The sequence below is a fragment of the Mycolicibacterium fluoranthenivorans genome (genome assembly GCF_011758805.1).
GTDB classification, from domain to species: domain Bacteria; phylum Actinomycetota; class Actinomycetes; order Mycobacteriales; family Mycobacteriaceae; genus Mycobacterium; species Mycobacterium fluoranthenivorans.
In genome coordinates this window covers 2,287,784-2,344,224 of the sequence record NZ_JAANOW010000001.1, presented here as the reverse complement: position 1 = coordinate 2,344,224, position 56,441 = coordinate 2,287,784, and the positions used below count along the sequence as shown (strand labels likewise).

57 protein-coding genes (2 of these 57 running past the window's edge) are annotated in these 56,441 nt (G+C 68.4%); 23 read left to right on the top strand and 34 right to left on the bottom strand.

What is annotated here, in order from left to right:
• Positions 1 to 53 carry the final stretch of a peroxiredoxin gene (locus FHU31_RS11300; protein WP_167158315.1) on the top strand. 535 nt of this gene lie to the left of the window's left edge, so only the last 53 of its 588 coding nucleotides appear in the window; its start codon lies off the left edge, out of view; its stop codon occupies positions 51 to 53.
• Positions 54 to 55: 2 nt separating this feature from the next.
• Entirely contained in the window at positions 56 to 589 is a 534-nt protein-coding gene (gene ahpD / locus FHU31_RS11295) for an alkyl hydroperoxide reductase AhpD (protein ID WP_167158313.1), read from the top strand.
• Here ahpD and FHU31_RS11290 read toward each other — a convergent pair.
• From FHU31_RS11290 to serA, 3 genes are read right to left on the bottom strand one after another with little or no spacing between them, the layout of a single operon-like run.
• Positions 534 to 1,157, bottom strand: coding sequence for a hypothetical protein (locus FHU31_RS11290; RefSeq protein ID WP_167158311.1), 624 nt, complete (start codon positions 1,155 to 1,157; stop codon positions 534 to 536). The genes ahpD and FHU31_RS11290 overlap by 56 nt on opposite strands.
• 39 nt (positions 1,158 to 1,196) lie before the next feature.
• Positions 1,197 to 2,207, bottom strand: coding sequence for a 3-isopropylmalate dehydrogenase (locus FHU31_RS11285; RefSeq protein WP_167158309.1), 1,011 nt, complete (start codon positions 2,205 to 2,207; stop codon positions 1,197 to 1,199).
• Entirely contained in the window at positions 2,204 to 3,790 is a 1,587-nt protein-coding gene (gene serA / locus FHU31_RS11280; protein ID WP_167158305.1) for a phosphoglycerate dehydrogenase, read from the bottom strand. Before serA ends, FHU31_RS11285 begins: the two co-directional genes overlap by 4 nt.
• A 53-nt stretch (positions 3,791 to 3,843) precedes the next feature.
• On the opposite strand from serA, the gene FHU31_RS11275 reads away from it, so the two are divergent.
• Together FHU31_RS11275 and FHU31_RS11270 are read left to right on the top strand one after the other, a co-directional pair.
• A complete protein-coding gene (locus FHU31_RS11275; RefSeq protein WP_167158303.1) occupies positions 3,844 to 5,271 on the top strand; it encodes a phytoene desaturase family protein in 1,428 nt (475 codons plus the stop codon).
• 31 nt (positions 5,272 to 5,302) lie between these two features.
• On the top strand, positions 5,303 to 5,728 hold the full coding sequence (locus FHU31_RS11270; RefSeq protein WP_167158301.1) for a hypothetical protein: 426 nt from the start codon (positions 5,303 to 5,305) through the stop codon (positions 5,726 to 5,728).
• Positions 5,729 to 5,800: 72 nt separating this feature from the next.
• Here FHU31_RS11270 and ilvC read toward each other — a convergent pair whose 3' ends face one another.
• From ilvC to FHU31_RS11255, 3 genes are read right to left on the bottom strand one after another with little or no spacing between them, the layout of a single operon-like run.
• A complete protein-coding gene (gene ilvC / locus FHU31_RS11265; protein ID WP_167158299.1) occupies positions 5,801 to 6,814 on the bottom strand; it encodes a ketol-acid reductoisomerase in 1,014 nt (337 codons plus the stop codon).
• Positions 6,815 to 6,865: 51 nt separating this feature from the next.
• Positions 6,866 to 7,372 (bottom strand): acetolactate synthase small subunit, encoded by a 507-nt coding sequence (gene ilvN, locus FHU31_RS11260; protein ID WP_167158298.1) that lies wholly within the window; start codon positions 7,370 to 7,372, stop codon positions 6,866 to 6,868.
• A gap of 31 nt (positions 7,373 to 7,403) precedes the next feature.
• Positions 7,404 to 9,254 (bottom strand): acetolactate synthase large subunit, encoded by a 1,851-nt coding sequence (locus tag FHU31_RS11255; protein ID WP_167158296.1) that lies wholly within the window; start codon positions 9,252 to 9,254, stop codon positions 7,404 to 7,406.
• Between the two features lie 328 nt (positions 9,255 to 9,582).
• Here FHU31_RS11255 and FHU31_RS11250 point away from each other — a divergent pair, with 328 nt between their 5' ends.
• Positions 9,583 to 9,924 (top strand): PH domain-containing protein, encoded by a 342-nt coding sequence (locus FHU31_RS11250; protein WP_167160916.1) that lies wholly within the window; start codon positions 9,583 to 9,585, stop codon positions 9,922 to 9,924.
• 16 nt (positions 9,925 to 9,940) lie between these two features.
• Here the strand turns inward: FHU31_RS11250 and FHU31_RS11245 are convergent, their stop codons facing one another.
• Entirely contained in the window at positions 9,941 to 10,762 is an 822-nt protein-coding gene (locus FHU31_RS11245; RefSeq protein ID WP_409371225.1) for a DoxX family protein, read from the bottom strand.
• Between the two features lie 149 nt (positions 10,763 to 10,911).
• Here FHU31_RS11245 and FHU31_RS11240 point away from each other — a divergent pair, with 149 nt between their 5' ends.
• Positions 10,912 to 12,042, top strand: a complete 1,131-nt coding sequence (locus FHU31_RS11240; protein ID WP_167158294.1) for a PQQ-dependent sugar dehydrogenase — start codon at positions 10,912 to 10,914, stop codon at positions 12,040 to 12,042.
• Between the two features lie 15 nt (positions 12,043 to 12,057).
• On the opposite strand, the gene gatB is transcribed toward FHU31_RS11240, so the two are convergent.
• From gatB to gatC, 4 genes are read right to left on the bottom strand one after another with little or no spacing between them, the layout of a single operon-like run.
• On the bottom strand, positions 12,058 to 13,560 hold the full coding sequence (gene gatB / locus FHU31_RS11235) for an Asp-tRNA(Asn)/Glu-tRNA(Gln) amidotransferase subunit GatB (RefSeq protein WP_167158292.1): 1,503 nt from the start codon (positions 13,558 to 13,560) through the stop codon (positions 12,058 to 12,060).
• A gap of 24 nt (positions 13,561 to 13,584) precedes the next feature.
• A complete protein-coding gene (locus tag FHU31_RS11230) occupies positions 13,585 to 14,616 on the bottom strand; it encodes an ATP-dependent 6-phosphofructokinase (RefSeq protein ID WP_167158290.1) in 1,032 nt (343 codons plus the stop codon).
• A gap of 18 nt (positions 14,617 to 14,634) precedes the next feature.
• Positions 14,635 to 16,116, bottom strand: a complete 1,482-nt coding sequence (gene gatA, locus FHU31_RS11225; protein ID WP_167158288.1) for an Asp-tRNA(Asn)/Glu-tRNA(Gln) amidotransferase subunit GatA — start codon at positions 16,114 to 16,116, stop codon at positions 14,635 to 14,637.
• Positions 16,113 to 16,442: an Asp-tRNA(Asn)/Glu-tRNA(Gln) amidotransferase subunit GatC gene (gene gatC / locus FHU31_RS11220; RefSeq protein WP_167158287.1), complete on the bottom strand. Its 330-nt coding sequence runs from the start codon at positions 16,440 to 16,442 to the stop codon at positions 16,113 to 16,115. The genes gatA and gatC overlap by 4 nt, the downstream gene beginning before the upstream one ends.
• Before the next feature lie 139 nt (positions 16,443 to 16,581).
• Here gatC and FHU31_RS11215 point away from each other — a divergent pair, with 139 nt between their 5' ends.
• Positions 16,582 to 17,232, top strand: coding sequence for an ACT domain-containing protein (locus FHU31_RS11215; RefSeq protein ID WP_167158285.1), 651 nt, complete (start codon positions 16,582 to 16,584; stop codon positions 17,230 to 17,232).
• Here the strand turns inward: FHU31_RS11215 and ligA are convergent.
• Together ligA and FHU31_RS11205 are read right to left on the bottom strand one after the other, a co-directional pair.
• A complete protein-coding gene (ligA, locus tag FHU31_RS11210) occupies positions 17,229 to 19,289 on the bottom strand; it encodes an NAD-dependent DNA ligase LigA (RefSeq protein ID WP_263988030.1) in 2,061 nt (686 codons plus the stop codon). The two genes, FHU31_RS11215 and ligA, sit on opposite strands and share 4 nt — an antisense overlap.
• Before the next feature lie 42 nt (positions 19,290 to 19,331).
• Positions 19,332 to 19,937, bottom strand: coding sequence for a class I SAM-dependent methyltransferase (locus FHU31_RS11205; RefSeq protein ID WP_167158281.1), 606 nt, complete (start codon positions 19,935 to 19,937; stop codon positions 19,332 to 19,334).
• Positions 19,938 to 20,003: 66 nt separating this feature from the next.
• On the opposite strand from FHU31_RS11205, the gene FHU31_RS11200 reads away from it, so the two are divergent.
• Positions 20,004 to 20,402: an MmcQ/YjbR family DNA-binding protein gene (locus FHU31_RS11200; protein WP_167158279.1), complete on the top strand. Its 399-nt coding sequence runs from the start codon at positions 20,004 to 20,006 to the stop codon at positions 20,400 to 20,402.
• A 13-nt stretch (positions 20,403 to 20,415) separates the two neighbouring features.
• Here the strand turns inward: FHU31_RS11200 and FHU31_RS11195 are convergent, their stop codons facing one another.
• The 9 genes from FHU31_RS11195 to FHU31_RS11155 form a co-directional block, all read right to left on the bottom strand.
• Positions 20,416 to 21,327 (bottom strand): alpha/beta fold hydrolase, encoded by a 912-nt coding sequence (locus FHU31_RS11195; protein ID WP_167158277.1) that lies wholly within the window; start codon positions 21,325 to 21,327, stop codon positions 20,416 to 20,418.
• 62 nt (positions 21,328 to 21,389) lie between these two features.
• A complete protein-coding gene (locus FHU31_RS11190) occupies positions 21,390 to 22,064 on the bottom strand; it encodes a hypothetical protein (protein ID WP_167158275.1) in 675 nt (224 codons plus the stop codon).
• A gap of 50 nt (positions 22,065 to 22,114) precedes the next feature.
• Entirely contained in the window at positions 22,115 to 23,128 is a 1,014-nt protein-coding gene (locus tag FHU31_RS11185; protein WP_167158273.1) for a uroporphyrinogen decarboxylase/cobalamine-independent methonine synthase family protein, read from the bottom strand.
• A 54-nt stretch (positions 23,129 to 23,182) separates the two neighbouring features.
• Positions 23,183 to 24,250 carry a tRNA 2-thiouridine(34) synthase MnmA gene (gene mnmA, locus FHU31_RS11180; RefSeq protein WP_167158271.1) on the bottom strand — a complete coding sequence of 356 codons (1,068 nt, stop codon included), beginning with the start codon at positions 24,248 to 24,250 and terminating at the stop codon, positions 23,183 to 23,185.
• Positions 24,250 to 25,434 carry a cysteine desulfurase family protein gene (locus FHU31_RS11175; protein WP_167158269.1) on the bottom strand — a complete coding sequence of 395 codons (1,185 nt, stop codon included), beginning with the start codon at positions 25,432 to 25,434 and terminating at the stop codon, positions 24,250 to 24,252. Before FHU31_RS11175 ends, mnmA begins: the two co-directional genes overlap by 1 nt.
• Before the next feature lie 56 nt (positions 25,435 to 25,490).
• Entirely contained in the window at positions 25,491 to 26,411 is a 921-nt protein-coding gene (locus FHU31_RS11170; RefSeq protein WP_167158267.1) for a lysophospholipid acyltransferase family protein, read from the bottom strand.
• Positions 26,408 to 27,274 carry a GNAT family N-acetyltransferase gene (locus tag FHU31_RS11165; RefSeq protein WP_167158265.1) on the bottom strand — a complete coding sequence of 289 codons (867 nt, stop codon included), beginning with the start codon at positions 27,272 to 27,274 and terminating at the stop codon, positions 26,408 to 26,410. The genes FHU31_RS11170 and FHU31_RS11165 overlap by 4 nt, the downstream gene beginning before the upstream one ends.
• A gap of 139 nt (positions 27,275 to 27,413) precedes the next feature.
• Positions 27,414 to 28,370 (bottom strand): electron transfer flavoprotein subunit alpha/FixB family protein, encoded by a 957-nt coding sequence (locus FHU31_RS11160; protein WP_167158263.1) that lies wholly within the window; start codon positions 28,368 to 28,370, stop codon positions 27,414 to 27,416.
• A 38-nt stretch (positions 28,371 to 28,408) separates the two neighbouring features.
• Positions 28,409 to 29,200, bottom strand: coding sequence for an electron transfer flavoprotein subunit beta/FixA family protein (locus tag FHU31_RS11155; protein WP_090357020.1), 792 nt, complete (start codon positions 29,198 to 29,200; stop codon positions 28,409 to 28,411).
• A 196-nt stretch (positions 29,201 to 29,396) separates the two neighbouring features.
• Here FHU31_RS11155 and FHU31_RS11150 point away from each other — a divergent pair, with 196 nt between their 5' ends.
• From FHU31_RS11150 to FHU31_RS11140, 3 genes are all read left to right on the top strand, one after another.
• A complete protein-coding gene (locus tag FHU31_RS11150) occupies positions 29,397 to 30,176 on the top strand; it encodes a class I SAM-dependent methyltransferase (protein ID WP_167158261.1) in 780 nt (259 codons plus the stop codon).
• A complete protein-coding gene (locus FHU31_RS11145; protein ID WP_167158259.1) occupies positions 30,173 to 31,717 on the top strand; it encodes a 1,4-alpha-glucan branching protein domain-containing protein in 1,545 nt (514 codons plus the stop codon). Before FHU31_RS11150 ends, FHU31_RS11145 begins: the two co-directional genes overlap by 4 nt.
• Before the next feature lie 94 nt (positions 31,718 to 31,811).
• On the top strand, positions 31,812 to 33,053 hold the full coding sequence (locus tag FHU31_RS11140) for a glycosyltransferase family 4 protein (protein WP_167158257.1): 1,242 nt from the start codon (positions 31,812 to 31,814) through the stop codon (positions 33,051 to 33,053).
• Here the strand turns inward: FHU31_RS11140 and FHU31_RS11135 are convergent.
• A complete protein-coding gene (locus FHU31_RS11135; protein WP_167158255.1) occupies positions 33,050 to 33,880 on the bottom strand; it encodes a GntR family transcriptional regulator in 831 nt (276 codons plus the stop codon). The two genes, FHU31_RS11140 and FHU31_RS11135, sit on opposite strands and share 4 nt — an antisense overlap.
• A 233-nt stretch (positions 33,881 to 34,113) precedes the next feature.
• Here FHU31_RS11135 and FHU31_RS11130 point away from each other — a divergent pair, with 233 nt between their 5' ends.
• The 10 genes from FHU31_RS11130 to lysA are packed head-to-tail and all read left to right on the top strand — an operon-like array spanning position 34,114 to position 45,675.
• Entirely contained in the window at positions 34,114 to 35,745 is a 1,632-nt protein-coding gene (locus FHU31_RS11130) for an ABC transporter substrate-binding protein (protein WP_167158253.1), read from the top strand.
• A 15-nt stretch (positions 35,746 to 35,760) separates the two neighbouring features.
• On the top strand, positions 35,761 to 36,729 hold the full coding sequence (locus FHU31_RS11125) for an ABC transporter permease (protein WP_167158251.1): 969 nt from the start codon (positions 35,761 to 35,763) through the stop codon (positions 36,727 to 36,729).
• Positions 36,726 to 37,610 (top strand): ABC transporter permease, encoded by an 885-nt coding sequence (locus FHU31_RS11120; RefSeq protein WP_167158249.1) that lies wholly within the window; start codon positions 36,726 to 36,728, stop codon positions 37,608 to 37,610. Before FHU31_RS11125 ends, FHU31_RS11120 begins: the two co-directional genes overlap by 4 nt.
• Positions 37,607 to 38,617 carry an ABC transporter ATP-binding protein gene (locus FHU31_RS11115; RefSeq protein WP_167158247.1) on the top strand — a complete coding sequence of 337 codons (1,011 nt, stop codon included), beginning with the start codon at positions 37,607 to 37,609 and terminating at the stop codon, positions 38,615 to 38,617. Before FHU31_RS11120 ends, FHU31_RS11115 begins: the two co-directional genes overlap by 4 nt.
• On the top strand, positions 38,614 to 39,642 hold the full coding sequence (locus FHU31_RS11110; RefSeq protein ID WP_167158245.1) for an ABC transporter ATP-binding protein: 1,029 nt from the start codon (positions 38,614 to 38,616) through the stop codon (positions 39,640 to 39,642). Before FHU31_RS11115 ends, FHU31_RS11110 begins: the two co-directional genes overlap by 4 nt.
• Positions 39,626 to 40,816 (top strand): M20 family metallopeptidase, encoded by a 1,191-nt coding sequence (locus FHU31_RS11105; RefSeq protein ID WP_167158243.1) that lies wholly within the window; start codon positions 39,626 to 39,628, stop codon positions 40,814 to 40,816. The genes FHU31_RS11110 and FHU31_RS11105 overlap by 17 nt, the downstream gene beginning before the upstream one ends.
• A 41-nt stretch (positions 40,817 to 40,857) precedes the next feature.
• The gene (locus tag FHU31_RS11100; RefSeq protein WP_208410202.1) at positions 40,858 to 42,222 is read left to right on the top strand and encodes an aspartate aminotransferase family protein; all 1,365 of its coding nucleotides are present in this window, start codon (positions 40,858 to 40,860) and stop codon (positions 42,220 to 42,222) included.
• Positions 42,219 to 43,655 carry a xylulokinase gene (locus FHU31_RS32030; protein ID WP_167158238.1) on the top strand — a complete coding sequence of 479 codons (1,437 nt, stop codon included), beginning with the start codon at positions 42,219 to 42,221 and terminating at the stop codon, positions 43,653 to 43,655. The genes FHU31_RS11100 and FHU31_RS32030 overlap by 4 nt, the downstream gene beginning before the upstream one ends.
• Before the next feature lie 2 nt (positions 43,656 to 43,657).
• Positions 43,658 to 44,410, top strand: coding sequence for a glucosamine-6-phosphate deaminase (locus FHU31_RS11090; protein ID WP_167160912.1), 753 nt, complete (start codon positions 43,658 to 43,660; stop codon positions 44,408 to 44,410).
• A complete protein-coding gene (lysA, locus tag FHU31_RS11085; protein WP_263988031.1) occupies positions 44,407 to 45,675 on the top strand; it encodes a diaminopimelate decarboxylase in 1,269 nt (422 codons plus the stop codon). The genes FHU31_RS11090 and lysA overlap by 4 nt, the downstream gene beginning before the upstream one ends.
• 19 nt (positions 45,676 to 45,694) lie before the next feature.
• On the opposite strand, the gene FHU31_RS11080 is transcribed toward lysA, so the two are convergent.
• Positions 45,695 to 46,432 (bottom strand): acyltransferase, encoded by a 738-nt coding sequence (locus tag FHU31_RS11080; protein ID WP_167158237.1) that lies wholly within the window; start codon positions 46,430 to 46,432, stop codon positions 45,695 to 45,697.
• Between the two features lie 68 nt (positions 46,433 to 46,500).
• On the opposite strand from FHU31_RS11080, the gene FHU31_RS11075 reads away from it, so the two are divergent.
• Positions 46,501 to 47,769 carry a BamB-related PQQ repeat family beta-propellar protein gene (locus tag FHU31_RS11075; RefSeq protein ID WP_234901396.1) on the top strand — a complete coding sequence of 423 codons (1,269 nt, stop codon included), beginning with the start codon at positions 46,501 to 46,503 and terminating at the stop codon, positions 47,767 to 47,769.
• 1 nt (position 47,770) lies between these two features.
• Here FHU31_RS11075 and FHU31_RS11070 read toward each other — a convergent pair whose 3' ends face one another.
• The 8 genes from FHU31_RS11070 to FHU31_RS11035 form a co-directional block, all read right to left on the bottom strand.
• Positions 47,771 to 48,457, bottom strand: coding sequence for an esterase (locus tag FHU31_RS11070; protein WP_167158233.1), 687 nt, complete (start codon positions 48,455 to 48,457; stop codon positions 47,771 to 47,773).
• 61 nt (positions 48,458 to 48,518) lie between these two features.
• On the bottom strand, positions 48,519 to 49,715 hold the full coding sequence (locus tag FHU31_RS11065) for a THUMP-like domain-containing protein (RefSeq protein ID WP_167160908.1): 1,197 nt from the start codon (positions 49,713 to 49,715) through the stop codon (positions 48,519 to 48,521).
• Complete coding sequence (locus FHU31_RS11060) at positions 49,673 to 50,701, bottom strand: class I SAM-dependent methyltransferase (RefSeq protein ID WP_409371226.1); 1,029 nt, start codon at positions 50,699 to 50,701, stop codon at positions 49,673 to 49,675. The genes FHU31_RS11065 and FHU31_RS11060 overlap by 43 nt, the downstream gene beginning before the upstream one ends.
• Positions 50,702 to 50,710: 9 nt before the next feature.
• Positions 50,711 to 51,424, bottom strand: coding sequence for an enoyl-CoA hydratase (locus FHU31_RS11055; protein WP_167158231.1), 714 nt, complete (start codon positions 51,422 to 51,424; stop codon positions 50,711 to 50,713).
• A complete protein-coding gene (locus FHU31_RS11050; RefSeq protein WP_167158229.1) occupies positions 51,421 to 52,251 on the bottom strand; it encodes an NUDIX hydrolase in 831 nt (276 codons plus the stop codon). The genes FHU31_RS11055 and FHU31_RS11050 overlap by 4 nt, the downstream gene beginning before the upstream one ends.
• On the bottom strand, positions 52,248 to 53,087 hold the full coding sequence (locus FHU31_RS11045) for an ABC transporter ATP-binding protein (protein ID WP_167158227.1): 840 nt from the start codon (positions 53,085 to 53,087) through the stop codon (positions 52,248 to 52,250). The genes FHU31_RS11050 and FHU31_RS11045 overlap by 4 nt, the downstream gene beginning before the upstream one ends.
• The gene (gene yczE, locus FHU31_RS11040) at positions 53,048 to 53,734 is read right to left on the bottom strand and encodes a membrane protein YczE (protein WP_167158225.1); all 687 of its coding nucleotides are present in this window, start codon (positions 53,732 to 53,734) and stop codon (positions 53,048 to 53,050) included. Before yczE ends, FHU31_RS11045 begins: the two co-directional genes overlap by 40 nt.
• The gene (locus FHU31_RS11035; RefSeq protein WP_167158223.1) at positions 53,731 to 53,874 is read right to left on the bottom strand and encodes a hypothetical protein; all 144 of its coding nucleotides are present in this window, start codon (positions 53,872 to 53,874) and stop codon (positions 53,731 to 53,733) included. Before FHU31_RS11035 ends, yczE begins: the two co-directional genes overlap by 4 nt.
• A 62-nt stretch (positions 53,875 to 53,936) precedes the next feature.
• Here FHU31_RS11035 and yczR point away from each other — a divergent pair, with 62 nt between their 5' ends.
• Positions 53,937 to 55,397: a MocR-like transcription factor YczR gene (gene yczR, locus FHU31_RS11030; protein WP_167158221.1), complete on the top strand. Its 1,461-nt coding sequence runs from the start codon at positions 53,937 to 53,939 to the stop codon at positions 55,395 to 55,397.
• Here yczR and FHU31_RS11025 read toward each other — a convergent pair whose 3' ends face one another.
• Positions 55,398 to 55,709, bottom strand: coding sequence for a hypothetical protein (locus FHU31_RS11025; protein WP_167158219.1), 312 nt, complete (start codon positions 55,707 to 55,709; stop codon positions 55,398 to 55,400).
• Between the two features lie 46 nt (positions 55,710 to 55,755).
• Positions 55,756 to 56,441, bottom strand: partial view of a phosphoserine phosphatase SerB gene (gene serB, locus FHU31_RS11020; RefSeq protein ID WP_167158217.1) — the 3' portion only. It continues 547 nt past the right edge of the window; the window shows 686 of its 1,233 coding nt (coding positions 548–1,233); its start codon lies off the right edge, out of view; the stop codon is at positions 55,756 to 55,758.

The following is a 56,441-nucleotide window of genomic DNA, read 5'->3' as shown; positions in this document are numbered from 1 at the left end:
GCAAGGGCGATCCCACCATCGATGCCGGCGAACTGCTGGCGGAGGCGGTCTGATCATGTCGCTCGACAACGTCAAAGAGGCGCTGCCCGAATACGCCAAGGACCTCAAGCTCAACCTCGGCAGTATCGCGCGCAGCACCGAACTGTCCGAGCAGCAGCTGTGGGGCGCACTCGTGGCGACGGCCGCAGCCTCGAAATCGCAGCGCCTGCTTCGGGAGGTCTCCGAGGACGCCTTGGACATCCTGTCCGGCGAGGCCTACCACGCCGCGCTGGGTGCGGCGGCGATCATGGGGATGAACAACGTGTTCTACCGCACGAAGGGCCAACTCGACGGGCGTTACGACGACCTGCGGGCCGGGCTGCGGATGAACATCATCGCCAATCCGGGTGTCGCCAAAGAGGATTTCGAGCTGTGGTCGCTGGCCGTGTCGGCGATCAACGGATGTGGGCACTGCCTGGCCGCACATGAAACCGTACTGCGTGATGCCGGCGTCGACCGCACCGTCATCTTCGAGGCGATCCGGCTGGCCTCCATCATCTCCGGTGTGGCCCAGGCGCTGTCGACGACGGAGGCGCTGGCCGCGGTCTGAGTCCGCGCCGGCCCGGCAGGATCAGCAGCGCCGCCACCAGGAAGCACAGCGCCCCGACGAAGGTGCCGAGGTTGGCCAGCCCGATGTCCTCGGTCGTCCCGGCCTTGGTGACGAAAGCCGCCACCGCGGACACACCGAACGCGATGCACCCCACCAGGTTGATCCACTCCGCTTGCCAGTCAACCGATCTCGGCGCCCATAGGCCGACCACGATCACCCCGAGCACACCCGAGATCAGGAAGGCCAGCGACCCGGTGGCATCCGGGGCCCACACATAGCGCCGCTCGCCGTGCACCGTGTGCGCCCACACCGAGGCGCCGGTGCTGACGTTGAACAGAATGGTGCCGGCGAACTGGATGGCCGAGGACCACCACGCGGTCCCGCGTTCGGAGAGCCGCAGCTGCATCCACGCGGCCGTGGTGAAAAACCACGATCCGACGAAGCACAGGGCATTCGTCGCGCCGGACCCGGCGACCGCGGTGAATCCGGGTGCCGTGCCGACCGCGAAGAGGCTCGAACCGACCGCGAACAACCAGCACTGCCGGCGCAGTGTCGCGATGTCGGCCATCAGCCGGCCTGCTCCATGACAGGGACCTTTCGAAACCCGCTAGAGCAGCGCGCGGATCCGCTCGCCGACTGCCGCGGTGGACAGCTTCTCGTCCCCGCGGGTGGCCAGATGCTCGGCGACGGCCTTGTCGACCCGCGCGGCGGCGGCGGCCTCGCCAATGTGGGCCAACAGCAGGGCGACTGACATCACTGCCGCGGTGGGATCGGCGATCCCCTTGCCGGCGATATCGGGTGCACTGCCGTGCACGGGTTCGAACATCGACGGGTTGGTCCGGGTGGCGTCGATGTTGCCGCTGGCGGCCAGTCCGATACCGCCACACACCGCGGCCGACAGGTCGGTGATGATGTCGCCGAACAGGTTGTCGGTGACGATCACGTCGAACCGGCCCGGGTCGGTGACCATGTGGATGGTGGCGGCGTCGATGTGCTGATAGGCGACCTCGACGTCCGGGAACTCCGCGCCGACCTCGGCGACCACCCGTGACCACAGGCTGCCCGCGAAGGTCAGCACGTTGGTCTTGTGCACCAGTGTCAGGTGCTTGCGCCGGGACTGGGCCCGCGCGAACGCGTCCCGCACCACCCGCTCGACGCCGAACGCGGTGTTCACACTCACCTCGGTGGCCACCTCGTGCGGGGTGCCGACGCGCAGCGCTCCGCCGTTGCCGGTGTAGGGCCCCTCGGTACCTTCGCGCACCACGACGAAGTCGATACCCGTCACACCGGACAGCGGGCTGGTGACACCCGGGTACAACCGGCCCGGCCGCAGGTTCACGTGGTGATCCAGCGCGAAACGCAGTTTGAGCAGCAGACCGCGCTCCAGCACGCCACTGGGCACCGATGGATCACCGATCGCGCCGAGCAGGATCGCGTCGTAGCCGCGGAGTTCCTCGATCGTCTCTTCGGTGAGCAGCTCACCGGTCGCGTGGTAGCGCCGCGCGCCCAGGTCGTACTCGGTGCGCTCCACCCCCGGCAACACCGTGTCGAGCACCTGGAGCGCCTCGGCGATGACCTCGGGACCGATACCGTCGCCGGCGATGACAGCTAGTTTCACGACAGGTCAACCACTTTCAGTGTGGTGGCGCCGACCGCCTTGGCGATCGCGGCGCGCACGTTCTCGGGGACATCGGTATCCAGACGCAGGATGATGGTCGCGCTCTCACCGCCGGCGTCCTGGCTCAGCTGGGCGGCCAGGATGTTGACATCCGCCCCACCGAGCTCGGTGCCGATCTTGCCGAGCGCACCGGGCTGATCGCTGTAGTTGACGACCAGGTTGAAACCCTCGGCACGCAGGTCGAAGTTGCGGCCGTTGATCTGGACGAGTTTCTGCACCTGCTGCGGGCCCGACAGCGTGCCGGCCACGTTGAGTGCGCTGCCGTCGGCGTAGACCGCACGCACATCCACGACGCTGCGGTGGTTGGGGCTCTCGGTCGCGGTGGAGATCTCGGCGGTCACACCGCGATCGGCGGCCAGGGCGGGGGCGTTGACGAACGTCACCTGCTCGTCGACGACGGCCGAGAACAGGCCGCGCAGTGCCGAGAGGCGAAGGATCTCGACATCCTCGGAGGCGAGTTCGCCGCGGACCTGGACGGTCAGCGATACCGGCGCGGCATCGGACAGCGAGCCGACCAGCAACCCGAGCTTGCGCACCAGGTCCAGCCACGGCGCCACCTCCTCACCGACCGCACCGCCGCCGACGTTGACGGCATCGGGTACGAACTCACCGGCCAGGGCGAGTTTCACGCTGGCCGCCACATCGGTGCCGGCCCGGTCCTGGGCCTCTTCGGTCGAGGCGCCCAGATGTGGGGTGACAACCACCTGGGGCAGTTCGAACAGCGGACTGTCGGTGCACGGTTCGGTGGCGAACACGTCAAGCCCGGCGCCGCGCACGTGACCACTGGTGATCGCGTCGGCCAGCGCCTGCTCATCGATCAGGCCACCACGGGCGGCGTTGACGATGATCACGCCCGGCTTGGTCTTGGCCAGATTCTCCTTGCCGAGCAGACCGGCGGTTTCCTTGGTCTTGGGCAGGTGCACCGAGATGAAATCGGCCCGCGCCAGCAGATCGTCGAGCGGCAGCAGTTCGATGCCCAGCTGCGCGGCACGGGCCTGGGAGACATACGGGTCGTACGCGGTGATGTGGGCGCCGAAGGCGGCCAGCCGCTGCGCGACGAGCTGACCGATACGGCCCAGCCCCACCACGCCGACGGTCTTACCGAAGATCTCGGTGCCGGAGAACTTCGAGCGCTTCCAGGTGTGCTCCCGCAGCGTGGCATCGGCGGCCGGGATCTGGCGCGCAGCCGAGAGCAGCAGGGCCAGCGCATGCTCGGCGGCGCTGTGGATGTTGGAGGTGGGCGCGTTGACGACCAGCACACCGCGCGCGGTGGCGGCGTCGACGTCGACGTTGTCCAGGCCGACACCGGCCCGGGCGACGATCTTGAGCTTGGGCGCGGCGGCCAGCACCTCGGCGTCGACGGTGGTGGCCGAACGCACCAGCAGCGCGTCGGCATCGGTGACCGCGGCCAGCAGCTTCGGGCGGTCCGGACCGTCCACCCAACGGACCTCTACCTGGTCACCCAGGGCGGCGACGGTCGATTCGGCGAGCTTGTCGGCGATCAGTACAACGGGAAGACTCACGCGGTAAGGATAGTGGGCTGCAATATCGACGAAACACCGGGCATTCTGGTGCCATGGACGTCACCGTCGTCGGCTCCGGACCCAACGGCCTGTCCGCCGCCGTCATCCTGGCCCGGGCCGGGCTCGCGGTGCGGGTCATCGAGGCCCAGCCGACCGCCGGTGGCGGCGCGCGCACCCTGCCCGACGCCGAGTTCCCCGGCATCACCCACGACATCTGTTCGGCGGTGCATCCGCTGGCGCTGGCGTCACCGTTCTTCGCCGACTACGACCTGACCGCCCGCGGTGTGCGGCTGGCGGTGCCCGAGATCTCCTACGCCAGCCCGCTGCCCGGCCGGCCCGCGGCGATCGGGTATCGCGATATCGGCCGCACCTGCGCCGAACTCGAACACGGGCCGTCGTGGCGGCGGCTGCTGGGACCGTTGGTCGACGACAGCGACGCCGTGGTACGGCTGATCCTCGGCAACAAGCGTTCGGTGCCACCGCTTTCCGCCGCGGCGAAGGTGGCTCCTCGCCTGCTTGCCCAGGGCAGCCGATTGTGGAGCACGCTGCGCGGCGAGGACGCCCGGGCCCTGTTCAGCGGTGTCGCCGCCCATACCATCGCCCCGATGCCGTCGCTGGTGTCCAGTGGCGCAGGCCTGATGCTCAGCACCCTCGGGCATGCGGTGGGCTGGCCTATTCCGGTCGGCGGCTCGCAGGCCATCGTCGATGCGCTACTGGCCGACCTGCACGCCCATGGCGGTGAGCTCGTGCTCGGCGAGGAGGTGACCGCGCCGCCCGCCGGTGTGGTGCTCTACGACACCGCCCCCACCGCACTGCTGTCCCTCTACGGTGACACCCTGCCCTCCGGCTACGCCCGGGCCCTGCAGCGCTACCGGTACGGGCCGGGAGTGGCCAAGGTCGACTTCGTGCTGTCCGGTGAAATCCCTTGGCGCGACGAGCGTCTGGCGCAGGCTCCGACACTTCACCTCGGCGGCAGCCGGGAACGGATGGCGCTGGCCGAGGCGGAGATCGCGGCGGGCCGGCACGCCGAGTGGCCGATGGTGCTGGCCGCGCTGCCGCATGTGGCCGACCCCGGTCGCATCGACCCCGCGGGCCGTCGCCCACTGTGGACGTATGCACATGTGCCGCATGGCTCTTCACGCGATATGGCCGAGGCGGTGACCGGGATCTTCGAGCGGTTCGCCCCGGGCTTCCGCGATATCGTCGTTGCGACGCGCAGCGTGCCGGCGTCACGCTTGGCCGACCACAACGCGAATCTGGTCGGCGGCGATATCGGGGTGGGCGGCAACAACATGATCAGCGCGCTGGCCGGCCCGACGCCGCGACTGAATCCGTGGAGCACGCCCATCCCGCAGGCGTATCTGTGTTCCTCGGCCACCCCGCCCGGCGGCGGTGTGCACGGGATGGCCGGGTACTACGCGGCCGCGACGGTGCTCAGGCGCGAGTTCGGCATCGCGGAACTGCCGGCCCTGACCCCGTGAGCCGTCCGGACATTGTGGGTATACCCCTGCGGTGAGCACTCTCGACGATGCGCATGCCCGGCCGCCGGGTACCGGTGATGCGACGGTGGCGGCCGTCGGCAAGGTGTCCGAAGCCCTCGAGTACGTGGAACGGGCGCGGGGTCACCTGTACTCGTTTCACCAGCTGATGGGTCACGCCGACCTGCTGCTCGGGCAGGCATGCGACGAGCTGCGCGCGGCCGGGCACGGTGCAGTCGCCGACCGGTTGGCCGAGGATATGGTCGGCCGCAACGTCATCCGGGGCCGCTGGACATTCCAGGTGGTCGAGGAATTCGACGACGACTACTGGTCGCGCCTGCGTGCGCACGAGAAACGGGTCCGGGACGACCTCATGGACGGCAAGCGTCACGTGTACGAGGCGGAGATGAAAGAGGACCGTCGCACCAAGGGCCGCGACGGCCACGAAGCCACCCCATGAACGCCGAAAGGCCAGTTATTGCACGCTCTTTCGAGTTCGTCGTGCAATAACTGGCCGTTGGGCTGGGAGAGCCTAGGCGGTCTCGGTGATCGGCCGGTCGACCCAGCTCATCAGGTCGCGCAGCTTCTTGCCGGTGACCTCAATCGGGTGCTCGGCGTTGGCCTTACGCAGGGCCTCGAGCTCGGTGTTGCCGTTCTCGACGTTGGCGACCAGACGCTTGACGAAGGTGCCGTCCTGGATGTCCTTGAGGATGTCCTGCATACGCTTCTTGGTGTCGGCGTCGATGACCCGCGGGCCCGACAGGTAGCCACCGAACTCGGCGGTGTCGCTCACCGAGTAGTTCATCCGGGCGATGCCGCCTTCGTAGATCAGGTCGACGATGAGCTTGAGCTCGTGCAGCACCTCGAAGTACGCCATCTCGGGGGCGTAACCGGCCTCCACCATGACCTCGAACCCGGTCTTGATGAGCTCCTCGGTGCCGCCGCACAGCACGGCCTGCTCACCGAACAGGTCGGTCTCGGTCTCTTCCTTGAAGGTGGTCTTGATGACACCGGCACGCCCGCCACCGATCGCCGACGCGTAGGACAGCGCCAGCGCCTGGCCCTCACCCTTGGGGTCCTGGTCGACGGCGATCAAGCACGGCACGCCCTTGCCGTCGACGAACTGCCGGCGCACGAGGTGGCCCGGGCCCTTGGGGGCGACCATGCCGACGGTGACATTGGCCGGCGGCTTGATCAGGCCGAAGTGGATGTTCAGGCCGTGGCCGAAGAACAGCGCGTTGCCGTCCTCCAGGTTCGGCTCGATGTCGTTCTTGAAGATCTCGGCCTGCGCGGTGTCGGGCGCCAGCAGCATGATCACGTCGGCCCACTTGGCGACCTCGGCCGGGGTGTCGACCTCCAGGCCCTGCTCCTCGACCTTGACGCGGGACTTCGAGCCCTCTTTCAGGCCGACCTTGACCTGCACACCCGAGTCACGCAGTGACAGCGAATGGGCGTGGCCCTGGCTGCCGTAGCCGATCACCGCGACCTTGCGGCCCTGGATGATCGACAGATCCGCGTCGTCGTCGTAGAACAGTTCGATTGCCACTTACTTTTCCTTCTCTTGTTTTCGGTCGTGTTGAAGCTGTGTCGATGGAAGCTATTTGGCGGTGCCGATCCCGCGCGGTCCGCGCGACAGCGAGACGATGCCGGACTGCACGATTTCCCGAATACCGTACGGCTCGAGCACCCGCAGAAACGCCTCGAGCTTCTCCGGCGTCCCGGTGGCCTCGATGGTCAGCGACTCGGTGGACACATCCACCACCTTGGCACGGAACAGGTTGACCGCTTCAATCACCTGGCTGCGGGTGGTCGCATCGGTGCGCACCTTGATCAGCGCGAGCTCGCGCGAGACCGACGCAGCCTCGTCCTGTTCGACGATCTTGATCACGTTGATCAGCTTGTTGAGCTGCTTGGTGACCTGTTCGAGCGGGAAGTCCTCGACCTGGACGACGATGGTCATCCGGGACAGGTGCTTCTGCTCGGTGGCGCCGACGGCCAGGGACTGGATGTTGAATCCGCGCCGGGAGAACAGCGAGGCGACACGCGCCAGGACGCCGGGTTTGTCCTCGACGAGCACCGACAGGGTGTGGGTGGAGATGGTCATCAGATTCCTCGGTTCTTCGCGCACGCGCTCATCACGCGTGCCCTTCTTCGGAGTCGAACAGCGGCCGGATTCCGCGGGCGGCCTGGATCTCGTCGTTGCTCGTACCGGCGGCGACCATCGGCCACACCTGGGCGTCCTTGCCGACGACGAAGTCGATGACCACCGGCCGGTCGTTGATGGCACGAGCCTGGTTGATCACGTCTTCGACGTCTTCTTCACGCTCGCAACGCAATCCGACGCAACCCAACGCCTCGGCCAGCTTCAGGAAATCCGGGATCCGGCGGCTGTGCGTCGACAGATCCGTCTGGCTGTACCGCTTCTCGTAGAACAGCGTCTGCCACTGCCGCACCATGCCCAGGTTGCCGTTGTTGATCAGCGCGACCTTGATCGGCGCACCCTCGATAGCGCAGGTGGCCAGTTCCTGATTGGTCATCTGGAAACAGCCGTCGCCGTCGATGGCCCACACCTCGGCCTCGGGCCGGCCGAACTTGGCGCCCATGGCCGCCGGGACGGCGAAGCCCATGGTGCCCAGACCGCCGGAGTTCAGCCACGTCTTGGGGTTCTCGTACTTGACGAACTGGGCGGCCCACATCTGGTGCTGGCCGACACCGGCGACGTAGAGCGCGTCGGGTCCGGCGATCTGACCCAGCTTCTCGATGACGAACTCGGGGCTCAGGCTGCCGTCGCTCTGCGGGCCGTAGCTCAGCGGGTAGGTCGACTTGATGCTGGACAGGTATTCCCACCAGTTGTCCAGCTTCAGCGACGCCGCGTTGGTGCCGTCGCGGCGCAGCACCTCCAGCAGATCGGTGATGACGTTGCGGACATCGCCCACGATCGGCACGTCGGCATGCCGGTTCTTGCCGATCTCGGCGGGGTCGATATCGGCGTGGATGACCAGGGCATCCGGGGCGAACGAGTCCAGCTTGCCGGTCACCCGGTCATCGAAGCGGGTGCCCAGTGCGATCAGCAGATCGCTCTTCTGCAGCGCGGCGACCGCGGAGACGGAGCCGTGCATGCCCGGCATACCCATGTGCTGCGGGTGGCTGTCCGGGAACGCACCGCGGGCCATCAGGGTGGTGACCACCGGGATGCCGGTCAGCTCCGCCAGATCCATCAGTTCGGCGGTCGCCTCACCGCGGATGACGCCGCCACCGACGTAGAGCACCGGTTTGCGGGCCCCGGCGATCAGCTTGGCGGCCTCGCGCACCTGGCGGCTGTGCGGCTTGGTGTTCGGCTTGTAGCCGGGCAGGTCCATCACCGGCGGCCAGGAGAAGGTGCACTGGCCCTGCAGGATGTCCTTGGGGATGTCGACGAGCACCGCGCCGGGTCGCCCTGACTGGGCGATGTGGAAGGCCTCGGCGATCACCCGCGGGATGTCGTCACCGTCGCGCACCAGGAAGTTGTGCTTGGTGATCGGCATGGTCATGCCGGTGATATCGGCTTCCTGGAAGGCGTCGGTGCCGATCAGGGCGCGGCCGACCTGCCCGGTGATGGCGACCACCGGGATGGAGTCCATCTGGGCGTCGGCCAGCGGGGTGACCAGGTTGGTGGCACCGGGACCCGAGGTGGCCATCATCACACCGACCTTGCCGGTGGCGTGGGCGTAGCCGCTGGCGGCATGCCCGGCACCCTGCTCGTGCCGCACCAGGACATGGCGCAGCTTCATCGAGTCGTACAGCGGGTCGTAGACCGGCAGGACCGCTCCGCCGGGGATACCGAATATCACCTCGACGCCGATCTCTTCCAGCGAACGCACCACCGACTGCGCGCCGGTGAGTTCAACGGGCGCAACATGTTTCGGCTGCGTCACGGGATTGGCCGCAGCCACGGGTGAGTTTGCGCGCTGGGCGGGCTCGGGGGGCCGCGTGGTGGGAGCGCTCACGATGTCCTCTTCGTCGGGTTGGTTATCTGTCGGTTCTGGTACTTGGGCAAGAAAAAACCCCCGTCAGCGGAGTCCGCTGTACGAGGGTTGGCGCGTCGATGCTGTGTGCTATGCCCGAGTGAGGGCCAGCGCGGCATCAACGCGCCAACCAAGTACTACGGAAATCTCGGACTTCTGCATAACAAGTGACGGTAGCCCGCGCACTGGTCAAAGGTCAAATTGCCCTGACCGGTCCCGGACGCCCGGATTCGCGAGGCGGGCACGGTGCAAAGATGGCGTGGTGAGTTCCGCTCGTGCGCAGACCGACGTCGTCATCCGCATCTCCCCGATGGCCTATTTCGGGGTGGGCTTCTTCACCCTGGGTCTGCTCGCCCTGATCTTCGCGTGGCCGGGCTATGCCGCCGTGCTGTTGATCATGCCGATCCTGTTGGCGGTGGCCATCTTCCGGTACCGCACGGTGGCCGACCGGGATCACGTGCGGGTGCGCACGCTGCTGGGCAGCCGCACGGTGCGCTGGGAAGAGATCGACGGCCTGCGGTTCACCAGGAGTTCCTGGGCGCGAGCACGTCTCACCGCCGGCAGTGAGATCGTCCTGCCCGCAGTGACCTTCTCGACGTTGCCGTTGCTCACCGCGGCCAGTGGTGGCCGGGTGCCCAACCCGTACGAATGAGTCCTAGGCGTGAGCTCTAGGCGATCGGATTGGCGCCGTTGAGCAGGACCCAGAAGCCGACGCCCACACCGATCCCCAGCAGCAGCGCCAGGAACGAGCCGACGAACGGCCGACGAGCCCAGCCCCGGCCGGCATCCAGCCCGTAGCGTCCCGGACCGGTCAGCGTCAGCGCCGCCGCCACCACAACGAGGGTGACCTGGTGCTCATGGCCCGACGGTACGACGAAGCTGACGAAACTGTGGTCGGGCGCCGCGGCGATGGCGGCCAGGAGCGCGTTGATCAGGTACGCCAGCGCGGCCGCGGCGGCCAGCGGCGTGAACAGCCCGAGCACCAGCAGCACGCCCGCGCCGACCTGCGCGCCCGCGGCGACATAGGTGATCAGGCCGGCGTGCTGATAGCCCAGCTCGTTGAGCGAACCTTCGAAACCGCTCAGGCCCGCCCCACCCCACCAACCGAACGCCTTCTGCAGTCCGTGGATGACGAGCAGCACACCCAGCCCGGCACGCAGCAGGAACAGGCCCAGGTCGGTGGTGCCGCGCCGACCCGCCGCGCGGATGCGCTGGTCGGCGTCGTGCGGTCCGATCTCGGTCGGCACCGCCGGCGCGGCCGCGTAGGGGTTCGGCGTCGCCGGGGACACATAGGGCAGGGGTTCGGGTTCGCCGAGCAGCGAATAACCGGACTGCTCCGGTTTGGCGGAACCCTCGGTGTCGTACCGCGGGATGGCCGTCGTCTCGAAATCGCCCCCGTACGTCGACGAGGGCAAGTCGTCTTCAGGGTCGACCAGCCGGGCCGACGCCGGCCGTTGCCAGTCGGCCATGCCATGAGGTTCAGCGGTCACGGTTGCCAGGGTAAATGCAAGACACGCCGTAACTCGGTATTGGCGCGACACAAACGCGCACGTATCCACACCGATACACACTCGTGACACAGGGTTGCGACCGACACCTTCTTGGCGCGTTCGGCGCATCCATCCGTAGTCTGGCCTGCATGAGACAGGGCGGGCCTACGCTGACGGCGCTTCGAGGCGCTGCGGTGCTGTGCACGGTGATGGTGGCAGCGGTCGGATGCGCCCGGTTCGACGATGCCCAGTCGCAGCCGTTCACCACCGAGCCACAAATGGAGGCCCCGCCCTCGTCGTCGCCGCCGCCTCCCCCGCCGCTGCCGGGTGCGCCGTTTCCCAAGGAGTGCCCCGCCCCCGGTGTGATGCAGGGCTGCCTGGAGAGCACCAGCGGCCTCATCATGCTTCCCGACAGCCAGTCCGCACTGGTGGCCGAACGCACGACGGGCGCGGTCAAGACCGTGTCGACCAAGGCCGAACCGAAGGTCAAGGTCGTCATCCCCGTCGACCCGTCCGGCGACGGCGGCCTGCTCGACATCGTGCTGTCCCCCACCTACTCACAGGACCGGCTGATGTACGCCTACGTCAGCACCCCGACCGACAACCGGGTCATCCGCATCGCCGACGGAGATGTGCCCAAGCCGCTGCTGACCGGAATCCCCAAGGGCACCACCGGCAACGCGGGATCGCTGATCTTCACCAGCCCGACGACGCTGGTGGTCCAGACCGGTGACGCCGGGAACCCGGCGCTGGCCAACGACCCGGCCTCGCTGGCGGGCAAGATCCTGCGCATCGAGCAACCCACCACCGTCGACCAGGCCCCGCCCACCACCGCCCTGTCCGGGATGGGCGCGGCCGGTTCGATGTGCACCGATCCGGCCGACGGGTCGCTCTACATCACCGATCGCACCCCGACGGCCGATCGCCTGCAGAAGATCACCAAGGACTCCAAGGTGTCCACGGTGTGGTCCTGGCCGGACCGGCCCGGGGTGGCCGGCTGCGCCGCCCTCGACGGCGCCGTCCTGGTGAATCTGGTGAACACCAAACAGACCGTCGCCGTGCGGATGGCCCCCGACACCGGAGCGGTGACCGGTGAGCCCGAGGTGGTGCGCCAGGATCAGCACGGCCACGCCTGGGGGCTCGCGGTGTCCCCGGACGGCAACGTCTGGGGCGGCACGATCAACAAGACCTCAGGTGACGCCGAAAAACTCGACGACGTGGTGTTCCCGCTGTTCCCGTCGGGAGGCGGCTTCCCGCGCAGCAACGCCGACAAGACGTGACGACGGCGGGCTGACCTAACTACACGCGGCGATCACCAGTTCGCGCACCCGCGCGGCGTCGGCCTGGCCCTTGGTGGCCTTCATCACCGCGCCGACTATTGCGCCTGCCGCAGCCACTTTGCCGGCCCTAATCTTGTCGGCGACATCGGGATTGGCGGCCAGGGCCTCGTCGACCGCGGCCTGGATCAGTGAATCATCGCGCACCACGACAAGTCCGCGATCATTCATCACCTGCTCGGGTTCGCCCTCGCCGGCGAGCACGCCCTCGACCACCTGGCGGGCCAGCTTGTTCGACAACTTGCCGCCGTCGACGAGTTCGACCACCGCGGCCACCTGCTTGGGCGTGATGGCCAAATCGGATACCGCCACCCCGATCTCGTTGGCCTTCTGCACCAAGAAGTTGCCCCACCACGCACGTGCGGCCTCGCTGGAGGCGCCGTGCGCGACGGTGGCGGCCACCATATCGATGGCACCGTTGTTCACCAGGTCGCGCATCACCTCGTCGGAGACGCCCCACTCCTGCTGAATCCGCTTGCGCGCCAACCACGGAAGCTCCGGGATGGTGGTGCGCAGCCGCTCCACCAGGTCGGCACCGGGCGCGATCGGCTCCAGGTCCGGCTCCGGGAAGTAGCGATAGTCCTGCGCGGTCTCCTTGCTGCGCCCGGGTGTGGTGTGGCCGGACTCGTGGAAGTGCCGGGTCTCCTGGGTGACGGTGCCCCCGGCACTCAGCACCGCGGCCTGGCGGCGCATCTCGTAGCGCACCGCCACCTCGACACTCTTGAGCGAGTTCACGTTCTTGGTCTCGGTGCGGGTACCGAATTCACTGGCGCCCTTGGGTTTCAGCGACAGGTTGGCATCGCAGCGCAGGGAACCCTGGTCCATCCGCACATCAGAGACGTCCAGTGCGCGCAGCAGATCACGCAACGCCGTGACATACGCGCGGGCGATCTCCGGTGCGCGTTCTCCGGTGCCCTCGATCGGCCGGGTGACGATCTCGATCAGCGGCACCCCGGCGCGGTTGAAATCGGCCAGCGAGGTGGTCGCCCCGGAGATCCGGCCGGTGTCACTGCCCAGGTGGGTCAGTTTGCCGGTGTCCTCCTCCATGTGCGCACGCTCGATCTGGACGCGGAAGGTGGTGCCGTCGTCCAGCGGGACGTCCAGATACCCGTCGACGGCGATCGGTTCGTCGTACTGCGAGATCTGATAATTCTTCGGCTGATCCGGGTAGAAGTAGTTCTTCCGCGCGAACCGGCCCCACGGCGCGATCTCGCAGTTCAGCGCCAGCCCGATCCGGATCGCCGCCTCCACCGCCGACCCGTTGAGCACCGGCAGCGCGCCGGGCAGACCCAGGCACACCGGGCACACCTGCGTGTTGGGCTCGCCGCCGAACTGGTTGGCACAACCGCAGAACATCTTCGTCGCGGTCGACAGCTCGACGTGCACCTCCATCCCCATGACGGGATCGAAAGCGGCGATGACCTCGTCGTAATCCAGGAGTTCGGCGGTATCGACAGACATGCCGTCGATCCTAATGGGGGCAGCTCAGCCGAAGAATTCCGCGGCGTCGTCATAGCGGCTCTGCGGCACCAGCTTGAGCTGTTGCACCGCGTCCGCCAGGGGCACCCGCCCGATGTCCTGCCCGCGCAGCGACACCATCATGCCGAACTCACCGGCATGGGCGGCGTCGGCGGCGTTGACGCCGAACCGGGTGGCCAGCACCCGGTCATACGCCGTCGGGGTGCCGCCGCGCTGCACGTGGCCGAGCACCGTGACGCGCACCTCCTTCTTGATGCGCTTCTCCACCTCAAGGGCCAGCTGTTGGGCCACACCGGTGAATCGCTCGTGGCCGAACTCGTCGAGGCCGCCCTGCCGGAGCTGCATGGTGCCCTCGGCGGGTTTGGCGCCCTCGGCGACGACACAGATGAAGTGCGAGGAGCCGTGCTGGAACCGCTTCTTGACCAGCCGGCACACTTCCTCGACATCGAAGGGCTGCTCGGGGATCAGGGTCATGTGTGCGCCGGTGGCCAGGCCCGCGTTCACCGCGATCCAGCCGGCGTGCCGGCCCATCACCTCGACGAGCATGACCCGCTGGTGCGACTCCGCCGTGCTGTGCAGCCGATCGATGGCGTCCGTGGCCACCTGCAGTGCGGTGTCGTGGCCGAAGGTGACGTCGGTGCAGTCGATGTCGTTGTCGATGGTCTTCGGGACCCCGACCACGGGCACGTTCTCCTCGGACAGCCAGTGCGCCGCGGTCAGTGTGCCCTCCCCACCGATCGGGATGAGCACATCGATGCCGTTGTCCTCCAGCGTCTGCTTGATCTGGTCCAGACCGGCCCGCAGTTTGTCGGGATTGACCCGTGCGGTGCCCAGCATGGTGCCGCCCTTGCCCAGCAGCCGGTCGTTGCGATCATCGTTGGCCAGCTGGATCCGTCGGTCCTCCAGCAGGCCGCGCCATCCGTCCAGGAACCCGACCACCGTGGATCCGTAACGCTGGTCGCAGGTCCGCACCACCGCCCTGATCACGGCATTCAGCCCCGGACAGTCACCACCACCAGTCAGCACGCCAATACGCATGCCGCCTATCTAACCCGTTTACAGCGCGGTCGGCAGCGATCCCCGAGCCGCCTCATAGGCCGCACCCACCCGGTAGAGCCGGTCATCGGCCATGGCGGGGGCCATGATCTGCAGTCCGACCGGGAGCCCGTCGTCGGCCGACAATCCCGACGGCACCGACATGCCACAGTGCCCGGCCAGGTTGAGCGGCAGGGTGCACAGGTCGAACAGGTACATGGCCAGTGGGTCGTCGACCTTCTCCCCGAGGCGGAATGCCGTCGACGGAGTGGCCGGGGTGGCCAGGACGTCGACCTTCTCGTAGGCCCGGTCCAGATCGCGGGCGATCAGCGTGCGGACCTTCTGGGCCTTGTTGTAATAGGCGTCGTAATAGCCCGCCGACAGCGCGTAGGTGCCGATCATGATGCGGCGCTTGACCTCCGGCCCGAACCCGGCGGCCCGGGTCAGCGCCATGACCTCTTCGGCGCTGTGGGTGCCGTCGTCGCCGACCCGCAGGCCGTAGCGCATGGCATCGAAGCGCGCCAGGTTGCTCGACACCTCCGAGGGCAGGATCAAGTAGTAAGCCGCCATGGCGTGGTCGAAGTTCGGGCAGTCGACCTCGATCACCTCCGCGCCGAGAGCGGTGAGCTGCTCGACGGCGGCGTGGAACGACGTCAGCACGCCGGCCTGATAGCCCTCGCCGCTCAGCTGTTTGACGACGCCGACCCGCACACCCTTCAGATCGCCTTGAGCGCCGGCCTTGGCGGCGCCCACCACATCGGGCACCGGGACGTCGATCGACGTGGAGTCGCGCGGGTCGTGGCCGGCGATCACCTGGTGCAGCAACGCGGTGTCGAGCACCGTGCGGGCGCACGGCCCGCCCTGGTCCAGCGATGACGCGCAGGCGATCAGCCCGTACCGGCTGACGGTCCCGTACGTCGGCTTGACGCCGACGGTCGAGGTGAGAGCGGCCGGCTGGCGGATCGAGCCACCGGTGTCGCTGCCGAGGGCCAGCGGGGCCTGGAACGCCGCGAGCGCGGCGGCGCTGCCGCCGCCGGAGCCGCCGGGCACCCGCTCGACATCCCACGGGTTGCGGGTGGGACCGTACGCGGAGTTCTCGGTCGAGCTGCCCATCGCGAACTCGTCCATGTTGGTCTTGCCCAGAATCGGGATACCGGCCGCCCGCAGCTTCGCGGTGACCGTCGCGTCAAACGGTGACCGCCAGCCTTCCAGGATCTTGGATCCGGCGGTGGTCGGCGCATCGATCGTGGTGAAGACGTCTTTGAGGGCCAGGGGCACCCCGGCCAGCGGCGACGGCAGCGGCTCACCGGCGGCGACCTGACGGTCGACCTCGGCGGCCGCGGCCAAGGCCTGCTCGGCGCCGACGTGCAGGAACGCGTGATAGCGCTCATCGGTCGCGGCGATCTGGTCCAGGTGCGCGGTGGTGACCTCGGTCGAGGTGACCTCCCCCGCGGCGATCTTGGCGCCCAGCGTGGCGGCGTTCTCGCGGATCAACTCGGTCATTCTTCTTCTTCCAGGATGCGGGGCACCGCGAAGCGACCGTCCTCGGCGCGCGGGGCGGCGGCAAGGGCTTGGTCCTGGGTGAGGCTCGGCACGACCTCATCCGGCCTCGTCACATTGGCGTAGCCACCCGACTCCCCCTGTCCGGGCCGCCGCGACAGCGGATTGTCCGTGGCTTCGACGCCGGTGACGTCGACGGACTGGATCTGGCCGACGTGGGCCAGGATGGCGTCGAGCTGACCGGCGAAACTGTCCAACTCGCCCTCGGTGAGGGCGAGCCGGGCCAGCCGCGCAAGGTGGGCTACCTCGTCCCGGGAGATCTGTGACACGACTGGAAAGCCTAGTCGCTGCGCTCCACCCCTTTTCATCCCCCGGTCGCTGCGCTCCTGCCCGCCGGGTCATCCCCCGGTCGCTGCGCTCTCCCCCGCCGGTTCGCCGCGCACCTGCCGCTGTGACAAGGTGTCACGCGTGCCGTCATATCTGCTGCGGGTCCAGCTGGAGGACCGACCGGGCAGCCTCGGCTCGCTGGCCGTCGCGCTCGGTTCGGTGGGCGCCGACATCCTGTCCCTCGACGTCGTCGAGCGCGGAGCGGGCTACGCCATCGACGATCTGGTCGTCGACCTGCCGGTCGGTGCGATGCCCGATTCGCTGATCACGGCCGCCGAACACATCCAGGGCGTCTACGTCGACAGCATCCGGCCGCATACCGGGCTGTTGGAGGCGCACCGCGAACTCGAGCTGATCGACCACATCGCCGCGGCGGCCGACAAGCTGCAGATGCTCGCCGACGAGGCCCCGAAGGTGTTGCGCGTGGGTTGGTGCAGCGTCGTGCGGCTGACCGGCGGCGGGCTGGAGACCGTCGTCGGCAGCCCGGGGGCGCCCGAAACGCTTGCGCAGACCGCGCCCTGGCTGCCGATCGAGCATGCCGCGGTCCTCGATGGCAGCGCGCCGTGGGTGCCTCAGGTCTGGCGCGATATCGACACCACCCTGGCCGCCGCCCCGCTGGGCGATCACGGCACCGCGGTCCTGTTGGGCCGCCCGGGCGGGCCCGCTTTCCGGCCGTCGGAGGTCGCGCGGCTGGGCTACCTGGCCGGCATCGTGGCCACCATCTTGCGTTAGCCCGCCGGCGCCGGACCGTTCTCCAGCAGTGCGCGGAAGCCGTCCTCGTCGAGAACCGGCACTCCGAGTTCGATGGCCTTGTCGTACTTGGACCCCGGGGCGTCCCCGGCCACCACGTAGGCGGTCTTCTTCGACACCGAGCCCGCCGCCTTGCCGCCACGCACCAGGATGGCCTCCTTGGCCTCGTCGCGCGAGAACCCGGTCAACGACCCGGTGACGACGATGGACAGTCCCTCCAGCGTCCGTTCGATGCCCGCATCGCGTTCGTCGGCCATCCGCACCCCTGCGGCGCGCCACTTGTCGACGATGGCCCGGTGCCAGTCCACGGTGAACCACTCGATCACGGCGGCGGCGATGGTCGGGCCGACCCCCTCGACCGCGGCGAGCTGCTCCTCGGAGGCCGCCATCACCGCGTCGAGGCTGCCGAACTCACCGGCCAGCGCGCGCGCCGCCGTCGGCCCCACATGGCGGATGGACAGCGCCACCAGGACACGCCACAGCGGCTGGGATTTGGCCTTGCCCAGATTGGCCAGCAGCCGCTTGCCGTTGGCGGACAGTTCGCCGGCCTTGGTGGTGAACAGATCGGTGCGCAACAGATCGTCGGCCGTCAGGGTGAACAGGTCGCCCTCGTCATCGATCACGCCAGCAGCCAACAGCGCCACCGCCGCTTCGTACCCGAGCCCTTCGATATCGAAGGCACCGCGGCCCGCGACGTGGAACACGCGCTCGCGCAACTGCGCCGGGCAACTGCGCGTGTTGGGGCAGCGGATGTCGGCGTCGCCCTCCTTGGCCGGCGCCAGGGGGGTGCCGCACTCGGGACATGTTGTGGGCATGACGAATTCGCGTTCGGTACCGTCGCGCAGGTCGACCACCGGCGCCAGCACCTCGGGGATGACGTCACCGGCCTTGCGGATCACCACGGTGTCGCCGATCAGCACGCCCTTGCGCTTCACCTCGGAGGCGTTGTGCAGGGTGGCCAGTCCGACGGTGGATCCGGCGACCTTGACCGGCTCCATATAGGCGAACGGGGTGACCCGGCCGGTGCGGCCGACATTGACCCTGATGTCGAGCAGTTTGGTGGTGACCTCTTCGGGCGGATACTTGTAGGCCACCGCCCAGCGCGGTGCGCGCGATGTCGCACCGAGCCGGCGTTGCAACGCCACCTGGTCGACTTTGACCACCACGCCGTCGATTTCGTGTTCGACGTCATGCCGGTGCTCACCCCAGTAGGAGATCCGCTCGGCGACCGCGGCGATGCCCTGCACGCGGGTGGTGTGCGTCGAGACGGGCAGCCCCCACTGACCGAGCGCGCGGTAGGCATCGTGCAACGAGGCGAACGTCGTACCTTCCACAAGGCCCAGCCCGTGGCAGATCATCCGCAGGCGGCGCCGGGCGGTGACGGCCGGGTTCTTCTGGCGCAACGACCCGGCGGCACTGTTTCGCGGGTTGGCGAACGGCGGCTTGCCCTCGGCCACCAGACCGGCGTTGAGGTCCTCGAAATCGGCGAGCCGGAAGAACACCTCACCGCGCACCTCGAGGACCGCGGGCAGCGGGAACTCCTCGGAGTCGGTGAGCCGTTCGGGGATGTCCTCGATGGTGCGTGCGTTGAGGGTGACGTCTTCACCGGTGCGGCCGTCGCCCCGGGTGGCCGCACGCACCAGCCTGCCGTCGCGGTAGACCAGCGCGAGCGCGACACCGTCGATCTTCAATTCGCAGAGATACTCGGTGTTCTCACCGGTCTCGGCGCTGATCCGGGCCGCCCATGCCGACAGTTCGTCGCTGTCGAACACGTTGTCCAGCGACAACATCCGTTCCAGATGGTCGGCGGAGGCGAAGTCGGTGGCGAAGCCGGCACCGCCGACCAGCTGGGTCGGCGAGTCGGGGGTGCGCAACTCGGGATGCGCCTCCTCCAGGGCCTCCAGTTCGCGCAGCAGCGTGTCGAATTCGGCGTCGGAGACGATGGGCGCGTCTTTGACGTAGTACCGGAACTGATGCCCCCGCACCTCCTCGGCCAGTTCCTGCCAACGGCCGCGTACCTCAGAGTCGGAAGAGCTCACGCTCAAGAGGCTAGTCGAGGGCGCTGACACCTCTTTGCCGGCTCACAGCGGCGGCCAGAGCCGGAACCGCACCACATCGCGCCAGGTGGTGCCCTCCCAACCCTGCAACACGAAACCGTGCGGCTCGACCAGTTCACGCAGAGTCTGCACGCTCTGGCGGTCCGGGTCCCCGAATCCTTCGACGAACACCAGCAGCCCACCCGGGCGCAGCACCCGCGCCAGCCCACGGATGCAGATCTCCTTGTCGGGTACCTCACCGAGCACCGCCGCCAGGAACGCCACATCGAAGGTGGCCTCCGGGAACGGCAACCCGGCGCCGGCATCGCCGGAATGGGATTCGACGTTCCGGCAGCCCGCGGCCTCGACCGCGCGGCGTGCCTTGCCCAGCATCTGCGGTTGCACGTCGAACAGATGCAGGCGCCCGTGCGGCACCCGCTTGGCGATCTCGGTGCTGTAGTAGCCCGGGCCGGGTCCGATCTCCAGCACCCGCTCGTCACCGCCGAGCATCAGCCCGTCGATGACGGTGCCGGGCCGGCCGATGACGCGCCGGACCGGGTTGTTCAGGAAGATCGAGGCCCAGTGCGGGTAGGGCATATCGCTGACGCGCCGGGTCTGGCGCACCACGGTGTCGAGCCACGATGTGGGCATACAACCTCCTCATCTGCGTAAGTAAGGTAAGCCTAACTCAATGGCCCGCGGAATAGACTGCTCCCCGTGCCGCACCCCGTGATGTTCAGTGATGACGACTTCGGACTGGCCGAGGTCCGCGAGATCGCGCTGGGCTTTCCCGCCGCGTTCGAGAAGGTCTCATGGGGCCGGCCCGTGTTCTGCGCGCCGAAGATGTTCGCGATGTTCGGCGGCAACCTCAAGAGCACCGACGGGATGGTCGCCTATCCCTATTCACTCCTGGTCAAGGTCGACGATTCCGATCGCCGCGCACTGGAGGCGGACAGCCGGTTCTTCTTCCCCGCCTACATGGGGCCGTTCGGTTGGCTGGGCCTGGATCTGACCGCGGGAAAGGTCGACTGGGCCGAGGTCCGCGAACTCGTCGACGCCTCATTCCGGCTCGTGGCATCCAAGAAGTTGATCCGCCAGCTCGACGAAACAGATTGAGCAGCAACCTCGTTCAGGCAGGTTTACCCGCGTCGGCACCCAGGGTCAGGAAGGTGCGCAACCGGTCGAGCACCAGTTCCGGGCGTTCCTCGATGATCCAGTGTCCCGCTCCGGGCACCAATTCGAGGTCGAAGTTCGAGCAGTGTTCGGGCAGCACCCGCAGCAGTTCCGGGGTCAGCACCGAATCCTCGGTGCCGTGCAGCCAGCGCACCGGCACCGTGACGTGGTACCGGTCGTATTCGCCGCGCATCCACCGCGCCGCCTCCCGGGTCTGGAAGGTGCGGTACCACTTCGAGCCGGCCAGGGCGTACGCCGGCCGCGACATGCACGCCCGGTAGAAATCCATGTCCTCCTGCGGGGTTTCGAAGTCACCGCCCACCCACGAACCCAGGAGCCGGAAGAACCGCATCTTCGGATCGGCGATCACCCGCGGTCCGATGACCGGGAGCATCATCGGAATCTGGTACCACATCCGCCAGATGTTGGCCAAGGCCGTGAGGTCTCGTTTGAGCCAGGGCACCGCGGTGTTGATGCCCATGAACGACGCCACCTTCTCCGGATGGCGCAGCATGAAGATGGTCGCGACCGGACCGCCCCAGTCGTGGGCGACCAGCCGGACCGGGCCGACACCGAGACGATCGACGACACCGGCCAGGTCATCGGCCAGGTCGTTCTTGAAGTAGTGATCCCCCGGCGGAGTCGAGCTCCACCCGGCCCCCCGCAGATCGGGACACAACACCCGGTAGCCGTCGGCGGCCAGCGGCGCGATATGGCGTCGCCATTCCCACCAGTTCTGCGGGAACCCGTGCACCAGCATCACCGGCGGTCCGTCTTCGGGACCGGCTTCGGCGACGTGAATCGTCACGCCGTCGCCGAGATCGAGATAGCGGTGCTGCACGCCGGGCAGATCGGGCGGGTTCTCCATGGGCCCAACCTACGTTATCCGGTACCGATGGTATCGACTGATGCGGATTTTTCCCGAACCCGTCAGCGAATGGCCAGGTTGGACGCGGCTTTGGCGGCGCGGGCCTGCCGGTAACCGAGTGCCGCACCGGCGAGCGGGATCAGCAGCAGGCCGGCGAGACCGAACCACGAGGTCATCGGCTGCCCGGGCCGGGCGGAGTCCCAGCCGTGCAGGGCAGACAGGTCCAGCGGCGCACTCGGCGGTGCCGGCGCGGGCGCAATGCCGAGCGGCGCGGGTACCGCCATCACCACCGGCGGCAGGGCGATCGCGACACCGGGCTGCGGCGCCGAGACGACCGGTTGGCGCGCCCCGTCCCCGGGGGTGCGGCCATCCCCGAAGGTCACCTCCGGGGCGACGAAAGCCGGTGCCGCGGGGGGCATATCCGAACCGGAGGAGCTCCGCGCCCCAGCGATGGACGGGGTCGGTGCCGCGGTCGACCGCTCGGAATCGCCGGTACTCGCCGCGGTCTGCGGCGCGCGGCTGACGGTGGCGGTATCGGCGGCTCGACCGTAACCGGAAACGTTGCGGGGCCCACGCTCACCGCCATGGCCGCCACCACGGTTGCCGTGCTGGCCGCCGTGCGAATGACTCGAATCGCCCGGCGCGGCTGCCGCGACGGTCGCTGACGGCCCGCCGACCAGCACCAAGGCGGCGAGCGCGGTGGCGCTCGCTGCTACGGCCCGCTTCGCTCGATCCACAGTCTCCCCCGCGTTCGAACCTCACCATACTGCGAAGCGATGTTTGCGGGCTAGATCGCGTCGGGATCCTGATGCAGTCCGTCCGCGGCCTTCTGCGCCAGCGAGATCGCGGTCCGCGCCCAGTCCGCGGTGGCGCCGGCGAGGCCGCACGCCGGTGTGATGCCGATCCGGTCGCGCAGTACCGCGCGCGCAAACCCCAACCGGTCGGTGACCTTCGCCGCGGCGGCCGCCACCTGATCCGGTGTGGGCCGCGTGGTCGGCGCGGTGGACGGGACGACGCCCAGCAGTACCGTGCGGCCGGATTCCACGAACTCCCCGACCCCATCCAGATCTGCCGCGCCCAACACCGCGACATCGACGGCCACGGCATCGATGACGCTGTCCCGCAAGAGCTTCCACGGGAGGTCGGGAGCACAGCAATGCACGACGACGGCACCGCCGACGCGTCGGGCACATTCGTCGAGCAACGCGCCCGCCACCGGCGCGTCGACGGGATGCACCGAGGACAGGCTCGTCACCCCGCTGAGCCGGCCGGCCAACGCCGCGGGCAGCGTCGGCTCGTCGAACTGGACCACCACCTCGGCCCCGATGCGCCGAGCCACGGTGGCACGGTGCACGGCGACCCCCTCGGCCAGGGATGCGGCCAGATCGCGCAGTGCGCCGGCGTCGGTGATCGCGCGGTGCCCGTTCGACAGCTCCAGCTGCGCGGCCAGGGTGATCGGTCCGGGCACCTGCACCTTGACCGTGCGTCCCTGGACGCCGCGTAGTCCGGCTTTCTCCCAGGCCTCTTCCAGCGCGTCGACATCCTCGTCGAGCAGGCTCGCCGCACGACGCTGTACGGCGCTGCGACCAGGGGCGATGCGGTAGGCGCGGGGGGCGGTGTCGATACCGATATCGACCAGCAGGGCGCCCGCCCGACCGATCAGATCGGCGCCGATTCCGCGGCCGGGCAGTTCGGCGAGGTGCGGCAGCGCGTGCAGTTCGCCGACGATCACCTCGGCCGCCTCGCGCGCGGACGTGCCGGGCCAGGATCCGATACCGGTCGCAGTGCCGAAAATACTCACGCGGCCAACAGTATTCGATGGCTTAACCTGCGGGAATGCGGGCCTCGCTGAGCGTCAGCGCGCGATGGTCGCGCTGCCGAGGACCTCGTCCCCGGCCGGATCCGGCCGGTAGAGCACCATCGTCTGGCCGGCGGCCACACCGCGCAGCGGGGTCCGCAGGTCGGCGTGCAGCTCACCGTCGCGCACCTCGACGACGGCGTCGACCAGACCGCCATGGGCACGCACCTGCAGCACGCATTCGACCGGCCCGACGAACGGCGTGCCGGACGTGAACACCGGCTTCTCGCCGCGCAGGGTGGAGATGTCGAGGTCGGTGGCCGGACCCACGCGCACGGTGCCGCTCGCGGCGTCGATCCCGGTGACGTAGCGGGGTGCCCCGTCGGGACCCGGTCCGGCGATGCCCAGGCCCTTGCGCTGACCGATGGTGAAACCGTGCACCCCGTCATGCTCGGCAAGCACCGCGCCGCCGGCGTCGACGACGGCACCGGGCCGGATGCCGATCTTGGCCCCGAGAAACGCCTGGGTGTCACCGGACGGGATGAAGCAGATGTCGTGACTGTCCGGCTTGTCGGCCACCGCCAGCCCACGCCGGGCGGCCTCCTCGCGGATCTGCGGCTTGGGGGTGTCCCCGATCGGAAACAGCGCGTGCCGCAGCTGATCGGCCGTCAGCACGGCCAGCACGTAGGACTGATCCTTGTCGGCGTCCACCGCACGCCGGAGCCGGCCGTCGGACAACCGGGCGTAGTGCCCGGACGCCACCGCGTCGAAGCCCAGCGCCAGCGCCCGCGCCGACAGCGCGGAGAACTTGATCTTCTCGTTGCACCGCACGCACGGGTTCGGGGTCTCACCGCGTGCGTAGGAGTCGACGAAATCGTCGATCACGTCCTCTTTGAAACGGTCGGCGAAATCCCAGACGTAGAACGGAATGTCGAGGATGTCGGCGACGCGACGCGCATCCCCGGCGTCCTCCTTCGAACAGCACCCGCGCGATCCCGTGCGCAGGGTGCCCGGCGTGCTGGACAGCGCCAGATGGACCCCGACGACATCATGACCGGCGTCGACCATCCGAGCCGCCGCCACCGAGGAGTCCACTCCGCCGCTCATCGCGACCAGGACGCGCATCACAGCACCCCCGCGCTGGCCAGCGCCGCTGCCCGCGCCCGCTGCACCGCGGCGGGCAGCGCGTCCAGGGCGGCGTCGACATCGGCATCGGTGCTGGTGTGTCCCAGCGACAGTCGCAGTGACCCGCGGGCGGTGGCCGGATCGGCGCCCATCGCCAGCAGCACATGCGAAGGCTGGGCCACCCCGGCCGTGCACGCCGAGCCGGTAGAACACTCGATTCCCTTGGCATCCAACAACATCAGCAGCGAGTCACCCTCACAACCGCGAAACGTGAAGTGCGCGTTACCGGGCAGCCGGCCGTCCCCGAGCGCACCGTTGACATCCACATCCTCGATGGTGGCGCGCACCCCGTCGATCAACCGGTCGCGCAGCGCCCGCACGCGGGCACCGCCCGCCTCGAGATCATCGACCGCCACCTTCGCCGCGGCCGCCATCGCGACCACACCGGCCACATCCGGTGTGCCCGAGCGGACATCGCGCTCCTGTCCGCCGCCGTGCAGCAAGGGCACGCACGCGGTATCGCGGCGCAACAGCAGCGCCCCCACCCCGGTCGGTCCGCCGAACTTGTGCGCGGCGATCGACAGCGCCGACAGTCCACTGGCCGCGAAATCGACCGGAACGTGCCCGACGACCTGAATCGCGTCACTGTGCATCGGTATATCGAATTCCGCTGCGATAGCGGCCAATTCGGCGACCGGCAGGATGGTCCCCACCTCGTTGTTGGCCCACATCGCCGTGATCAGCGCGACATCCTCATGCTCGGCGAGCACGGCGCGCAACGCCTCGGGTGACACCGAACCGTCGGCGGTGACCGGTAGCCACGTCACCTCGGCACCTTCGTGTTCCACCAGCCATTCGACGGCATCGAGCACGGCGTGGTGCTCCACCGGCGTCGTGACGATCCGGCGCCGCTGCGGCTCGGCCGCGCGGCGAGCCCAGTAGATGCCCTTGATCGCGAGGTTGTCGCTTTCGGTGCCGCCTGCGGTGAAGATGACCTCCGACGGCCGGGCGCCGAGCACACCGGCCAGCGCTTCGCGCGCCTCCTCCATCCGACGCCGTGCCGCACGCCCCGCCGTGTGCAGCGAGGAGGCGTTACCGACCGTCGCGAGCACGGCGGTCATCGCCTCGATGGCAGCGGGGTGCATCGGGGTGGTGGCGGCGTGGTCGAGGTAGACGGCGGTCATAGCCTGTCCAGGATAACCGCCATCCGGCGGCCGCCTGCCCGCGCAGCCCAGGCTGGTCAGGCCGCCACGATCTCCCCCGTCGCTGCGCTCGCCCCTGAAGCCTTCCCCGTCGCTGCGCTCGCCCCTGAAGCCTTCCCCGTCGCTCCGCTCGCCCCTGAAGCCTTCCCGTGCGCACGCCGACCCGCGTCCCCGCGCACGGCGGCCTCGCACCGGGCTTTCAGATCGCGGCGGGAGGTCCCCGGCAGCTGCAGCGATTCCACCCGCACGTGCACCACCGTGCGCCGGGCGGTGACCAGGCGCCGGATCGATGCCAGCAGCGTGTCGTCGCCGATATAGGCCGGCACCGTGGACGGGCTGCCGTCGCGGTGGTGGTAGGTCAGCCGAAGCGGCTGCACGGGTCGCGCGGCGTCCACCGCCGCTTGGAACATCGCCGGCCGGAACTCGCCGTAACCCAGTCCGCACCAGGTGGTGCCCTCCGGGAAGGCGACGACGGTCTGCCCGTTGCGCAACCGGGCGGCGACCGCGCTGACCACGGCCGGCAGCCGGCGCAGGCTCTCCCGCTCGATGGGGATGACCTTCATGATCCGGGCCAGCGCACCGAGTGCGGGCCAGTCGATCAGATCGGCCCGCGCCACGAACGAGCCCGGCATCACCGCACCGATCGCGAAGATGTCCACCCAGGACACGTGCCCACTGACCACCAGAACGCCGCGCAGGTTACGGATCGGCCCACCGGACACGGTGATTCGCACCCCGATACAGCGCAGCATCAGCCGGCAGTAAGCCCGCTGGACGTGGGAACGGCCGGGCAGGGGCACCGCCAGCAAGGGCACCGCCAGGATCAGCAGCAGGGCCGCGGTGACCCGGAACGTGGTCCGCAACCACACCAACGGCCGGGGGCCCACCGGCGCGGACCCGGCGTGCATACAACTGGCGTCGCAGGAGGCCTGCGGGAGCCACGAGTGCGGTGTGCTCATGCTCGGCCGCCCATCTCGCCGGCTTGTGACACAGATCGCAGACGCTTGAGGTACCGCACGTCGGCTTTGCGTTTGTCCAGCAGCGCCGGGAAGTCACCGACGCCGAAGTCGGGGTCGTGCGCGGGTTCACCGCACACCTCGGCGCCCAGGCGCACGTAGCCGCGCATCAGGGCGGGCACGCTGACCCGGGCGGGCGGCTCGATCTCGTCGAGGCTGCGGCCGTCGATGACCACCGGCCGGTACGGACGCACGGTGAACTCCTCCGGCGCGCCGTGGCGGCGCAGGACGAAGTCCCGGACCCCACGCAGCTGGCTGCCCGGCACCTCGCCGTCCACATGGGTGGGCACCGACACACAGCCGGTGACGTAGTCGTAGCCGCAGCGGTCCAGGTAGGCCAGGATGCCGGCCCACATCAGCAGCACCACACCGCCGTTGCGGTGATCGGCGCGCACCACCGCGCGCCCCATCTCCACCAGCGACGGACGCAGCGGGTCCAGCGCCCGGACGTCGAATTCGGTGGCGGTGTAAAGGCTGCCTGCCGCGATGGCGCCGGGCGGCGGCAGCATCCGGTAGCAGCCGACCAGGTCACCGGAGCCGTCCTCGCGCACCAGCAGGTGATCGCAGAACTGGTCGAAGCGGTCGGCGTCGCGGCCCTCCTCGAAGCCGGGGCTCGCCGACGTGAGGGTGAAGCCGGGTTCGGAGGTGAACACCTCGTGGCGCAGACGCTGCGCGGCGTCGATATCGTCGGCGTCGGTGGACAGCAACAGGGTGTAGCGCGGTCCGTGGGCCACGGAGGCCCCAGAACCCCCAGCGGTCATCTGATCGGTGTCATCGGCCGGTATGAGTACAGATGCGGTGCTCATAGTCAGCACGGTCGCTCAGCCGGGTCTCGAGGTGGCATCGCAGGCGTGACGTGTCTGTGCACGCCACGTGAACACCGTTCGCAGACGCAAAACTGCCCCGAAACCGAGGTTTCGGGGCAGTTTCGCTGGCGCTGACGAACTAGCCCTTGCGAGCCTTGACGGCCTCGGTGAGCTGCGGGGTCACCTTGAACAGGTCGCCGACGATGCCGAGATCGGTGATCTCGAAGATCGGTGCCTCTTCGTCCTTGTTGACCGCGATGATCGTCTTGGACGTCTGCATACCGGCCCGGTGCTGGATGGCACCGGAGATGCCGAGCGCGATGTAGAGCTGCGGCGACACGGTCTTACCGGTCTGACCGACCTGGAACTGACCCGGGTAGTAGCCCGAGTCCACCGCGGCGCGCGAGGCACCGACGGCGGCGCCGAGCGAATCGGCGAGCTCCTCGACGACCTTGAAGTTCTCCTCGCTACCGACACCGCGGCCACCGGCGACCACGACACTGGCCTCGGTGAGCTCCGGACGGTCGCCACCGACGACCGGCTCGCGAGACGTGATCTTCGTCGCATTCTCGGCCTGGGCCGGGACCTCGACGTTGACGACCTCGCCGGCCCCGTCGGCCGGGGCGGCCTCGACGGCACCCGGACGGATGGTGATCACGGGGAGCTCGCCGGTGGCCTGGGCCTCCACGGTGTACGCGCCACCGAAGATGCTGTGCACGCCGACGCCACCCTCTTTGAGTTCGACGATGTCGACGAGCAGACCCGACCCCAGACGCGCGGCCAGCCGGCCGGCGACCTCTTTGCCCTCGGCGGTGGCGGCGATGATCACACCGGCCGGCGCAGCCGACTCGGCCAGCGCGGCCAGCACGTCGACCTTCGGGGTGACCAGGAAGTTGTCCACATCGGCCGACTCGGCAACGTAGATCTTGGCGGCACCGGCGGCCTTCAGGCCGTCGGTCAGGCCGGCGGCGATGCCGGGACCGGCCACCACGACGGCAGACGGCTCACCCAGCACACGGGCGGCGGTGATGAGTTCGGTGCTGACCTTCTTCAGCGCACCATCGGCGTGCTCGACGAGCACAAGTACTTCAGCCATGAATATGTCCTTAAGTGTGTGTCTGAGGGGGTCAGCTACTAGATCAACTTCTGGGCGACCAGGTACTCGGCGATCTTGGTGCCGCCTTCGCCTTCGTCGGTGATCTTCTCGCCCGCGGTCTTCGGCGGCTTCGGGGTGGACGACAGCACCTTGGTGCCGGCGTTGGCCACGCCCACCTCGTCGGCCTCGACACCGATCTCGGCCAGCGTCAGGACGGTGACTTCCTTCTTCTTCGCGGCCATGATGCCCTTGAAGGACGGGAAGCGGGGCTCGTTGATCTTCTCGTTCACGCTGACCACGGCCGGCAATGTCGCTTCGAGGCCGAAGACGCCCTCGTCGGTCTCACGCTCGGCGGTGACCTTGCCGCCCTCGACGTTCAGCTTGCGCACGTGGGTCAGCTGCGGCAGGCCGAGGTACTCGGCGATGACCGCGGGAACCGCGCCGCCGACGCCGTCGGTGGCCTCGTTGCCGGCGATGACCAGCTCGGTGCCCTCGATGGTGCCCAGCGCGCGGGCCAGGGCCCAGCCGGTCTGGACGACATCGGAACCGTGCAGACCGTCGTCCTTGAGGTGAACCGCCTTGTCGGCACCCATGGACAGGGCCTTGCGGATGGCTTCGGTGGCACGCTCGGGACCAGCGGTGAGCACGGTCACGGTGCTGTCGCCGCCCTCACGCTCCTTGATCAGCAGCGCTTCCTCGACGGCGCGCTCATTGATCTCGTCGAGAACGGCGTCGGCCGCTTCCCGGTCGAGAGTGAAGTCGCCGTCGGTGAGCTTGCGCTCCGACCAGGTGTCAGGGACCTGCTTGATCAGGACCACGATGTTCGTCATGACTGTGGTTCGTCCTCCTCGATGAGGCCGGCAGCCGGCCTGGGCATATCACGTATTGCGTAACGGCCACCAGGTTACTGGTCGGTAACTTCGACGGCGCGCAAGGACACCATAACTGGTCAATCCACTCATTCAGACCCCACAGTCGCCGGGCATCCGTTCGCGAACACGTCATCACGGGTTAGCCTGCCTTCCAATGAGCACATTCGGTTCGGTCGACAACCCGGGCGCGCAGCCGTCACTGCCGCTGACCGGTGAACGCACCATCCCCGGCCTCGCCGAGGAGAATTACTGGTTTCGCCGGCACGAGGTCGTCTACCAGCGCCTCGCCGAGCGCTGCGCCGGTCTCGACGTTCTGGAGGCCGGCCCCGGGGAGGGATACGGCGCCGACCTCATCGCCGGTGTCGCCCGCCAGGTCATCGGGGTGGACTACGACGAATCCGCGGTGGCGCACATCCGCGCCCGCTACCCGCGGGTGCAGATGCACCTGGGGAATCTCGCCAACCTGCCCCTGGCCGACGCCTCCGTGGACGTGGTGGTGAACTTCCAGGTCATCGAGCATCTCTGGGATCAGGGCCAGTTCGTGGCCGAGTGTTTCCGGGTCCTCCGGCCCGGCGGTGTGCTGCTGATGTCCACCCCGAACCGGATCACCTTCTCCCCCGGTCGCGATACGCCGCTCAACCCGTTCCACACCCGCGAGCTCAATGCCGACGAGCTGACCGAACTGCTCACCGAGGGCGGCTTCGCGATGGAGGCGATGCTCGGGGTTTTTCACGGTGCGGGCCTGTCGGCCATCGACGCCCGGCACGGCGGATCGATCATCGACGCGCAGATCGCCCGCGCGGTCGCCGACGCGCCGTGGTCTGCCGAGCTGCTGGCCGATGTCGCCGCGGTGTGCAGCGACGATTTCGATCTGACCGACGCGCGCCCCATCGATGACAGCCTGGACCTGGTGGCGATCGCGATCAGACCATGAGTGGGGAGCAGACCCCGGGCCTGTTCACCCTGGTCCTGCACACCCACCTGCCGTGGCTGGCCCACCACGGCCGCTGGCCGGTCGGTGAGGAGTGGCTCTACCAGTCGTGGGCGGCGGCGTACCTGCCGCTGATGCGGGTGCTGCGCACGCTGGCCGCCGAAGGGCGCGGACATCTGGTCAGCCTCGGCATGACCCCGGTGGTCACCGCCCAGCTGGACGACCCGTACTGCCTGACCGGGATGCACCACTGGCTGGCCAACTGGCAGCTGCGCGCCCTGGAGGCCACCACCGTCGCCTCGGGCACCGCGTTCGCCGCCCCAGAAGCCATGCGCCAGTTCGGCATTCATGAGTTCGAAGCGGCCGAGCGCGCCCTCGACGAATTCACCTCGCTGTGGGCCCACGGTGCCAGCCCACTGCTGCGTCAGCTCATCGACGCCGGCACCATCGAACTGCTCGGTGGCCCGCTGGCCCACCCGTTCCAGCCCCTGTTGAACCCGCGGCTGCGCGAGTTCGCGCTGCGCGAGGGCCTGGCCGACGCCCAGTACCGGTTCGCTCACACCCCCACCGGCATCTGGGCCCCCGAGTGCGCCTATGCGCCGGGGATGGAAACCGGTTATGCCGCAGCCGGTGTCAGTCATTTCATGGTCGACGGCCCGTCCCTGCACGGTGACACGGCGGTGGGCCGTCCGGTCGGCACGTCGAATGTCGTCGCCTTCGGCCGCGATCTGCAGGTCAGTTACCGGGTGTGGTCACCGAAATCCGGCTACCCGGGGCACGCCGCCTACCGCGACTTCCACACGTACGACCACCTGACCGGCCTCAAGCCGGCACGGGTCACCGGCCGCAACGTGCCCTCCGCCGAGAAAGCCCCCTACGACCCGCAGCGCGCCGATCGTGCGGTGGACACTCATGTGGCCGATTTCGTGGAGGTGGTGCGGCGCAGGCTGATCGACGAGGCCGACCGCACCGGGCGCCCGGCGCATGTGGTGGCCGCCTTCGACACCGAACTGTTCGGTCACTGGTGGCATGAGGGCCCGCTGTGGCTGGAGCGACTGCTGCGGGCACTGCCCGAGGCCGGCGTCCGGGTCGGCACGCTGTCCGACGCCATCACGGACGGGTTCGTCGGCGCGCCGGTCGAATTGCCGCCCAGCTCTTGGGGTTCCGGCAAGAACTGGCAAGTCTGGAACGGCGAGAAGGTGGCCGACCTGGTGCGCCTCAACGCCGAGGTGGTCGACACCGCACTGGCCGCGGTGGACAAGGCGCTGGACCAGACCGACGCGCCACACACCCGCGACCGGGTGGCCGACCAGATCCTGCGCGAAACCCTGCTCACGGTGTCCAGCGACTGGCCGTTCATGGTCAGCAAGGACTCGGCGGCCGAATACGCCCGCTACCGGGCCCATCTGCATGCGCACGCCACCCGCGAGATCGCCGGGGCGCTGGCGTCGGGCCGTCGTGATCACGCCCAGCGCCTAGCCGATGACTGGAACCGCGCCGACGGACTCTTCGGCGCACTCGACGCCAGGAGGTTGCCGCGATGAGCGCTTGCGCGAAGAGCAGTAAGGCACCGATGAGCGCTTGCGCGAAGAGCAGTAAGGCACCGATGAGCGCTTGCGCGAAGAGCAGAGAGCACCGATGAAGATCCTGATGGTGTCCTGGGAGTACCCGCCGGTGGTGGTCGGCGGACTCGGCCGGCACGTACACCACCTCGCCACCGCCCTGGCCGAAGCCGGCCATGAGGTCGTCGTGCTGTGCCGACGGCCCACCGGTACCGATCCGAGTACCCATCCGTCCACCGACGAGATGTGCGAGGGCGTGCGCGTGGTCGCCGCCGCGGAGGACCCGCACGAATTCGATTTCGGTACGGACATGATGGCCTGGGTACTGGCCATGGGCCACTCCATGACCCGCGCCGGGCTGGCCTTCGGCGCTCGGGGTGAACGCGCCTGGTACCCCGACGTCGTGCACGCCCATGATTGGCTGGTCGCTCACCCCGCCATCGCCTTAGCCGAATTCTTCGATGTGCCTTTGGTTTCCACCATCCATGCGACCGAAGCCGGCCGCCACTCCGGCTGGGTGTCGGGCGCGATCAGCCGGCAGGTGCACGCGGCCGAGTCCTGGCTGGTGCGCGAATCCGATTCGCTGATCACCTGTTCGGCGTCCATGGGCGACGAGATCGTCGAACTGTTCGGTCCCGGCCTCGCCGAAACGCATGTCATCCGCAACGGGATCGATTCGGCCGCATGGCCGTTCGCGCGACGCACCGTTCACGACGGGCCGGCCCGGCTGCTGTTCCTGGGACGGCTGGAGTACGAGAAGGGGGTGCAGGACGCGATCGCCGCACTCCCCCGGATCCGGCGCACGCACCCGGGCACCAGGCTGATCGTCGCCGGCGACGGCACCCAGCGGGACTGGCTCGGCGAGCAGGCGCGTAAGCACAAGGTGCTCAAAGCGGTCGACTTCGTCGGACGCCTGGACCACGCCGAGCTGGTGCAGCTGCTGCACACCGTCGACGCGGCCGTATTGCCCAGTCACTACGAGCCGTTCGGCATCGTGGCGCTGGAAGCCGCCGCCACCGGGACGCCGTTGGTCACCTCCAACGTGGGTGGCCTCGGCGAGGCCGTCATCGACGGCGAGACCGGGGTGTCCTTCCCGCCGCACGATGTCGCCGCCCTGGCGACAGCGGTGCGCACCGTGCTCGACGATCCCGCCGCCGCGCAGCGGCGTGCCGTCGCCGCGCGGGAGCGGCTCAACCACGACTTCGACTGGCACACCGTCGCGGCCGAGACCGCCCAGGTCTACCTCGCCGCCAAACGCGGTGAACGCGAACCACTTCCGCGCCGGCCGATCGTCGAGCACGCGCTGCCGGATCGCTAGGGAGCACCCAGGGGCGCGACCGACCAGTTGCACAGTTCTGACGGACCGAGTATTCGGCGCCGGGTCTGGCCGGCCGTGTAGAAGGTGAACTTCGTTGCGCGATAACACTGTTCGAAACAGTCGAAGGCCTGTCCGGACGCATCGAAGCTGACACCGCGAATGCGCACCATCGGCTCACCAGGCTCTAGCTCCAACTGTTCGGCCTCCCAGCCACTGGGACTGTCGACCTCGAACGCCTGCTCGGTGTACTCATCTGTGAACCCATACCGTTCCTGCAGAAAGCGGTACAGCGACTGGCCGCCGGCCAACCATTCCCGGTCGATCGCGGGCACCCTGCTCAACGGCAGCACGGCCCGTTCGAGGATCCGGTCGGCGATCGTCCCGACGCCGATGTCGCGCCGGCGCCAGATCTCCCATACCGGCTGACCGGCATCCACGCCCAGCGCGGCGGCGATCGTCGCACTGGGAAGCCCGACCGATATGGCGATCAGGGAAGTGGACATCGACGGCGCTCGCCCCTGATTGTCGGTCAGGGTCTGTAACAACTCCCCCGGCCGGGTCGGGTCGGCGGCAATACGGGGCTCGGCGACGAAGGTCCCCAGCCCCTGGTGCCGTTTGATCCGGCCGGCCCGCTCCAGCTCATCAAGGGCCCGGCGCACCGAGATGGTGCTGACGTCGGCGATATCGGCGAGTTCTGTGGTGGACGGCAGACGATCGCCGGGACGGAGATCCCGCTCCGCCATGATGGTCAGCACCAACTCCTGAACCTGCTGGTATCGCAGCTTCCGGTCACCTCCAGCCGGGCCGGCCCTTCGCGGTGTCGCCATCCGCCCCCCTCCTGATCGCGCGCGCGTCACTGTGCTGATCAGAGCATACTAACTATGCAGCATGCGTATGAGCTCCCAGATATGCGGTTTTAGTGGCGATTCCTTCCCAAGAAGATGAGATGTCAACGAAACACTCACGAAATCGCCCGATCACATTGATACTCAAAATACTGTGTATACACAGTTGCCTCTGCACCTGGAGCAGACGAAGGAGAACTCGAGCGATGCACGCTATGGATCGACGCAAGTTCCTGCGGACCTCGGCGGTGGTGGCAGCCGCGCTGGGAGGCGCCGCCGCATTGGCTGGTTGCGCCCCGCAAACCGCCACCCGCACGGTGCTCCGGGTCGGGTCCACCACCGACATCGATTCGCTCAACCCGTTCACTGCCGACTCGACCCAATCCGATGACGTCCTGCAGCTGGTCTACGACAAGCTGATGACCTACGACGCGCAGCTGAATATCGTCCCGTCGCTGGCCACCAATGTGCAGAAGACCGACGGTGACCGCACCTTCACCTACACGCTGCGCTCGGGCGTCACCTGGCACGACGGCAAGGATTTCACCGCCGACGACGTCGTGTTCACCTTCCTGATGGTGCGCGACAACGACTACGGGACCTACGGCGCCTACCTCAAGAACCTCGTCGACGTGACCAAGGTGAGCGGCACCCAGGTGCGGCTCACCTACTCCGAGCCACAAGTCCTGGAGCCAGGCATCATCATCCCGATCGCCCCCAAACATGTGTGGGAGGGCGTTTCCAAAGACGACCTGCCGAAGTTCGCCAACGAAAAGCCGGTCGGTACCGGACCGTTCACCTACGTGTCATGGAACAAGGGCAGCGTGGCCACGGTTGCCCGCAACGACGCCTGGTGGGGTCCCAAACCCGCGGCTGAAAAGGTGACCTGGACCAAGTACGGCAGCGACGATATCGTCACACAAGCGCTGCGCACCGGCGATGTCGACATCGTCGCCGAGGTGCCCCCGACCATCTACACCGGCTTGAAAGACGCCTCGAACGTCAAAAGCACTGAGATGGAGGCATTCTCATTCCACATGATCGGGTTCAACTGCTCGGCTGCGCCGGGATCGAAAGGCAACCCGTTGCTGCGCGACCAGACCATCCGGCAAGCACTGTCGTGTGCGGTCAGTCGTCGACAACTCGTTGAACTCGCCCTGTCGGGGTACGGCGAGCCGGGCACCGACCTGTTACCGCCCGCATTCGGCGATTTCCACTACAGCCCAGGCGCCGAGGCCGTACTGGACAACAACCCGGACAAGGCACGCAAGCTGCTGGATGAGGCCGGATACACCGATCGCAACGGCGACGGTATCCGGGAATCCAAAGATGGTGCGCCCCTGGAGTTTCGCATCCTGTCGATAGCCGATACGGCCGTGGACGTCAAAGCGGCCGAACTGTTCACCACCGCCGCCAAGGCGATCGGAGTCCGGCTCAAGCCGTCGACCACCGATGCCGACAGCATGGGGGCCACGGTGTACAACACCGACGCCCCGGACTGGGACATCATGGTGTGGGGCTGGGACTCCGGACTGTACGACCCCTCGTATCTACTCGGCCTTGCCACCACCGATCAGATCGGCGGTAACAACGACACGTTCTGGACCGACCCGCGCTACGACGATCTCTATGCCCGGCAGAACACCACGACGGACCGACCGGCCCGGGTCAAGCTCGTCCAGGAGATGCAGGCCATCCACTACGCGGCGTGTCCGTACATCGTGATGTGGTACCAGAAGAAGCTCACCGGGACCCGGACCGACACCTGGACCGGATGGGAACCGATGAAGGGCGGCATGGTGTTGAACTTCTCCAGGGCCAATTACCTCGACGTGAAACCCGCCTGAGGTAGCCACGACGCGATGGTGCGTTATCTCGCAACGAAATTCGTCTACCTCTTCCTCACTCTCGGAGCTGTGCTGACGACCAACTTCCTCATCTTCCATTTGATGCCCGGTGACCCGGTGACCCATATCGCCCGGGGCCAGCACCTCGATGCCGCTGCCGTGGCCCGGCTGCGGACGTACTACGGGCTCGACCGACCGCTGATCGATCAGTTCGCCACCTACGTGTCGCACCTGCTGCACGGTGACTTCGGATACTCCTTCTCGTATTCAGCCCCGGTCGGCCCGATCGTGGCCGACGCGCTGGTGAACACCGTGATCCTGGTGACGGTGTCGACCGTCCTGGTGATCGCGCTCGGTGTGTTGATCGGTGTGTTCGCCGCATCCCGTCGGGGCACCCGAGCCGACCGTGGGCTTGTCGTGGGGTCACTGGTGTTCTGGAGCCTGCCCACGTTCTGGATCGGCATGTTGCTCATCTTCGTGTTCGCGGTCGCACTGAACTGGCTGCCCATCGCCGGCATGTACACCGCCGACGCGATCTATCCCACCTTTGTGACCCGGATCTCGGACCTGGCACGGCATTTGGTCCTTCCGACCACCGCGATGGTGCTGGTGGACATCGCCCAGTTCGTACTCATCACCCGCAGTTCACTGGTGAGCACGCTGTCGGAGGATTTCATGACCACCGCCCGAGCCAAGGGGTTGCATCCGCGGCGGGTCTTGTGGCGGCACGGTGTGCGCAATGCCCTGCTACCGGTCGTCACGGCGACCACCCTGTACGCCAGCGCCACGGTCGGCGGCACGATCCAGGTCGAGACGGTGTTTTCCTGGCCGGGGATGGGGCAGTTGATCTATCTGTCCGTGGTGCGCCGCGACTACCCGGTGATGGAGGCATGCTTCCTGATCTTCGCCGTCGTCGTGGTGCTGGCCAACTTCGGCAGCGATGTCCTCTATCGCGCATTGGACCCGAGAGTACGGCTGACATGACCGAGAAGAAACCCTCGACCACCGGATCTGGCTGGCGCAACCTACCGGCGCGACTGTGGCACGACGCGCTCGGCCGCATCGGCCTGGTGCTGGCCGCCGCGGTGATCGTCATCGCCGTCGTCGGTCCCGTGCTGGCCCCGTATGACCGTGCTGCGGTCGCGCAGTCCCGCACCGGAATCCTGCAGGCCCCCAGCACCACCCATCTCTTGGGCACCGATGAGCTGGGTCGCGACGTCCTGCGCCAGGTGCTCGCGGGCGCTCCGATCTCGCTGCAGATCGGCGTGATCGCCACCCTGGTCACCGTCCTCATCGGGACCGTCGTCGGAATTCTCGCCGGGTGGTTCACCGGTGTCGTCGATGCCATCTTGATGCGGATCACCGACTTCTTCCTGGTGTTACCGAACCTGCCGCTGATGATCGCCCTCGGCGCCATGGTGGGGCAAAGCCTTCCGATGATCGTGCTGGTCATCGCCGTCACCAGCTGGCCCACGACGGCCCGCATCGTCCGCTCACAGACGCTCGAGCTACGGGAACGCGAAGTGGTGGCCCGGGCCCGCACGGTGGGATTGTCGTCGTCGGGTGTGCTGTGGAAGTTGATCCTGCCCGGCGTACTGGCATTGGTGATCGCCAATGCCGTCCTGGTGATCGCCGGATCCATCCTTGCCGAGGCGACGTTGTCATTCCTGGGGCTCGGCGACCCGTCGCGCACATCATGGGGCCAGATCCTGCACAACGCCTTCGTCTCCGGCGCGGTCGGTAACGGGTACTGGTGGTATTTCCTGCCACCCGGTATCGGCATCGTCGCCGTCGTGCTGGCCTTTTCGCTGATCGGGCAGGCCCTCGAACACATCCTCAACCCGAAACTGGCGGCGACCTCATGAACCTGCTCCAGATCCGAAACCTGTCGGTCACCTACCCGTCCGATAGCGGCGATGTGCATGCCGTCGACGGCGTCGACCTCGACATCGACTCCGGGGAGGTGGTCGGACTCGCCGGTGAATCTGGCTGCGGCAAAAGTACCTTGGCACTCGCGGTCACCCGGCTGTTACCGCCGAGCGTCCAGGTCAGCGCCGACCGTATGGTCCTCGGCGACACCGACGTACTGACCGCTGACGACGAGCACTTGCGCAATATGCGCTGGAGCCGGCTGTCGATGGTGTTCCAGGGCGCGATGAACGGCTTCAACCCGGTCATGCCGATAGGTGCGCAGATCGGCGAGGCCATCCGCACCCATCGGCCCGGCGTCGGGAGGCGCCAGATCAGGGCGCGTGTCGCAGACCTGCTCGGCCAAGTGGGCATCACGCCGGGCCGCGCCGCCGATTATCCGCATCAGTTCTCCGGCGGCATGAAGCAGCGGGCCATGATCGCCATGGCGCTGGCCTGCGAGCCCGAACTGGTGATCGCAGACGAACCCACCACCGCGCTCGATGTCATGACCCAAGCACAGATCCTGGCTCTCATCCGGCGACTGGCCGACGAACTCGACCTGGCCATGCTGGTGATCTCCCACGATCTGATGGTGCTGGGCGAGCTGTGCGACCGGGCCGCAGTGATGTACGCCGGGCGCATCGTCGAAAGCGGTCGAGCCGAACGCATGTTCAGCGACACCGGTTCGGCGGACCCGGCCCACCCGTACACCCGAAAGTTGTTGGACTGCTTTCCCCGAGCGGGAACGGGAACCACCTCGATCAACGGAATTCCCGGCAGTCCGCCTGATCTCGTCCATCCACCGGACGGATGCCGGTTCCACGATCGGTGCGAGGTGGCGCTGCCCGAGTGCGCCACCGAAGACCCGGGACTGCGACTGGTGGACGGTGACGCCGCGCACCTCACCGCCTGCCATCGGATACCGGCTCACGGAGGGCTCACGTTGGGGGTGGCCCGATGACCGAACAACGAGCCATCGCCGAGATCTCGGACCTGCATGTGCATTTCCCTATCCGGCACGGTCGCAAACGGATGCTCGCCCGCGCCGTCGACGGCGTGAGCCTCACCATCCACAAAGGCGAAATCCTGGCGCTTGTCGGCGAATCGGGCTGCGGTAAGACCACCATCGCGCGGACGGTCATGCGGTTACAGGATGCGACCTCGGGATCGATCGAGATCGGAGGGGTCGACATCACCCATCTGGGTGGCCGGCAGTTGCGCACCATGCGCCGCGACTTCCAGATGATCTTCCAGGACCCGTTCGAGAGCCTGCCCACCAACGCCACCGCGCTCGACGTGGTCACGGAGGGGGTGGCCATCCACCATCGCCACCTGAACAGTGCCGATCGCCGCGCTGCGGCGGTCGCAGCCCTTGCCTCGTGCGGTCTGCCCGAGGCGATTTCGGGGCGGCGGATGTTCGAACTCTCCGGTGGCCAACGACAGCGGGTGGCCATCGCCGCGGCGGTGGCCATCGAGCCGCGACTGCTCATCGCCGACGAGCCGGTATCCATGCTCGATGTGTCGTTGCGCGCCGGGATCTTGCGGGTGCTACTGGATCTGCGCGAGCGCCTCGGTATCGCCACGTTGTTCATCACCCACGACCTCGCATTGGCCGGCGTCTTCGCCGATCGGGTGGCGGTGCTCTATCTGGGTCGTGTCGTCGAGGAAGGGGTGGCGGCACAGGTCATCGACCACCCAGCGCACCCCTATACGCGGGCACTGGTCGACGTGATGCCCAAGCCCGGCAGTCGCCACCGTCCCCGCGCGCTGCTCACGGGCGAGCCGCCCAACCCCACCACCCGATTCGCCGGCTGCCGCTTCGCGCCGCGTTGTCCGCTGTTTGCGGCACTCGGCGCTCCGCAGCGCTGCACCACCGAGCCCCCGGCATTGCATTCGATCAGTGCCGAACACACCGTGGCGTGCCACTTCTGGGACACCACAGTTCATCCAACCCGAAGGAGAAGCTCAGATGACCGTCAGCCGTGAAGAGACGATCGCACTGCTCGACAGTCTGGTCCGGATCGACTCGGTGACACCGTGGCTCATCCCCGGTGGCGCCGGTGAGGGCGAGGTCGCGCGATTCATGCAGGACTGGCTCACCGCCGCCGGGCTGGAGGTCACCCTCGAAGAGGTCGAACCCGGCCGGCCCAATGTGCTGGCCTGGCTGCGCGGCAGCGCTCCCGGACCGACGATCTGCCTGACCGCGCACAGCGATACCGTCGGCTACGCGTCCTGGTCCGACCGCGCCCTCACACCGGTCATCGAAGGTGACCGAATGATCGGCGTGGGCGTCGCCGATGACAAGGGTGGGTGCGCGGCCGCCATGCTCGCCGCCGCCGACCTCGTGCGCTCGGGTGTACCGCTGGCCGGCAACGTCCTGGTGGCGCTGGCGATCGACGAGGAGGGAATCAGTATCGGCACCGAACATCTCGTCGCGCACCACGCCGACGAGATCGACCTGGCGATCGAGTTGGAACCCGACGGCTCACACCAGATCTTCGGGGAACACCAGGGCTTCGGCTGGATCGACATCGTGGTGTTCGGCAAGCCGGCGCACGGGTCTGCCCCGGACAAGGGGGTGGATGCCATCGTGCACATGGCCGAGGTCATCACCCGGCTGCACCAACTCGACGAGACCCGCTGGAAGCCCAATCCCGACCCGCGGAACGGCCGCACGGTGTTTCACACCGGAACCATCCACGGCGGAACCGATTACGCCACGTACCCCGCCGAAGTGGTGCTGGGTATCGAGATCGGCACGCAGCCCGGCGAAACACTGGCCGACCGGGTGTCCGAGATCGAAGCCATCTTCGCCGAGATCGCGGAATCCGAGCCGCGATTCCGGGGTGAGGTCAGGGTGCGGCTGGACCGCGAACCGTTCACCGGCGCCGGCAACGACGCGCTGCTGACCGCTCTTGCCGACGCCACCGAAGCGGTCAACGGGACCCGGGCACAGATTTCGGGGCTCAACGCCTGGACCGACGCCGCGCTGCTGCAGAGCGCGGGCATCCCCACCGTCTTGTTCGGCCCGGAAGGCGGGAACTATCACGCCGCCGAGGAGTGGGTCTCGATCCCGGATGTCGTTGCCACCGCCGAGATCCTGCGCCGCACGGTGGTGACCCTGCTCGGTGCGCCGGTGCCCGCCACACCTCATCCCTGATGCCCCTCTACCGCCCCATCACACAGAATCAAGGAATACCAATGTCATTCGACGAGGCGTTCGCTTCGCGTACGCCGAACACCCGTGCCCTGTTCGAGCGGGCCAAACTGACCATTCCCGGCGGGGCCGGGTCGACGGCCCGATTGCCACGCAACGGATGGAATCCCTACCCGATCTTCATGGCCGAGGGCACCGGCTCACGTCTGGTCGATGTCGACGGGAATACCTATATCGACTATCTGCTCGGACTCGGACCGATGATCCTCGGCCATCGTCATCCCGTGGTGACCACGGCGGTACAGCAGGCGATCGCGGATCTGGGCACCTGCTTCGGGCTGCCCTATGAACTGGAGATCACCGCCGCCGAGAAGGTCGTCGCCGCGGTACCGGGAATCGAACAGGTGCGATTCACGAACTCCGGTTCCGAGGCGGTCGGCACGGCCGTCCGATTGGCGCGGGCCACCACCGGTCGGCGGTTGGTCGTCCGGTTCGAAGGGCATTACCACGGCTGGCAGGACACCGTGTACTGGTCGAATCACGTCGACGTCGATCTGGCGGGTCCGGCCGATCACCCGAGGCCGGTGGCCATGGGACCGGGAGTGCCCGCCGAGCTGGAGAGCACCCTGGAGGTGTTGACGTGGAACGATCCGGAGAGTTTCGTCGAGTTGATGGACCGTCGCGGTGACGAGGTGGCAGCCGTGCTCACCGAGCCGGCAGTGTTCAACACCGGCTGCATCCTGCCTGAACCCGGCTATCTCGAGCTGCTGCGCAGCGAGACTCGCAAGCACGGCGCGCTGCTCATCTTCGATGAGGTGATCACCGGTTTCCGCTTCGCCCGCGGCGGGGCCCAGGAGTGGTTCGGCGTGCTGCCGGATCTGACGACGCTGGCCAAAGGTCTCGGTGGGGGGTTCCCGGTCGCGGCCGTCGGCGGTACCACCGAAGCCATGGCGCTCGTCGCGTCCGGGCAGTATTCGCACTCGGGCACCTACAACGCCAACGTCGTACAGTGCGCTGCGGTGTCGGCCACCATGGATGTGCTCGCCGAACCGGGACTCTATGAACGGCAGCGTGCGCTTGGTTACCGGCTGGCCGAAGGGCTCTCGTCGCTGGCGACCGAACGAGGTCTGGATGCCTACGTCGAGGGGCTGGGCACTGTCTTCCAGCTCTGGTTCGCCGATGGTCCCATCCGCAACTGGCGAGACGCGGCGGCCCAGGCCGACGAGGCGTTGTTCACCCGGTGGTATCAAGAGATGGTGGTACGCGGAGTGTTGTTCCACCCGTTGCAGTTCGAGAATCTGTTCGTCTCGCTGGTACACGACGACCGTGATATCGACGAGACGCTGAACGCCGCCGCCGATGCGTTGTCCGTGGTGGCAGCCGGCCGGCAGCCCGCGCGTACGCCGTGACCGTCGACCGTGCGTACCTCGGCGTCGACCTGGGCACGTCCGCGCTGAAGGTCGTGGCTGTCGGACCCGACGGGGCCGTGCATGCCACCGCGCGGCGCGGCTACCCCACCCACCATCCCGAACCTCTGGCCGCAGAGCAGAATCCACAGGATTGGTGGGATGCGCTGGAAGTAGCGCTGGGCGAGGTCGCCGAAGCCGTGGCACCGTCGCGGTGGGCCGGCATCGGGTTGTCGGCGATGTTGCCGACGCTGGTGGCTCTCGACGGTGCCGGTCACCCGACCGGACCGGCAGTCACCTGGGAGGACGGCCGAGCCGAACCCGATGCCGCGCGGTTGCGGGACGCACTCGGCGACGAACACCTCTATCAGGTGACCGGCCAGCGGGTGGACGGCCGGTATCTGATCCCCATGCACCGGCGTCTGGAACGGCTCGGCCGCGGCGGAGTTCTGGCGGCCGCGGCCAAGGACGTGTTGTTCGCCCGCCTCACCGGTGAGCTGCTGACCGATCCGAGCACGGCCGCCGGTACCGGGGTGTTCAACCTCGACGATGGTGCGTGGGATGCCGAAATGGTTGCGGTGTCGGCTGTCCCGGGGCTACCCGCGGTGGCGCCGGCGTCCACCTCGGCACCACTGTCATCGGACTGGCGAGCGGCATTCGGGCTGAGCGGTACGGTGCCGGTGGTGCTCGGCGCCGCCGATTCCGTGCTGGGCGCGCTCGGCATCGGCGCCAACCGCCACGGTGATGTCGCCGTGATCGCCGGGACCAGCGCTGTCGTCATGGGCATCTGTGACACCGCGGTCCGCGATCCCCAACACCGGTATCTGGTCACCCCGCTCGCCGGCCCGGGCTGGGGTCTGGAGATGGACATCCTCGCCGTCGGCGCCGCCTTCGGTGGTATCGCCCGCCTGGTCGGCCTGCCGGGGCCCACCGAGTTACTGACCGCAGCGGCCGACGTCCCGCACCACTGCGCACCGATCTTCCTGCCCTACCTCACCCCGGGCGAGCAAGGCGCACTGTGGGATCCGGATCTGACCGGGACCCTGCACGGGCTGGATCTGTCCATGCACGCCGGCCATGTGGGGCGGGCCCTGCTCACCGGTGTGGTGGTCGAGCTGCGCCGTGCCGTCGCGATCGCGGAAGCGGCCACCGAACGACGGGGCCCGGTACTGCTGGGCGGCGGCGCGGCCGCACATCCGCTGTTGTGGCAGGACCTCGCCGACGCCACCGGACGCGAGGTGCTCGTCGACCGTGTCAGCCGCGACCATTCGGCGATCGGTGCGGCCCTGTTCGCGGCGAACAGCCTGGGCCAGGAGATCGTCCATCGACCACAGTTTCACCGGATGACACCGCGAGGTGCGCAGGCCGACTGGTGGGCGGCGACCGCCGACCGGCACGACGCGCTGCGGGTGGCCGTCGGGAAGGTCGGCCCGTGACGATGTCTGCATCCTTGCGGCTGCTGGTGGTCGATACGGATCAGTTCGGTGCCGCGGCAGCCGACGCGGTTCTGCGCCGGCTGCCCGCTCATCGCCCGCGACTCGGCGTCGCCACCGGCGACACCCCGATCCCGCTGTATCGTGAGTTGGCCCGTCGGCACGCGTGCGGACAAATCGACTTGCGCACAGCGCTTCTCATCGCGCTCGACGAGTACGTCGGGCTCGGCCCCGACGATCCGGACAGCTACGCAACCTATGTCCGCACACTGGTGGCCGCGCCGCTGGGGATCGGGACGGAGAACATCGTGATAGCCGACGGACTGGCCCCCGACCCCGACCTCGAAGCGGCGAACCTCGACACCCGGATCGAGGCGCTCGGCGGTGTGGACGTGCAGATCGCCGGGATCGGCAGCAACGGACACCTGGCCTTCAACGAGCCCGGCTCGGCATGGGAGTCGGGTACCCGAGTCGTGCAGCTGTCGGAGCAGACCCGCCAGGACAATGCCCGCTTCTTCGGCACTGTGGCCGATGTCCCGCACCGCGCGATCACCCAGGGTCTGGGCACCATCTCGCGGGCCCGGTCCATCGTCCTGCTGGCCGCAGGTACGGCCAAGTCGGCGGCCCTGACAGCCGCCGTTTCCGGTCCGATCGACCCGCACGTACCGGCTTCGATGCTGCAGCGGCACCCCGCCGTGACCGTGATCGCCGACCGGGCCGCGGCCGCCGGCCTTTCACTCCGAGGAGAACACCGGTGAACGAAACCAGCACGGCGCCAGAGATTCTCCAGCTCTTTCCGGCCGACACCCAGCTCGATGAGGACGGCATGATCATGGTGGGAGGCTGCCGGCTCGACGATATCGCCGCCGAATTCGGGACGCCGACCATGGTGGTGGACGAATCCGCGCTGCGCCGGCGGGCCCGCGACTATCTGCAGGAGTTCCGCAGCCGCTGGCCCCGATCAGATGTGGCGTTCGCATCGAAGTCGTTTCCCTGCACCGCAATTCAGCGACTGATGACCGAGGAAGGGTTGCACCTGGACGTCGCGGGAGGCGGTGAGATCGTCACCGCCGTCGCGGCGGGAGCAGATCCGTCCCGGATGGTATTGCACGGCAACGCCAAGACCGACGAGGAACTCGAGTTGGCCATCGGCCACGGAGTCGGCTTGGTGGTGGTCGACAATTTCGACGATATCGACCGGTTGGAGCGCCTCGTGCCGCCCGGGCGAGTGCAAGCCTGCCTGGTCCGGGTGATACCCGGGGTCACCGCGGATACCCACGCCTCCGTCGCCACGGGCCACAGCGGCTCCAAGTTCGGCTTGTCCCCCGGCGATGCCCGCACCGCCATCAGAAGGATCGAACGCAGCGCCGTGCTGCGTTGCGACGGACTCCACACTCACGTCGGGTCCCAGCTGCTCAACGTCGACCAGCTGGCGGCCGCCGTCGCACCGCTGGCCGCGCTCGGCACCTTCGATGTCTACGACCTGGGTGGTGGGCTGGGCGTGCGCTACACCTACGACGAAGCCCCGCCCACCGTGGGCGAGTATGCCGAGGCGATGGTGGCCGCGGCCCGGGCATTGCTCCCCCCGGGTAGTCGCATCATCGTCGAACCCGGTCGCAGCATGGTGGCGGCGGCGGCGTGCACGCTGTACCGCGTGGTCACCGTCAAACACGGCGTCGTCACGCACGTCGCCGTCGACGGTGGGATGGGTGACAACCTCGAGGTGTCGCTCTACCGGCAGCGGTTCGAAGCCACCATCGTCGACCGGGTCGGCGGGGGCGCGCCGGTCAGCCTGGTCGGGCGGCACTGCGAATCGGGCGACCAGCTCATCGACGGCGTGCCACTGGCACGGCCCGCGGTGGGAGATCTGCTGGCGGTGCCGGTGACCGGGGCCTATTGCTACACGATGTCCAACCAGTACAACGGGGCCCGGCGCATCCCGGTGGTCTTCGTCACCGGCGGCACCGCGCGGCTGGTGGTCCGTCGCGATACCTGGACGGACTTGCTCGCCCGCGATGTGTGACGCCCGCCTTCCGGCGTCGTCAGCGGGCGGCTTTCTTGCGCTCGATATCGGCCAGCGCCGCGGCCAGCGCGGCACGGTCGGCGGCCGAGGCGTCCCAGGCCACCTTGCGGTTCTTGACCACCTTGGCGGGCGCACCGACCGCGATGGAGAAGTCCGGGATATCACCCTTGACCACCGCGTGCGCACCGAGCACACAACCCCGGCCGATCGATGTGCCACGCAGGATGGTCACCTTCGTGGCGACCCAGGTGTCCGGTCCGATCCGCAGGGGGCTCTTGATGATGCCCTGGTCTTTGATCGGCAGCTCCAGGCTGTCCATCTTGTGGTCGAAATCGCAGACGTAGCACCAGTCGGCCATCAGCACGGAGTCGCCCAGTTCGATATCGAGATAGGTGTTGATGACGTTGTCGCGGCCCAGCACCACCTTGTCGCCGATGCGCAGCGACCCCTCGTGACACCGGATGGTGTTCTTGTCCCCGATGTGCACCCACCGGCCGATCTCCATCGTGGCGAGTTCCGGGGTCGCTTGAATCTCCACACCCTTGCCCAGGAACACCATGCCGCGGGTGATGATGTGCGGGTTGGCCAGCTTGAACTTCAGCAGCCGGAAGTACCGCACCAGGTACCACGGGGTGTAGGCCTTGTTCTTCAGCACCCAGCGCAGCGAGTCGGCGGTCAGAAATCGCGCCTGACGCGGATCACGCAGCCGCGAACCGCGCCACCTCTTGTGAAGGGGGGCGCCCCACATCGTCGTCATGGCCGGTCAGCCTATCCGAGGGTGACACAGACTAGTCTCGGACCTCGATGCCTGCTTCCACGACGACGATGCGCCGGCTTGCCGCCATGCTGGGGATCACGGTACTGACCGCGACTGCCTGCGGAAACACCGACACCTGGGTGGAGGCTCATGCCGCGCAGGGCTGGTCGGCCCAGTACGCCGACTCCGCCAACAGCAGCTACACCCCGGTCGACGGTGCGAACACCCTCACCTTGGAGTGGAGCCGATCGGTCAAGGGCCGACTCGGCGCCCAGGTGGCGCTCGGCGCGGGCGGTTACCTGGCCGCCAACGCGCAGACCGCCGACGGCTGCTCGCTGATGCTGTGGGAGAGCGACAACAACGGCCGCCAGCGGTGGTGCACCCGGCTGTGGCAGGGCGGTGGGATGTCCAGCCCGCTGATTGACGGATTCGACAACCTTTACATCGGCCAGCCCGGCGCCATCATGTCCTTCCCCCCGACGCAGTGGATCCGCTGGCGTCAGCCGGTCATCGGGATGCCGACCACCCCGCGACTGCTCGACCCCGGCCAACTGCTGGTGATCACCCACCTGGGGCAGGTGCTGGTCTTCGACGCGCACCGCGGCACCGTCATCGGCACACCCCTGGACCTCGTGGAGGGTGTCGACCCCACCGATGCGCAACGGGGCCTGCAGGACTGCCCGCAGGGCCGCAGCGGCTGCCCGGTGGCGGCGGCGCCCGCGTTCTCGGCAGCCACCGACATCGTGGTGACCACCCTGTGGGAGCCGAACGCGGCCGCCCCGGTTCTGGTGGGACTGCGCTACCGGCCGGATCGCACGCCCATGTTGACCCGGGAATGGACGAGCACCGCGGTCGGTGGCGGCCCGATCGCCGGCCCAGTGCTCTCGGCCGACGGCAGCACCGCCTACGTCAACGGCCGCGACCGCAGGCTGTGGGCGGTGAACACCGCCGACGGTAAGCCGAAATGGTCGGTGCCACTGGACTATCAGCCGCAGACACCGCCGTCGGTGTCACCCCAGGGTGTCATCGTGTCCGGCGGCGGGCCGGGCGCCGCACTCGTCGGCGTCACCCCCGACGGCAAGATCGCCTGGTCGCATTCGGACGTCGAACCACTGTCCACCTCGAGCCAGGCCGGCGAGCACGTGGCGTACACCGTCACCCGGGACGGGGCGAACGGCCAGGCACTGCTGGCCTTCGACCCCGCCGACGGACACACCCTCAACCGTTATCCCCTGCCGGAGGCCACCGGTTGGCCGGTCGGGGTATCGGTGGGCCACGACCGTCGCGTGATCACGGCGACCAGCGATGGTCAGGTGTACGGATTCGCGCCCGCCTGAATCAGGCGATCATCGCGTCGATCGGGCCGCGCGGTACCGAGACCTGAACGGCTCCGGCGGCTTCGGGCAGCAACTCGCCCTGGCTGAAGAAGAAGATGATCGCGTCATTGGTGATCGCGAAGTTCTGGTAGTTCGCGGGGTCCAGACCCGCCGTGGGTGACACCGGATCGGGCAGTCCGGACTGCTTGGCCAGCTCGGCCTGCACGATCGGGAAGATCACCGGCAGGGGCTGGGTGTCCGGGCGGAACAGGGTCTCGAACGTGATCGGCTTGCGGTAGGCCTGATCCCAGTTGAACGCCTTGTAGAAGGTCAGCGGGTGCGCGCCGCCGACGTTCTGGTAGGTGGTGAACACGACCGTCTGTGTCCCGCGCGGGGGCACCGCAGAGCTGTACTGGGTGGTGGTGGTGTCCAACTCGTAGGGCATACCGCGCGAGTCGGGCGTCTTGGCCACATTGATGAACCCGTCCCTGGTCTGCTTCACGTAATCGAAGACGGCGTTCGGGTTCGGGAAGTCGGTCGGGAAGGAGATGTTGAGCGTGTAGGCCGGATCGTTGGCCGTGATGACGCAGGTCGCCCCGGCGCCGGCCGTACCACCCACATCCGAGCATTTCGGTGGGGCGGCGGCGGCCACCCCGGTGCTGGCGGACCCCAGCAGCACAAGAGATACAGCCAGCGTCAGAACGCGCATCGGGTGAATCCTCCGGGGCCAGGGCGGCATCGGCGCCGCCGCCGCCAGGGTACCTGTGGCGCTATCGTGACGGCCGACAAATGAACGCCACCGCGTGACTGTGCGCCCCGGTACCGAGCCGGGTGATCACCACGCTGAGCTGCGCGGCACCCCGCGGTTTGAGACGCCGCCGCAATTCGTCCGGGTCCACGTCCACACCACGCACCAGGATCTCCACCGCGCCGGCATCGCGCGCGGCGAGTTCACGGCGCAGCAGTTTCACGTCGAAGCCGATCTGCGCGAGCACCTCGAAACCCCGCACGCCGTTCGGCAGTTCGTCCCCGGACAGGTAGGCGATATCGGGGTCGAGCTGCCAGAGCCCGTGCCGCGTTCCGTACTGGCGCACCAGTCCGGCCCGCACCACGGCTCCGTCGGGGTCGACGATCCACCGGCCCACGGGGGCCACCCGGCATTCGTCGGGATCGGTGTCGGTGACCTCCTCGCCCCGGTCGAGCAGGATGGCCCGCCGTCCGGCGGTCGCCAGGCCCGACGACCACAAGCAGGCTTCGCGCACGCTGCCGCCCAGTGAGCACAGCTCGATCTCACCGTGGAAGCCGAGCTCACCGAGCCGGCCGAAATCGATTCCCGGCGCGCATTTCACCACCAGGTCGCGATCGCGGTACGCCTCGAGCAGCAGGTCCAGCGCCGGGGTGTAATCGCGTGGGTCGAACCGCCGCCGTCCCGCACTGCGTCGGGCCGGGTCGGCCACCACGACGGTGTCGCGGGTGACCGGCACCAGCGCATCGGCACGGCACAGGTCCACTCCCCCAACGTTGTTACGGGCCATGGCAAGTCGCACCGGGTCGAGATCGCTGCCCAGCACCAGCGCGGCGGTGTGCCGTAACGCGGCCAGCTCCGCGCCGACAGAGCAGGTGACGTCGTGCACGCGCCTCCCGGCCAGCCGCCGGGCGCGGTGCCGGGCCACCGGTTCGGCGGTGCACTGCTGCAGTGCGTCATCGGTGAACAACCATCCCGATGGGTCGCCGAGCTTGGCCGCGGCGCGCCGGCGCAAGAGCACCGTCTCCACCAGCACGGCCGTTCGGTCGCCGAAACGTGTTCGTGCGGAGGCGATATCAGCGACCCGCGAGGAGTCGGTCAGCCGATAGCCACCCACCTCGACAAGTGCCGCCCGGCCTGCGTCGCTGCGCAGGTAGGCGACATCCTCGACGCTCCAGGCTACGACGGCTTGACCCCGGTGACCATGACGTTGTAGAACCAGCCCTTCGGCACCACCCGGCGCAACACGTTGGCGTCCACCCAGCTCAGCGACGTCCAGCTGTTGAACGCGAATTTGGCCCAGCCCCAACCCAATCGACCCGGGGGCACCGAAGCCTCGAAGGTGCGGATCGGCCACCCGAGCATCGCGGCGGTGAATTCCTCGCTGGCGGTGGCGACCTGAACGGCGCCGGCGTTGGTGGCCATCCGTTCCAGATCCGACGGCTCGAACGTGTGCAGGTCCACCACGGCCTCCAGCGCCGCGGCGCGTGACGACTCGTCGAGCTCGGCCTGCGGGCGACGCCAGCCCTCCAGGCCCGGCAGCTTGGTGATGTTGGTGGACAGATGCCACGTCAGGGTGGACAGGTTGCGTGCGTAGACATTGCCCTTGCTGGTCGGTTCCCCGGCGAAGACGAACCGGCCGCCTGGCTTGAGCACCCGGACCACCTCGCGCAGCGAGAGCTCCACATCGGGGATGTGGTGCAGCACGGCGTGGCCGACCACCAGGTCGAAGGTGTTGTCCTCGTACGGGATGCCCTCGGCGTCGGCGACCTTGCCGTCGATGTCCAGGCCCAGGCCCTGACCGTTGCGGGTGGCGACCTTGACCATGCCCGGGGACAGGTCGGTCACCGATCCGCGCCGGGCCACCCCGGCCTGGATCAGGTTGAGCAGGAAGAAGCCCGTCCCGCAGCCCAGCTCGAGGGCTCGGTCGTAGGGCAGCTCACGCTGAACCTCGTCGGGGACGATGGCGTCGAACCGGCCCCGGGCGTAGTCGATGCAACGCTGGTCATACGAGATGGACCACTTGTCGTCGTAGGTCTCGGCTTCCCAGTCGTGGTACAGCACCTGCGCCAGCTTGGTGTCCTTCAGCGCAGCCTCGACCTGTTCGGCCGTGGCGTGCGGGTTAGGGGCCGGAGCCGCTCCGGCGGCGACATCGGGCATGAGGTCGGCGTCAGCAGCAACGTCTGGCGTGTGGTCCGTGCTCGTCATATGGGCAGCCTAACTGCCGGCCACCGTTCCGAAGACTTCGACGTAGTGCCGCACCCCGTGATCAGCGCCATCGATCGCCGCACCAGCGCCGTCGACCATCGCCTTGGCGCCCGCGAGCACATGTGCGGGTGCCTCCAGAAATCGGCGCGCCCGGGCCAGCGCCGCGTCGTAGACGCCGTCCGGGGCCACCATCTCGTCGATCAGCCCGAGGTCCAGCGCCTCCTCGGCGCCGACGAACCGGCCGCTGAACACCAGGTCCTTGGTGTGGCTGACCCCGATCGCGCGGACCAGGCCGGCCGTCCCGGCAGCGGGGAGCAGTCCGGCCAGCACCTCGGTGGCACCGAATTTCACGTTGTCGCCCGACACCCGCCGATCGGCGGCCAGCGCCAGGGCCAGCCCTGCGCCGAGCGCGTACCCCGTCACGGCGGCGATCGTCGGCTTCGGGATGCCGGCCACCGCGGCGATCGCGGCGCGGCAGGCGGCGGTGACGCTCTCGGCGTCGCTGGGATGCAGCCTGCGCAGTTCGGGGACGTCGTCGCCGGTGCAGAACACCTCGTGCCCGCCGAACAGGATCACCGCGGCGACGCCCGGGTGGCCACCGAGCTCCGCGGCCGCCTCGCCGATCTCCCGGTACATCTGCCTGGTCAGCGCGTTGCCCGGGGGGCGAGACAGCACCAGGGTGCCGATCCCGTCGTTCACCGCGGTGGTGACGAACTCCCTCACGACGGCGACACGTCGGAATTGGCGTACCCGTCCGGTGCGCGGCGGTTGCGGGCCTCGTTGTAGCGCCCGCTGTCGAAGAACTCGATCTCCCAGTTGCCGTCGGTGACCACCAGGTGTGGGGACACCGGCACGATCTGGCGTTGCACCGCGAGCACGTCGGACACCTCGCGGCCGGCCAGCGAGTCCAGCTGCGTCCAGGTCGGCGGCAACAGGAAGGTGCGGCCCTCGGCGAAGTCGTCGAGCGCAGATTCCGGGGTGGCCCAGTACGCGCGGTCGGTCTCGGTGTTGTCGCCGTCGGCGCGCTGGCCCTCCGGCAGGGCGCCGACGAAGAAGTAGGTGTCGTACCGCCGGGTGCGTTCCTCTTTCGGGGTCACCCAGTTGGCCCACGGCCGCAGCAGATCGGTGCGCAGTACCAGCTTCTCCGACCGCAGGAAGTCACCGAAGGACAGCGTCTTGGCGTCGAGGTCCTTGCGCGCCTCGCGGTACACCGAGGCGTCGGCCACGATGCCGTCCGGATCGTCTGCCGGCCCGGCGAACAGCACCCCGGACTCCTCGAACGTCTCACGGGCCGCCGAGCAGACCAGTGCCAGCGCCAGGTCGGTGTCCACCCCGAGGCGCTCCGCCCACCACGCGGGATCCGGCCCGTGCCAGGCAATGTCGGCGTTGCGGTCGCGGTCGTCGACACCGCCACCGGGGAACACCGTGGTCCCGGCGACGAACTGCATGTTCATATGCCGGCGCATCAGGAACACGTTGATACCGCCCGGGGTGTCCCGGACCAGCATCACCGTTGCGGCCGGCCGGGCCGGTAGGGGTTCTTCGGTCATGCACGCCTCCTGTGTGCCGCGCGGCTGCGCACGCGCCGCGCGAAGTAGCGTCCGTCGATGACCTCCAGGGCGATCGACTGCCCGAAGGCGGTGGACAGGTTCTCCGACGTCAGCACATCGGTCAGCAGGCCGGATGCGACGACCGCACCCTCGGACAGCAGCAGGCAGTGGCTGAAGCCGGGCGGGATCTCCTCGACGTGATGGGTGACCAGCACGATGGCCGGGGCGTCCGGGTCGGCGGCCAGGTCGGCCAGCCGGGACACCAGTTCCTCGCGGCCGCCGAGGTCCAGACCTGCCGCGGGTTCGTCGAGCAGCAGGAGTTCCGGATCGGTCATCAGCGACCGTGCGATCAGCACGCGCTTGCGCTCACCCTCGGACAGCGTGCCGTAGGTACGTTCGGCCAGGTGCTCGGCGCCGACGCTTTCCAGCATGTCGACGGCCTGTTCGTAGTCGACGTCCTCGTAGGTCTCCCGCCAGCGGCCCAGCACCGCGTACCCGGCGGAGATGACGAGGTCGCGGACCACCTCGTCGTCGGGGATCCGCTGACTCAGAGCGGAACTGGACAGCCCGACCCGGCTGCGCAGTTCGGCCATGTCGGTGCGGCCGAGCCGCTCACCCAGCACGAACGCGGTTCCCGACGAGGGGTGTTCGACGGCCGCGGCGATGCGTAGCAGCGAGGTCTTGCCTGCGCCGTTGGGCCCGATCACCACCCAGCGCTCGTCGAGTTCGACGGCCCAGTCCAGCGGCCCGACCAGGGTCTTTCCGCCGCGGCGAAGCGTGACCCTGGCGAAATCGATCAGCAGGTCTGGATCGGCTTCACGTTCACTGTCGGGCACTCGCTCATCGTAGTGTCGAGCCCCCGCCCGGCTCGGGAGCGCCCCGCAGCGCCGAAGTCATGGAACAGCAGCCGGCGCGGCATGATCCGCAGGATCAGCTGCACCAGCGGGCCTATCCCGAAGGCGTACACCACCGTGCCCACGCCCACGGTGCCGCCGAGCAACCAGCCGACCGCCAGCACGCCTGCCTCGATCGAGGTGCGGACCAGCCGCACCGACAAACCGGTGCGAGCCACCAGCCCGGTCATCAGGCCGTCCCGGGGACCGGGACCCAATCCGGCGCCGATATAGAGGACGGTGGCCACGGCGTTGAGCACGACGGCGCCGAGCATCAACGCGATGCGGGCGGGCAGCGAGCCCGGCGTGGTGAGCACGGCCAGGCCGGCGTCGACCGTCACGGCGATGACGATGACGTTGGCGATGGTCCCGACACCCGGCTTGTTGCGCAGCGGGATCCAGGCCAGGAGCACGACGACACCGACCACCGCAGAGGCGATGCCGATCGTCATCGGGGTGTGCCGGGTCAGCCCTTGATGGAAGACGTCCCACGGGTCGAGGCCGAGACCGGCGCGCACCATCATCGCCATCGACAGGCCGTAGCCGATGAGTCCGGTCAGCAGCAGCGACCCGCGAGTCAGGCCCCTCATGAGTGGTCCGGGAAACGGGCGCGGATGGCGTCCAGCTCGCTGTGCACCCGGCGGGCGTCGGTGTCCTTGGGTGTGACGCGGTTGTCGGGCCCGGAGCGGGGATACTTCGAGGCCAGTCGAGATAGCCAGTTCTTCCTCATGCGCCCAGTTTCGAGCCAGATTGGCTTGCCATTCAATAGCCAGTTCGGCGATACTGGCATCAATGTCGATAGAAATGGCGGCCAGATCACTCGATGAGGACCTTTTGGCCCGCGAGTTGGGTAACTGGCGGACGTCCAGTGCCAGCGGACCCGCGTACTCGGGATTGGCCGACGCCATCCGGCTGCTGATCGTTGACGGCCGGGTGCCCGTCGGGTCGCGGCTGCCCAGTGAGCGTGCCCTCGCCGACGCCCTGCGGGTATCGCGCACCACGGTCACCGCGGCATTCACCCAACTCCGCGAGGACGGCTACCTGCTGGCCCGTCGCGGTGCGCGCAGCATTGCCGCGCTGCCACCGCGCCCGATGAACGAGGCGCGCCAGGCGCGCCCGACCGAACCTACCGCGGGCGTCAACGTCAGCCTGGCCGCTGCGGCGATGTCGGCCCCGAGCGGGGCGGTGCTGGAAGCGTTCGCCGCGGCCACCCGCGATATCACCCCGTATCTCGGCGAGACCGGCCTCGACCCCACCGGGGTCTGCGCCCTGCGCACCGCCGTCGCCCAGCGGTACTGCGAACGCGGACTACCGACCGACCCCGGCCAGATCATGATCACCAGCGGCGCTCAGCACGCCATCGGGCTGATCCTGGCCGCCTTCACCGAGCCCGGCGACCGCGTGCTCGTCGAACAACCGACGTATCACGGTGCGCTGTCGGCCATTTCGACCGCCAGGGCGCGCGCCGTGCCCGTCTCTCTCGCCGACGACGGCTGGGAACTGGACGCGATGCACGCGGCCATCCGGCAACTCGCCCCCAGCTTGGCCTACCTGATCCCGGACAACCACAATCCGACCGGGTTCACCATGCCGGCAGATGAGCGAATCCGACTGGGGCACATCATCTCCGACACCCGCACGCGTACCGTCATCGACGAGTCGATCATGGATATGTGGATGGACGAGGCGCCCCCGGCACCGCTGGCCGCCACGGTGGCGCGCCGTGATCTGGTGCTCACCGTCGGGTCCATGTCCAAATCATTCTGGGGCGGGTTGCGGGTCGGCTGGATCCGGGCCGAACGCCACACCCTGGCCACCATCGCGGCCATCCGGCCATCGGTGGACCTCGGCACCCCGATACTCGAACAACTCACGGCGGCAAGGCTTCTCGAACAGCGCGATGAGGTGCTCGCGGAACGACGAGGACTGCTGCGCACGCGCAGGGCCTACCTGCTGGATCTGCTGGCGCGCCGGTTGCCCGACTGGCAGCCCGGGCCCGGGCCGAACGGGATCTCGCTGTGGGTCAAGCTGCCCGCACCGATGAGCACGGCATTGTCGGCTTCGGCATCACGGTTGGGGCTGGATCTGCCTGCCGGGCCGCGGTTCGGGGTGGACGGCACGTTGGAGCGGTTCGTGCGGGTCCCCTATGCGCTGCCCGAGGCTGCGCTGGAGGAGGCCGTCGACCTCATGGCACGGGCCTGGGGTTCGATCACCGGTGCGGTCGAGCCCGAATCGCACGCGGTGGTGGTGTAGCTAGCCCTGGCTCTGCTGCAGGGCGATGCACCGGCCCATGTTCTCCGGGGTGCACGGGATACCGGCGACCGACGACAACTGACCGCCCGGCAGGGTCTGCACCAGCGGCGGCGAGGCATCCGGCGGCGGAACGACGGCGTTACCGCTGGTGCTGCTGCCCTTGCCGGCTCCGGCGACACACACACCCTCGAAGTGGCTCGGCCGGGTACCCCACGGGCAGTCCGCCGACGCCGGCGCGGCCAGCACAACCGCCCCACCGGAGATCGCGGCCGCGCATGCACCGAGAAGTATCGTCCGTTTCACCAACAACATGCCTCCACTGTAAAGGCCCGACCCCGGCCGCGTCGCCATAGCGCTGCTAGTCCGGGATATCGACCCGGCGCACGGTGCCGTCGACGGCGTCGGCGGCTTCGATCTCCCCGCGGGTCACCCCGAGGATGAACAGCACCGTATCCAGGTAGGGGTGGCTCAGCGAGGCGTCGGCGACCTCACGCAGGGCGGGTTTGGCGTTGAACGCCACTCCCAGTCCGGCGGCCGCGAGCATGTCGATGTCATTCGCGCCGTCACCGACCGCGACCGTCTGCTCCATCGGGACGCCGGCCTGCTGGGCGAAGTCGCGCAGTGCCTTGGCCTTGCCCGGCCGGTCGATGATCTGTCCGACGACCCGTCCGGTCAGCTTGCCGTCGACGATCTCCAGGTCGTTGGCGGCGACGTAGTCGAGCATCAGTTCGTGCGCCAGCGGTTCGATGACCTGGCGAAATCCACCGGACACCACACCGCAGTGAAAGCCCAGCCGACGCAAGGTGCGGATGGTGGTGCGGGCTCCGGGGGTCAGCTCGAGCTCGTCGGCCACCTCGTCGACGACCTCGGCGGGCAGCCCGGCCAGGGTCGAGACGCGTTCCCGCAACGACTCCTCGAAATCCAGTTCGCCGCGCATGGCGGCCTCGGTGATCGCCGCCACCTTGGCCTCGGCGCCGGCACGCGCAGCCAACATCTCGATCACCTCGCCCTGGATCAGGGTCGAGTCGACATCGAACACGATGA

Bases quoted from the DNA above. Each gene is read 5' to 3' on its own strand.
- ahpD (WP_167158313.1), top strand. From the start codon at position 56: ATGTCGCTCGACAACGTCAAAGAGGCGCTGCCCGAATACGCCAAGGAC.
- FHU31_RS11290 (WP_167158311.1), bottom strand. From the start codon at position 1,157: ATGGCCGACATCGCGACACTGCGCCGGCAGTGCTGGTTGTTCGCGGTC.
- FHU31_RS11275 (WP_167158303.1), top strand. From the start codon at position 3,844: ATGGACGTCACCGTCGTCGGCTCCGGACCCAACGGCCTGTCCGCCGCC.
- ilvN (WP_167158298.1), bottom strand. From the start codon at position 7,372: ATGACCATCTCCACCCACACCCTGTCGGTGCTCGTCGAGGACAAACCC.
- FHU31_RS11250 (WP_167160916.1), top strand. From the start codon at position 9,583: ATGGCCTATTTCGGGGTGGGCTTCTTCACCCTGGGTCTGCTCGCCCTG.
- FHU31_RS11240 (WP_167158294.1), top strand. From the start codon at position 10,912: ATGAGACAGGGCGGGCCTACGCTGACGGCGCTTCGAGGCGCTGCGGTG.
- gatB (WP_167158292.1), bottom strand. From the start codon at position 13,560: ATGTCTGTCGATACCGCCGAACTCCTGGATTACGACGAGGTCATCGCC.
- FHU31_RS11230 (WP_167158290.1), bottom strand. From the start codon at position 14,616: ATGCGTATTGGCGTGCTGACTGGTGGTGGTGACTGTCCGGGGCTGAAT.
- gatA (WP_167158288.1), bottom strand. From the start codon at position 16,116: ATGACCGAGTTGATCCGCGAGAACGCCGCCACGCTGGGCGCCAAGATC.
- FHU31_RS11205 (WP_167158281.1), bottom strand. From the start codon at position 19,937: ATGCCCACATCGTGGCTCGACACCGTGGTGCGCCAGACCCGGCGCGTC.
- FHU31_RS11195 (WP_167158277.1), bottom strand. From the start codon at position 21,327: ATGGAGAACCCGCCCGATCTGCCCGGCGTGCAGCACCGCTATCTCGAT.
- mnmA (WP_167158271.1), bottom strand. From the start codon at position 24,250: ATGCGCGTCCTGGTCGCGATGAGCGGCGGAGTGGACTCCTCGGTGGCG.
- FHU31_RS11175 (WP_167158269.1), bottom strand. From the start codon at position 25,434: ATGACCGCCGTCTACCTCGACCACGCCGCCACCACCCCGATGCACCCC.
- FHU31_RS11170 (WP_167158267.1), bottom strand. From the start codon at position 26,411: ATGAGCACACCGCACTCGTGGCTCCCGCAGGCCTCCTGCGACGCCAGT.
- FHU31_RS11165 (WP_167158265.1), bottom strand. From the start codon at position 27,274: ATGAGCACCGCATCTGTACTCATACCGGCCGATGACACCGATCAGATG.
- FHU31_RS11160 (WP_167158263.1), bottom strand. From the start codon at position 28,370: ATGGCTGAAGTACTTGTGCTCGTCGAGCACGCCGATGGTGCGCTGAAG.
- FHU31_RS11155 (WP_090357020.1), bottom strand. From the start codon at position 29,200: ATGACGAACATCGTGGTCCTGATCAAGCAGGTCCCTGACACCTGGTCG.
- FHU31_RS11150 (WP_167158261.1), top strand. From the start codon at position 29,397: ATGAGCACATTCGGTTCGGTCGACAACCCGGGCGCGCAGCCGTCACTG.
- FHU31_RS11145 (WP_167158259.1), top strand. From the start codon at position 30,173: ATGAGTGGGGAGCAGACCCCGGGCCTGTTCACCCTGGTCCTGCACACC.
- FHU31_RS11140 (WP_167158257.1), top strand. From the start codon at position 31,812: ATGAAGATCCTGATGGTGTCCTGGGAGTACCCGCCGGTGGTGGTCGGC.
- FHU31_RS11135 (WP_167158255.1), bottom strand. From the start codon at position 33,880: ATGGCGACACCGCGAAGGGCCGGCCCGGCTGGAGGTGACCGGAAGCTG.
- FHU31_RS11130 (WP_167158253.1), top strand. From the start codon at position 34,114: ATGGATCGACGCAAGTTCCTGCGGACCTCGGCGGTGGTGGCAGCCGCG.
- FHU31_RS11125 (WP_167158251.1), top strand. From the start codon at position 35,761: ATGGTGCGTTATCTCGCAACGAAATTCGTCTACCTCTTCCTCACTCTC.
- FHU31_RS11120 (WP_167158249.1), top strand. From the start codon at position 36,726: ATGACCGAGAAGAAACCCTCGACCACCGGATCTGGCTGGCGCAACCTA.
- FHU31_RS11115 (WP_167158247.1), top strand. From the start codon at position 37,607: ATGAACCTGCTCCAGATCCGAAACCTGTCGGTCACCTACCCGTCCGAT.
- FHU31_RS11110 (WP_167158245.1), top strand. From the start codon at position 38,614: ATGACCGAACAACGAGCCATCGCCGAGATCTCGGACCTGCATGTGCAT.
- FHU31_RS11105 (WP_167158243.1), top strand. From the start codon at position 39,626: ATGACCGTCAGCCGTGAAGAGACGATCGCACTGCTCGACAGTCTGGTC.
- FHU31_RS11100 (WP_208410202.1), top strand. From the start codon at position 40,858: ATGTCATTCGACGAGGCGTTCGCTTCGCGTACGCCGAACACCCGTGCC.
- FHU31_RS11090 (WP_167160912.1), top strand. From the start codon at position 43,658: ATGTCTGCATCCTTGCGGCTGCTGGTGGTCGATACGGATCAGTTCGGT.
- FHU31_RS11080 (WP_167158237.1), bottom strand. From the start codon at position 46,432: ATGACGACGATGTGGGGCGCCCCCCTTCACAAGAGGTGGCGCGGTTCG.
- FHU31_RS11075 (WP_234901396.1), top strand. From the start codon at position 46,501: ATGCGCCGGCTTGCCGCCATGCTGGGGATCACGGTACTGACCGCGACT.
- FHU31_RS11070 (WP_167158233.1), bottom strand. From the start codon at position 48,457: ATGCGCGTTCTGACGCTGGCTGTATCTCTTGTGCTGCTGGGGTCCGCC.
- FHU31_RS11060 (WP_409371226.1), bottom strand. From the start codon at position 50,701: ATGACGAGCACGGACCACACGCCAGACGTTGCTGCTGACGCCGACCTC.
- FHU31_RS11050 (WP_167158229.1), bottom strand. From the start codon at position 52,251: ATGACCGAAGAACCCCTACCGGCCCGGCCGGCCGCAACGGTGATGCTG.
- yczE (WP_167158225.1), bottom strand. From the start codon at position 53,734: ATGAGGGGCCTGACTCGCGGGTCGCTGCTGCTGACCGGACTCATCGGC.
- FHU31_RS11035 (WP_167158223.1), bottom strand. From the start codon at position 53,874: ATGAGGAAGAACTGGCTATCTCGACTGGCCTCGAAGTATCCCCGCTCC.
- yczR (WP_167158221.1), top strand. From the start codon at position 53,937: ATGTCGATAGAAATGGCGGCCAGATCACTCGATGAGGACCTTTTGGCC.
- FHU31_RS11025 (WP_167158219.1), bottom strand. From the start codon at position 55,709: ATGTTGTTGGTGAAACGGACGATACTTCTCGGTGCATGCGCGGCCGCG.